We start from the raw sequence: 57055 nt of genomic DNA, 5'->3' as shown, positions 1-57055 counted from the left end.
GTGCTCCAGTTTAGGGCTTGACAAGCCATTTTGTCAAGTAAGCTGACCAGCTTTAGTAAGTCCCAAAGCTAGAAAAAATAAGGGCTCAAGCGAAGCGTTTGAATTACGTGGGAAAAAGTGGGATTGTGATGAAAAAAATATCTATTCTGTTTTTTATAACTTTCTGTTTACACGCTTTGCTTACTGAATAACCAATGAATATTTACAACTTTTTAAGCATTTTTACTCCCTTTGTAAAATTTACCTAACCGTGTAGTAATAGTTACTGTTTACTTTAAATTACCAAATATGAAAAGTTACATACAAACAATAAAAGACAATAAAATCAACAACTTAAAATAAATAACAGTTTTGGTTTAATCATTGCATCATCTAAATCACTATTTAAATTTTTAACTTATTAAGGATTGATTATGGCTACTGCAACAAATACGAAACCAAACACAACTTCAGATGTTAAGCCTGACGTTAAACTAACAAATACTGAATCACCTCTTACAGAGAAAGCAACATCAGCAGCGCACGATGCGGTAGATGCACTTTCTAGCAAAGCAGCAACAGCTGAAAGCAGTGTTCGTAAAGGCGCTTCGAGTTCAGCAGAAGCACTAAGCGAAAAACAACTTATTGCACGCGAAAAGTTAAGTGAATGTACAGCTAAAACCCGTGCATTTGCTTCTGAAAATCCATTAGCAACCGCGGGTATTGCTTTTGCTGCGGGTATGCTGATTACATCACTATTTCGTCGTAAGTAATCAGTGATGAATAACCCACAAACAAGCGCAGCCAAGGATGGTGAAGCGCAAAACCAAACAACTGAGCAGCAGAGCCAAAAGGACGATTGGCAAGATCATATTGCAAAGCTTTTAGAGTACTCTAAGCAGCTCAAGGATGATTACCAAACTCAAGGAAAGATCACCCATCAGCTTGCTAAAGCTGAATGGCGGTTATCGCTTAGATCGCTTGCATTGATCACTATATTTTTAGGCTGTTTTGCCAGTGGTTTGGTTTTGTTGTGGGCAGGATTTCTAGGTGCTGTTGGATACGGTGTATATGATCTTTTTGGGTCAGTATGGCTAAGTATTGCAACAGCTACTTTGCTGCAAGTTGCTTGTTTAGCATGGCTTTGGAAAAATACGGTTTACCTAAGCAATAAAATTGGCTTTAGTAAAACACTTAAAAGCTTAAAACAACTGTTTAACTTATAAGGAAATTAATATGTTGGTTAACTACTTAATTAAAGCACCTAATGAAAACGTTGATGCTCTGAGTAAGCAAATGGATACGCGCAGTGAGTTAAAACGCCAACATCATGCAGCGTTTCAATATAGACTAAAGCGTTTTGCCGCAACTAAAGTGGGACTAACAAGTGCCTTTTTAGCCGGCGCAGCTGTACAAGCAGGGAAAGGCGAAACCAGCTTGGTAAGAAAATACGGCTGGCTTGTTAGGCTGTTTGCTTAAACGCTAAACATTTCTACCGTGATCAGATAAGTAATCAATACTTGGACCACTTGGCACAACTTGTGTTGGGTTGATCATTGTGTGACTAAAGTAGTAATGACGCTTAATATGATAAAAATCAACTGTCTGTGCTACTCCCTTAACCTGGTATAGCTCTCTGAGGTATCCGCTCAGTGCAGGATAGCTTTCAATTGTGCGTAAATTACATTTAAAGTGACCAACGTACACACTATCAAACCGAATGAGAGTGGTGAATAATCGCCAATCTGCCTCTGTGAGTTCATTTGTGGCTAAATAACGCTGCTTTCTCAGTATCCCCTCTACTGTATCGAGTGCTTTAAATACATCATTAAATGCCTCTTCATACGCATCCTGAGTTGTTGCGAACCCTGTACGATAAACACCATTATTTATACTTGGATAAATCAACGCGTTTAATTCATCAATTTTTGGTTGCAGCGCCTCAGGGTAGTAGTCATCGTTATTACCTGTTAACTCATTAAACGCACTATTGAACATACGTATAATATCGGCAGACTCATTACTGACAATTTTATTGAGCTTTTTATCCCACAATACGGGAACGGTTACTCGCCCGGAGTACTTTGGATTATTTTTTGTATAAACTTGATGTAAGTAGTTACTATTAAATAAAGCATCACCAGTACTGTGGTTTTGCGTATCAAAAGCCCAACCACTATTAAGCATATCAGGACTAACAACCGACACCGTAATTAAACCTTGTAACCCTTTTAATGCTCTAAATATAAGCGTTCGATGCGCCCAAGGACACGCAAGTGACACATATAAATGATACCTGTTCGCTTGAGCTTTAAAACCGGCCTCGCCCGTTATTCCAGCGCTACCATCAACAGTTATCCAGTGACGTAACTGCGCCGCCTCGCGCTCAAACTTACCATTACTTGAATCAGTGTCGTACCATTTATCTTGCCATTGACCGTTAACTAATAATCCCATAAAACTCTCCTAAAAATACCGTTAAATTTTGCCAAACTCGCCGTTTTGATAATCACGCACTGCTTGCTGTACTTCAGCTTGAGTCGTCATTACAAACGGCCCCATATGAGCAATCGGCTGATTAAGTGGATCGCCAGCTAAAACCAAAACACCAGCGCCGTGCTCAGAGCTAATATTAATGTCACTCCCTGGTTCCAAAATAAGTAACTTACCCGCTGGTATTGTTTGATTGTCGCTCATTATTAGTGAGCCGCTATGAATATAAAGCATTACTTTTTGTTGGCTAATAGGTTCTAAATTCATGCTTTTACCAGCAGGTAATGTAATATCAGCAAGCGCCGCATTGGCAGCTAAACTCTGCAGAGCGCTTGTAAGCGTTTCACTTTCAAACTGCCACGATCCCGCCAGTGCTTTTAACGTCACACCTTGTGTGTTAGTAAAACTCGGAGCTGGATTCTTTGTAGTATCTTGATAACGTGAATCACGCATTTTTTCTGCACTTGGCATGTTTATCCAAATTTGAAAGCCATGCAAACCGTCAACAGCATCAGCGAGTGGCATTTCACTGTGCATGACGCCGCGCCCTGTACTCATCCATTGCACATCACCTGCTTTAATTGCTTCTCTGTTACCCATTTGGTCACGATGTTCAAAGCCACCTTTTAGAATATAAGTAAACGTTTCAATACCTCGGTGCGGATGCTCAGGAAAGCCTCCCATATAATCTTTTTTGTCGTCTGACTTAAGTTCATCAATCATTAAAAAGGGATCTAAATATTTACCATCAAACCCAGGTATACGGCTAATACTCACACCATCGCCATCTTGAGTTGCATAAGCTGTAAGTATTTTTGATATTTTCATTTATTAATTCACTCTAAAGAATAAGTTTATGGGGTTATTAAATCATCCATTAAACAAAACAACTATGTCTTTAAATCGACCTTAACATTCCAAAAAATAGAACTATAATGATTCATTGGTTACATTTTCAACCTTATAATTACTATGGTTATTTGGAGTGAATTTGGCTACAATTGTTATTGCAAAATACAAAACTAAGGAATGGTTATTTTTACTTATTCTCTCAAACATCAGCTTTATCGTTTACTTATATTGCTAAGTATTCCGGGCACCGCTGTAATTATTTTTACACTGCTGCTTGAACGCGATCACTCTATTGAGCAAAGTGAAAAAAAAGTAGAAAATATTGCTAAGCAATTAATTTTACAGCAAAAGTACTTAGTCGATGATATTGACCGTTTAGCGCGTTATTTGGCTAAAGAGGAAAGTAAGAAAGAAAATTTAGCAACGACCTGCCCTAATTATTTTAATCAATTTAGATCTATTTACGCACATGTTGCCAATATCGGGATTATAGATCCAAATGGCATTGTTATATGTACAACAAGCGGGTTAGCCAAAACAATTAATATTGCCGATCGGGCGTATTTCCAAAACGCCTTAAAAAGTAACCAATTGTCGGTAGGTTATTTTCAGCACGACCGAAGTCTGCAAAAAAACACCCTTAATTTTGCGTTACCTATTATTAATAAAAAAAATGTAATTCAGGGCGTTGTAGTTATCGTTGTTGCGCTTGACTGGTGGAACAATGCTTTTAATGACATTGAACTTCCGCCAGGCTCTATTGCTGCAATTGCTGATTCTAACGGAAAAATTTTAGCGCGTTATCCACCTACAGCGGCCACGCTTGGCGATAATATTGCACAGACTTTATTAGCAACTGATTCTTCGATTAATAATGAGGCATCAACAAAAATAAAATCTATTGAAGGTGAAGCCCGAATGCTTCACCACTCTGTTATTTACAGCGATCCGAGTAATAACAGCTTAAATATACATATCGCACTTCCTGTTACGCATGCTTTAAAGCAAATAAATAATAATTTTTTTATAGCGATTGGTGTGTTTATTTTATCGCTGCTGATACTGTGTTTAATTGCACGTAAACTACTTAAAACCAGCATTATTGACCCAATTAATAATCTAACAAATGCAACAAACGTATTGGCTAAGGGCGAGATGCCCTCACAAAAAATACAACCCAATAATCCAGAGCTAAATACTCTCTATCAGCGTTTTAAATCAATGGCGCAAACTCGGTTAACAGCTGAAGCTAATTTAAAAAACAAGCATGATGAGCTTACTAGCTTGCTTAATACTCTGCCCGATAGTTACGTTAGAATTAACATCCATGGCGATATTCTCAACATAACAGGACAGTTTAAGCCTCAAGTAAATCCTAACAGCACTGTAGTACCTCATTTATCATCAATACTTTCACACAGCAATGTTCAGCTTTTGTTATCGCAGTTATCTAAACTTGATGTTTCGAGTAATTTAGAATTCACACTCGAAAAATCAGATCCTAAACGCAGCTTTGAAGCACGTATTAGCGCAATGCAAAGTAAAAATGAATACGTTGTTGTACTACGAGATATAACACAACGAAAAGTAAATGAAGAAGCACTCCACCTTGCCTCACTAGTGTATAACAACAGTAGTGAAGGCATGGCAATCACCGATCCAACGGGTATCATATTTGATGTAAATCCTGCATTTTGCAAAACGACTTTATATAGTAAAGAAGAAGTAATTGGCCGGTCCTCTTCAATTCTTTCATCAGGAAAACATGATAAGAATTTTTACAATAAAATGTGGTCTGAATTACAGCAAACAGGCCGCTGGCAAGGCGAGGTTATTAACCGTAAAAAAAACGGGCAGCTTTATTCTGAGTGGCTCACAATCGATACTATTTATGATACAAACAACGCACCTATTCGTCGTATCGCGATATTCACAGACCTCACAGAAAAAAAACAAGCTGATGAAACCATTTGGCGACAAGCTCATTTTGATCACCTAACTGACTTACCAAATCGTTTAGAATTAAAGGAGCGATTAAATCAACGATTTTCAAATGTTGTTACTCCAGATAATCAATTGGTTGTCATGCTTTTAGATATTGATCACTTTAAAGATATTAATGACACATTAGGCCATCACTATGGCGATAACTTATTAAAACTCGTATCTCAGCGTATAGTCCAGTCGGCAAAAAATGCTGAGTTTGTGGCACGAATTGGGGGAGATGAGTTTGTTATTGTATTTAGTCACATTAAAAGTACGCGCCATATTAATCAAATTGCGAGTAATATTTTACTTAGTCTATCGTCAGCTTTGCATCTTGAAAACGAAGAGTTATTTATTAGTGCAAGCATAGGCATTGCTTGCGCTCCTAATGATGGTGAAAATACTGAACAGCTTTTAAAGGCAGCCGATCAGGCTATGTATAAAGCAAAAAGTAATGGTCGTAACTGTTTTGAGTTTTTCTCTGCTGACATGCGCGAATATGCACACGCGCGCATGGTGCTATTAAAAGACTTACGAAGTGCCATAGAACTTGAACAGTTTGAGTTATTTTATCAGCCCATAGTTGCTTTAAATGATTTACATATTCATAAAGCTGAAGCGCTTATTCGTTGGCAACATCCCGAAAAAGGCCTAATTAGCCCTATCGCATTTATCCCACTTGCTGAAGAAACCAGGCAAATAAATGCAATTGGTCAATTTGTATTTGCCCAAGCTTTGCAAACACTTAACGATATAAAAACACTAACCGATGATACTTTTCAAATAAGTGTAAACGTATCGCCAGTGCAATTATCCACGCCAGAGAGTGGCATAGATGAATGGTACGATATGCTAAAAGCAGCAAAGCTGCCTGCTTCGTCAATTGTCGCAGAAATAACTGAAGGCTTAATGGTTAACCCTGAAGCACTTACGCAAAGACGCCTAAAAGAAATAGTAAAATCAGGTATGCAGCTTGCTCTTGATGATTTTGGTACCGGGTATTCGTCGCTCGCTTACTTACAAGAAATGGACACCGACTATTTAAAAATAGATAAACGTTTTGTTGATAATATTCAAGTAGGCAGCCAAGAACTTGCATTGTGTGAAGCCATCATTGTTATGGCGCATCAGTTGGGCTTAAAAGTAATCGCCGAAGGAATTGAAACTAAATTACAAATGCAGCTACTACTTGAAGCAGGATGCGATTACGGTCAAGGTTATTTATTTTCAAGACCTTTAAATAAAAGCAGTTTTATGGCACTTCTAGCTGATAAAAAAGTAGCTTTATTAAAATAAATAGACAAAAAATCACTGTTACGCAATAAATAATGCGTCTGCGCGGTCAAGTTAAGCAATCAGATATAAAGTAGTAACAGGATTTAAAAATGGCAAAAGCAACATTAGAGCAATGGCGAATGTTTAAAGCGGTAGTGGATCATGGCGGGTTTGCAGGCGCAAGCGCAGCTGTACATAAAAGTCAGTCAACCGTACACCATGCTGTGCAAAAACTTGAAGCCGCCTTGCAAATTAAGTTGCTTGAAGTAAAAGGCCGTAAAGCATTTTTAACCGATAGCGGTAAGCTGATTTTACGCAGAGCCGAGTTTTTAATTGAGGAAGCGACTAAAATAGAATCGGTAGCAAGTACACTAAGCGAAGGCGTGGAAAGCACATTAAAAATAGCTGTTGATGAGGTTTTTCCACACGCTATTTTATATCAAGCACTTGCTAAAACGAGTGAGCTTTACCCTCTTTTAAAAATTGATTTAGTAGAAAGCGTGCTAACAGGTGCAAACGAATTATTACATAACTCAGTGGTTGATTTAGCTATTTCATCAATTCCTATCTATGGAATTAGTTGCAGTACGTTATGCGATATAGAGTTTATAGCGGTTGCGCATAAAGACCATGTATTACAACAACATACTGAACAACTCAACTTTCGTGATTTAAAGCTACATAGACAAATAGTAGTTCGCGATTCAGCAACCCACACCAGTCACAATGAAGGCTGGTTAGGTGCAGATATGCGCTGGACAGTAAGCCACTTACGTAACTCTATTGATATGGTTAGCCAAAATTTAGGTTACGCTTGGCTGCCAAAAACACAAATTGCACATTTAATTGAAGATAAAACCCTCATTGCACTTAATTTAGACCAAGGTACAACCCGCACTCTTAATTTATATTTAATGTGCAACGACAACGACAGGCTTGGTCCTGCAGCACAAGAGTTTAAAGAGCAAATTACTGCACTTACTAATTTAGCTAATTAATAGCTATTCATTTTTTACATCGAGGTGATCTGCTACATAGGCGCCTCGCTGCCCACGCTCTTTAGCCGGCCCTACAGTGCTATCTTTACCTGTTTGCTGCTCAGTAGCTGCATTAATAACAGCACCTAATGTGATTATATAAGCGCTGATATACAACCACATCAGCATAATCACTACACCACCTAGTGAGCCATACGTTTCGTTGTAACTAGAAAAACGCGACACATAAAATGAAAAACCTATAGATGCTAAAATCCACAGCACGGTAGCAATAGACGACCCCATTGTGATCCAACGCCATTTAGCAGGTTTACGATGTGGGGCATAACGATATAAAAGTACCAATGCAAAATTAAAGGTAAAAGCCAATAATGGCCAAGAAATGAGTTTAATTAATAAATCTATACTTTCTTTTAGTCCCACTAAATTAAGTACAATAGGTAAAATACCAATAATTAATAGCGCAAAAATTGCGACTACAATCGCTCCTACCGAAAATAAAAAGCGCACTAGTTGAGCCTGAAAAAATGAGCGTTTTTCATATTCACGATAACTAATATTACATGCAGTAATAAGTGCTTGGCTGCCCTTTGAACTACTCCAAATAGTAAGTATGAGCGTACCAATTGCACTTAAGCTCAAGCTTGCACTTGATGTTTTAGCAAGGCTAGAAACCTGAGATAAAATCAGTTCACTGGTGCTTGGTGGAAGCAAAGTAACTATTTTACTTAAGTGCTCACTTATATCTGTTGGGGATGAAAAGTACGCATACACTGATACCATCGCCGCAATGGCTGGAAAAATAGCAAGTAACGCATAAAATGCCACACCGGCTGCCACTATAGATAAGTTATCTTCACTCATTTGCTTAAAAATACGTTTAACAATATCCCACCAACCTATAAAAGGGATATGTGCAGGCTGCTCTGCTTGCTGTCCTCGTTTAGCTTCTTTCATTCTAAACCTCAATATTTGTATTACGTTACTACAGCAAAATATTTGCCAAGTTATAAGCGTTTGGTACCAAACTTGCTAATATTTATCTATAAGTGACTCTAACACGGAAGATAAGCCATGCTCGGTACCCTAAAAAGCAGTGTAGCGCTAAATAATACAACACCAATAACTGACGTGATCAAAGTTGATACACTTTCGTGGAATTTCTTTTATGAGCAAGGCGTGCAATTACTTCACGTAACAGCGCAAATATTACCCACTATTTTACTCGGCATAATGCTTTTAGTACTCAGTTACTTAATTTCAGGACCACTTTCTAGATTACTAATCAAACCCATTGACTATATGACTGACAGCAAGCTTGTTCACCTAGTTATAAGGCGCAGCATAAGCACCCTAATAATTTTATTTGGGGTATATTTATTTTTACGTTTAGCAGGGCTTACTCAGTTTGCCGTTGCTATTATGAGTGGGACTGGGTTGATAGGTTTAATACTCGGCTTTGCTTTTAGAGACATAGCAGAGAACTTTATTGCCAGTTTATTACTGAGCGTACAAAGACCTTTTAAAATTGACGATGTAATTGAAGTGGATGGCCGATTAGGTATTGTTAAAAAAGTAACAGCAAGAGCAACCACACTTGTTGATTACGATGGCAATCATATTCAAATACCTAATGCGACTGTATATAAAAATACCATTAAAAACCTGACTGCCAATCCAAAAATGCGCGGCAAAGTAGAAATTGGTATTGGCTACGATAACGATATACGCAGCGCACAAACCCTCGCCCTAGATATTGCCAATCAACAAAATGCAGTACTTAGCGACCCACCCGCGCAGGTTTTAATAAAAAACTTAGGCTCATCTACTATTAACTTCGTTTTGTATTTTTGGGTTAATAGCGAGCAGCACAGCCCATTAAAAGTAGGCTCACAACTTATGCGCGAATTAGTAAATGAGTTCACTAAACAAAAAATCAGCATGCCTGATGACGCACGAGAGAGAATTATACTCACCGACACTAATGAAAATGCTTCTAGCTTAGAGGAAAAACAACCATCGCAAATACAAAGCGAAAAAAGTGAAACTGTTGAGCAAACTAAAACGCTTGATGATGTAAGTAGTGATACCGACGAAATACGTGAACAAGCAGAGCAATCTCGCGATCCAGAACAAGGGAAAAATATTATTTAATAACGCTTAAATTGTATTAACTAAAATTTAAACGCAAAAAAGCCCGCAGTGTTAACTGCGGGCTTTTTATTGAATGAGTGAGTCAGCCGTATAAGCCGGGTTTTGTCCTTTCCGAAGAAAGTGATAATCATTCGTCTAGGCCATAAATCGCTCTATGGCTCAAGCAACCTACCCGGTTCCAACGTGGGCCACGCCATAAGGAACCCTATTTGGTCTTGCTCCGAGTGGAGTTTACCTTGCAACCGACTATTACTAGCGGCCCGGTGCGCTCTTACCGCACCCTTTCACCCTTACCAATCCGAAGATTGGCGGTCTCCTCTCTGCTGCACTTGTCGTAGGCTCACGCCCCCCAGCCGTTAGCTGGCACTCTGCCCTATGGAGCCCGGACTTTCCTCCCCCTGATCATTTTCGTCACAGGCAGCGATCATCTTGGCTGACTCGGCGCGCAGTATACATGAGGCTAATACCAAGCGCAGTAAAATTTACTCTTTTTCTTCAATAATTGTTTTGTATAAAGCGTTTTTCTTCATTCCAAAGTATTCAGCAACAACGCCACAGGCTTTTTTCATTGGCATTTCGCTTTCAAGAAGTGCCAGCATTTTGCGCGCTTCAGGCGGAACATCATCTATTTGCTTTGGTTTGCCCGGAAGCATAAGCACTATTTCGCCGCGCTGCTTGGTAGGATCATCAGTTAAAAACTGTTTAAGCTCACTTACACTACCATTAAAAAATGTTTCAAAGGTTTTGGTTAGCTCTTTAGCAAACACAACTTGCTGCTCATCACCAAGGGCTAGTGCTAAATCATCAAGGCTTGCCATAATACGGTGCGTACTTTCGTACATTATGCTGGTAATACCTGAGTTAACAGCTTCGGTAAAAAAGTCTTGGCGAGCTTTACTTTTAGCTGGCGTAAAACCAATAAACTGAAAGCGGTCGGTTGGTAAACCTGAACAACATACGGCTGTAATTGCAGCACATGCACCTGGAACAGGTGTAACATGAGCGCCTTGTTCACGACATAGATTTACAACAGCGTAGCCTGGATCACTAATTAGCGGTGTACCAGCGTCGGATACTAAAGCAATATTTAAACCTTGATTAAGTTGATCAATAATTTGTTGTGCTTTTTGCTTTTCGTTGTGGTCGTGTAATGCAAACGTTTTTGCCTTAATACCAAAGTGGCTAAGTAGCTTGCCGGTATGGCGAGTGTCTTCAGCAGCAATTAAGTCAACTTGCGATAATGTCGCAATGGCACGGTGACTTAAGTCGTCATAATTGCCAATTGGGGTGGCAACAATGTAAAGAGTGCCAATTTTCTGTGAATTCTCCTCATTTAACATTGAGGTCTCCTGCGTCAGTCAGTAATATAAGCAAATCGCGTTAACGTATTGGGAAATCATTGTGCGACTTAAACTAGTTAGTCTATTAATTATATTGTCAGGGTTATCGGCGTGTAGCACAACCGAAAAACCAACTAAAAACAGCGATAACGTAAGTAACCGCACTAATGCACTGCAAAATCAGGCAACCAGTGCGCAATCTATCTATCAATTGGCGCAAAACCGCCAAGGTGCCGATAAAATACAGTTATTGTATAGCGCCCGTGATGCAGCAATTAGTGAGCAAAACTGGCCTTTATTAGAGATAATTGGGAATGAGCTTGAATTAACCGCAAGTGTTGATCAAATTCAGAACCGTCTTTATATTGCATTTGCACAAAAACAACAGAATAAAAATGATCAAGCTTTGGTTATTTTACAGTCGCTAGACGGACAACTGACTCAACCTGAGCATTTTGCTTGGCATCAGTTTTTAACGGCCAGTATTTACGCATCGCAAAATTTTCCGAAAAAAGCTGCACCCTACTTTTTTAGGGCCTCTGAAACAGCAACAAAAAATAATATAGAAATCCCTCAACTTAATCAAAATTTGTGGGATAACTTAAAGCAACTTTCTTCTTACGCGCTTGAACGCTTTAACCGTGGTTCGGTTATTCAGCAAGGGTGGGCTAACCTAGCGTTATATCATCAAGTATATGCAAGTAGTGGCGTAGAGTTAGATCAAGCGATCAACAATTGGCGCAGACGCTATATTGGGCATCCGGCTTTTACTGTATTACCTGAACAAGATGAAATGCTTACTGAACTTGCTCCTATCAATATAGAGCGCTTAGTTGTGTTATTTCCACAATCGGGCCCTAACGAACGTTTAGGTGATGCCCTTAAAGCTGGCGTATTAGCTGCACTTGATACGCAAAATATCAACGACACTATTTTTATTGATGAAAACTTAAGTACAGAAGAAATTGCAGCACAACTTGAAGAAATAAAGCCTGACTTTGTAATTGGCCCTCTACTTAAAGCAAATATAGATAAACTAGCTAATGCGCAAACGTTTATCGATACGCCAGTACTACATTTAAACACCTTTGATGGTGAACGCATTTCGCTTCAGCATTATTACTTTGCACTAAATCCTGAACACGAAGTAGAACAAGCCCTAGAGCACTTTTTAGCAATGGGTTACCAAAAGCCGATGCTACTTGCGCCTAATAACGCTAACGGGCAACGTCTTGTTGATTACTTTAACTTGCAGTGGCAACGCTATAGCGAAACTAAGCCACAAATAGGTTTTTATAACGATAAAAAAGATATGCCAAACACGATTACCAGCTTGCTGGAAGTAGATAAATCAAAAGATCGCATAAAAACGGTTAAGGCATTATTTAAACAAGAAGTAGAAAATGAAACGCGCTCACGCAGTGATATTGATGTTATTTATATTTTAGGTGATGCAATAGAAACACGCTTAATTAAACCTTACCTTGATGTAAACGTAAGTACTTTTGCAGATCGCATTCCACTTTACGCCAGCTCTAAAAGCCACAGTAAACAAATTGACAGTACTGACAAAGGCGACTTAGACGGCCTATACTTCACTGAATTGCCGTGGATGCTCGATTCGCAAATTAAACAACATAACTTACGCCAGCAGTATGATTCGTTATGGCCAGAGCAAGTAGATATTAGCCAACGCTTATTTGCAATGGCGTACGATGCTGTATCAATATTACATGACATCAGGCAGTTAAGCGTAATGCCAGGCAATCAATATAGTGGTTTAAGCGGTAAGTTATCTGTTAATACCAGCGGCCATATAGAACGCACGCTCGACTGGGCTCAATATACAAACCGTCGCATTAAGCCTGTGCAATTAGAAACACAACGCCCGGTACCATTGTTTATGCAATCAGCGGGTGACATACAAACTATCAATTAAATTTAATTAAGGGGGCGGCATGTCGTGGTTTAAAGAGCTGTGGCACAATAGTCGCGAAAAAGGCCAGTATTATGAGCTTGAAGCGCAAAAATACTTAGTTACTCAAGGGCTAACACCCATAGAACGTAATTATTACTGCCCCTTTGGTGAGCTTGATGTCATTATGAAAGAAGGCGATACCCTTGTATTCGTTGAGGTTAAGTTTCGCAAAAATAATGCTCGTGGCGGTGCCAACTATGCGCTTAGTCCACAAAAACAAGCTCGATTAAAACGTAGTATTTATCATTACTTAGCAGCTAAAAATTTAACTAACCAAGCTCTAAGAATTGATTATGTAGCCATTACAGGAGAAGCATCTCCTAATATTAATTGGCTTAAAAATGTATTTTAAACGCAAATACAAAGATAAATTATTGGTAGGCTATGCAAGACACAATTAAAGAAATTTTTACAGAAAGCATTCAAGTTCAAATCGCTGCTGGTGAAGTGCTACCTAGTGCGCTTGAGTCAGCTGCATTTACTATTGCACAAAGTCTGATCAACGGAAATAAACTCATTTGCTGCGGTACTGCAAATTGCCACATGCTCGCTCAGCATATGGCGGGTGTGTTGGTTAATCATTATGAAACCGAACGTCCCTGCTTACCTGCAATTGCTCTATCGCAAGAAAACGTTAATCTTGGGCAAAGTACTCAAGTAGACGATCACGATACATTTGCTCGCCAAGTCCGCGCTTTTGCCCAACAAGGTGATTTATTGCTTGTATTGGCTATAAACGGCAACGAAAAACATGTTATTTCTGCCGTTGAAGCTGCACTAACTAAAGATATGAAGGTCATAGTTATGGTTGGTGATGATGGTGGCGAGTTGGTAGGCCTACTTGGACCTAACGATGTTGAAATTAGATCGCCATCTAAACGCCCTAGCCGCATTATCGAATCCCATTTAGTTAACTTACATTGTTTAAGCGAACTTGTTGATTTAACGCTTTTCCCTCAGGATGAAAATTATGTTTAAACACTCTCTTATTGTTTTAGGTACTGTTGTATTACTGCAAGGCTGCGCAGCCGCTGTTGTTGCAGGTACAGCCAGTGCAGTAACTGCAGCGAACGACCGCCGTACCATTGGCTCTCAAATTGACGATAACAATATTGAAATAAAAGCCAGTATTGCACTTAGCGAAGTAGAACGTCTTGAAAAGTTTGCCAATATAAGCGCTGTAAGCGTTAACGGTATTGTTTTACTTGTTGGCCAAGTATCTAACGAAGAAATGAGAAACGAAGCGCAGCGCACCATTGAGGGCGTTTCAGGTATTCGTAAAATACATAACCAAATTCGTATTGGCTCAAATACTGGCATTACTACACAAACTCACGACTCTTGGCTAACTTCTAAAGTAAAAGCCCAGCTACTAACAGCAAAAGACATTAGCAGTAATAACATTAAAGTAGTGACAGAAAATGCTGAAGTTTTTTTAATGGGCTTAGTATCTGACTCTGAGTCAACTCAAGCTGTAAATATTGCCCGCAATGTTTCTGGCGTAGAGCGTGTAATTAAAGTATTTGAATACTTGTAAACACAAAATACAGACATAAAAAAACCGCTTATTCAGCGGTTTTTTTTGGCATTTACTTATTATTTAATAACACGTAAATGAGAGCCTTTTTTCTTCTCAGGCTTTTCTGGTGGTGTTTCATCAATATACTCAGCTGATGAATCAACACTTTCAAGCTCTGGCACAAAATCGTCTTCGTCCTCTAAAAACTCATCTGCGGTAAAGACTGTTCCTTCGCCATTTTCACGCGCGTATATTGCAAGCACAGCACCTAGAGGTACATACACTTGCATTGGCTGACCACCAAAGCGCGCACTGAAGCTAAGTTGGGTTAAGTCTAACGAAAACTGTGTGACCGCTGATGGACTTATGTTTAAAACAATTTGTCCGTCTTGAACAAATTGTGTTGGCACTTGTACATTTGCAAATCCAGCGTCTACCACTAAATGCGGTGTACACTCGTTATCGACTATCCAATCAAAAAAAGCACGTAATAAATAAGGACGATTAGGCGTCATTATAAACGGATCTCACGCTCAGCTTCAGTTAAAGAGGCTTGGAATGACTCACGTTCAAATAAACGGATCATGTACTCTTTAAGCTCTTTAGAACCTGCACCATTAAGCTCAATACCAAACTCTGGTAAACGCCATAATAGTGGAGCTAAATAACAGTCTACTAAGCTAAACTCTTCACTCATAAAGTAAGGTGCTTCGCTAAAAATAGGTGCTACAGCAAGCAATGCTTCTGTTAGCTCTTTACGAGCTTGAGCAGCGTCTGACGTGTTGTTACTGATTTTGTCAGCTAGGCTGTACCAATCAGTATCAATACGATGCATCATTAAGCGGCTACGACCACGCATTACCGGGTAAACAGGCATTAGTGGAGGATGAGGAAAACGTTCATCAAGGTATTCCATGATGATGTTTGCCTGGTATAAACCAAGCTCACGGTCAATCAGTGTTGGCACTGTACCGTAAGGGTTAATTTCGTGAAGTGCTTCTGGCAAGTTATCTTTTTCAGCCAAATGAATATCTACACTTACACCTTTTTCCGCAAGTACAATACGTACTTGGTGGCTATACATACAGTTAGCACCAGAAAAAAGGGTCATTACAGGGCGCTTATTGGCAGCTACGGCCATGCCTATACCTCCATTAAATAACTAAAACAGCAAAAGGGGCTTAAGCCCCTATTGCAAAATTACCTTTAAAAATGTTCAACCTAATGAACATCTCTCCAGTATTCTTTCTTAAGCATAAATGCCAAGATAAACAGGATAATTAAAAATCCTATTACCTTAATACCTAGCGCTTCCGATTCAAGACGTGAAGGTTCACCCACGTACTCAAGGAAGTTTGTTAAATCACGAGCCGCTTGGTCGTATTCATCTATGCTTAATTCGCCCGTACCATCTGTTTCAGTAGCAATAACTTTAGTCACAGTGTGACCATGCTCTTGTACTTCTTTAGTGATAGGTGTTGGTAAACCTTGTAGTTCTTGAAGAACGTGAGGCATACCTACCGATGGGAAAACAATGTTGTTAACCCCAAACGGACGAGATTCATCTTTATAAAACGATTTTAAGTACGTGTAAATATAATCTGGTGATTTTACACGAGCAATTAGAGTTAAATCCGGCGGAGCCGCACCAAACCATTTTGCTGCATCGTCTTTTGTAATCGCGTTAGTAATATGACTACCTACTTTAGAGCCGTCAAAAATCAACTGCTCTAAACCAACCTCTGTTGGAATACCGATATCACGAAAAGTACGTTCATAACGTTGATACTGCATTTGGTGACAACCAAGACAGTAGTTCATGAACAACTTTGCACCGCGTTGTAAAGATGGTTGATCAGTAAGGTCGTTGTTCGCTTCCATTAAAGGAACCGATGGACCCGCTGCCATAACCATGTTCGGCAACAAGTTTACTGATAAAGCAAATAAACCAATAATAAGCTTCTTCATCATTTCGTTAACCTCTCTGGCAATGGCTTAGTTTTTTCGTTCTTACTGTATACAAACAACAGTACGAAGAACATAAAGTAAGTCACAGTACAGATTTGAGAAATAATCGTTTTCATATCAGTTTGTGGAGTTGCACCCACCCAACCTAGAAGAACGAAAGTTACAACAAAACCTGCAATGTTCCATTTATGGAAACCACAACGGTAACGAACCGATTTAACTCTACCACGGTCTACCCAAGGTAGTAACGCAAGTACCACAATCGATGCACCCATCGCCGCAACACCGATTAACTTATCAGGGATTGCACGTAAGATTGCATAGAATGGCGTAAAGTACCAAACCGGGAAAATATGCTCAGGTGTTTTAAGTGGGTTAGCTGCCTCGAAGTTTGGACCTTCTAAAAAGAAGCCATTCATCGCTGGCATAAAGAACACAACCCAACAGAACAATATTAAGAAACCAACCACACCCACAATATCTTTAACTGTGTAGTAAGGGTGGAACGGTATCGCATCAACAATATCTTTCTTGTCAGTGTAATACTCATGAAATTTAAATTTAGGCTTATCTTCTTCAGCTACTGAGCCTTTCTTACGTTTAATCTCAATACCTTCAGGGTTATTTGAACCCACTTCGTGTAGAGCAACAATGTGTAAGAAAACTAAGATTACAATAACCAGTGGTAGTGCAATTACATGTAATGCAAAGAAGCGGTTAAGCGTTGCACCTGATATTACATAGTCACCACGGATCCAAAGTGTTAAGTCATCACCAATAACCGGAATAGCCCCGAATAAGGAGATGATTACCTGTGCACCCCAGAACGACATTTGCCCCCATGGTAATAAATACCCCATGAATGCTTCAGCCATTAGCGCTAAGAAAATAAACATACCAAATAACCACAGTAACTCACGTGGTTTTTGATAAGAACCGTAGATCATGCCACGGAACATATGCATATATACAACGATGAAAAACGCTGATGCACCGGTTGAGTGCAAGTAACGTAATAACCAGCCATATTCTACATCACGCATGATGTATTCTACTGAAGCGAATGCACCTTCAGAAGACGGAACAAAGTTCATCGTTAACCAAATACCTGTTAGGATTTGGTTTACTAGTACCAACATGGCTAATGAGCCAAAAAAGTACCAGAAGTTGAAGTTTTTAGGTGCTGGATACTGTGCAATATGCATGTTCCAAACACGTGTCATTGGGATACGGTCGTCTATCCAACCAATAATCTTACCAAACATTAGGCTGCCCCTTTTTCTTCGCCCACTAAAATAGTGGTCTCATCAAGAAAAGTATAAGGTGGTATCTCTAAGTTTAATGGAGCAGGTACCGATTGAAATACACGGCCAGCCATATCAAATTTAGAACCATGACATGGGCAATAGAAGCCATCATCGGTTCCTTCAACTTTCTCACTAAAGTTACCTTGGAAAAAGCCAGGTGAACACCCTAAATGCGTACAAATACCTACAGCCAGAAAGATTTCTGGACGTAATGAACGGTAATCATTTGTTGATGATTCTAATTGTTGTGGCTCTTGCGAATGCGGATCACGAAGTTGACCTTCATGTTCTTTCATTTGCTCAAGCATTTTTGGGGTCCGTGATACAACCCATACAGGTTTACCACGCCACTCGACACGTATTAATTGTCCCGGTTCAAGTTTGCTGATATCTACTTCTACAGGCGCACCCGCAGATTTAGCTCGCTCACTTGGATTCCAAGACGCAATAAAAGGAACAGCAGCCCCAGCCGCACCAACACCACCTACAACAGAGGTAGCTATGGTTAAAAAGCGACGTCGGCCATTGTCTACAGGCGCATTGCTCATCCACTTATCTCCACTATGATTCTCAACACTTGCTATATTGAGAACATCAGTTACAGCAGGTTAATTATTCGAATTTTTAAAATAGAAGCGATCATAATTAAAACCCTTGATTAAAACAAGGTTATTCAAAGCCCTATGCTCGAATAAAACTAACTTGATCAAAACTTGATTAAGTAAGCTCGAGAATAAAGCCGAACGACTATAATAACGCTTCTGTAAAAACAATATACTGACCAAGATCAACACCACTAAGAGGAAACAGTAAAAACTGTACATAGTGCGGTTAAACTCACTCATTTTACTTCAATGCCAATTGTAGCAAAAAATTCCACCAATTAACTGATGGATTTAAACTAATTACGATAATTATTTAACTTTTTTGCAGCTATCTGAGTGTTTTTTAACTTTCGTTTGATTAATACGCAGTTATTAATCAATTTGATCATCATTAATTGCTGCAATCACCCAGTATCACCGTCGATATAAATAACTTTATATTAAGTTGCAAATGTAAACATTTTGATTTAAAAACAAAAAACCCAGCATAAGCTGGGTTTTTGAATTCTTGATAACGTATAGATTAACGTTTTGAGAACTGTGGACGCTTACGCGCTTTCTTAAGACCCACTTTCTTACGTTCAACTTTACGTGCATCACGTGTAACAAAACCTGCTTTACGAAGTTGTGAACGTAATGATTCGTCAAACTCCATAAGTGCACGAGTGATACCATGACGGATAGCACCAGCTTGACCAGTTGTACCACCACCAGAAACGGTGATGTAAAGGTCAAATTTTTCAGTCATATCAACTAGCTCAAGAGCTTGATGAACAACCATGCGTGCTGTTTCGCGACCAAAATACTCTTCTAGAGAGCGTTTGTTGATTACGATGTTACCAGTGCCTGGGCGTAAGAATACGCGAGCACTTGAACTTTTACGACGACCTGTACCGTAGTATTGATTTGCCATGATGGTGCTCCTTAAATGTCTAGAACCTGAGGCTGTTGTGCAGCATGGTTGTGCTCAGTACCTGTGTAAACTTTAAGTTTACGGTACATAGCGCGGCCTAAAGGACCACGTGGCAACATGCCCTTAACAGCCTTCTCGATGATCATTTCAGGCTTTGCAGCTTGAAGTTTATCAAAAGTAGTAGACTTAAGACCACCTGGAAAACCAGAGTGTGAATAGTACACTTTGTTTTTGAATTTGTTACCAGTTACAGTAACTTTTTCAGCGTTGATAACGATGATATAATCACCAGTATCTACGTGCGGTGTATATTCAACTTTATGCTTACCGCGTAGGCGATGAGCGATTTCAGTAGCGATGCGACCTAAAGTTTTACCTTCAGCGTCAACTACGTACCAGTCACGTTTTACTGTTTCTGGTTTAGCAACAAACGTTTTCATTTATAAAAATCCAATGTTTTTCAATTAAAACCACAAGTAGTTAATATTAACTACTGCTCTAAGTTTGCTATAACCCCTTCGAGTTTTAGACTTTTGCGCCGCTCACAAGTGGCTAGACTATATGAGGGCATAGAACGCAACGTGGCAGACGCGGGAGTATACCAGCACTTAAAACACATTGCTACTCGCCGGTTGTTTTTTCCACAAGAAATTTTAGAAATAAGAAGTACTATATATGCACCTCTTATTTTTAATGGCTAACCTATTACACTTTTACCTACTAATTTAAACCAAATGCTCTCTAGCTAAATACTCTAGAGACTGCATTTCTTGCAAACGGCTTATACAGCGCTTAAATTCAAAGTTTAAATTACCTTGGGTATAAAGTTCGGTAATAGGTTTTTCAGCCGATATAATTAAAGTTACATGGCGCTCGTAAAATTCATCCACTAAAGCAATAAAGCGTCTAGCGGCATCATCATTAGTTTGCCCAAGCTGTTTTACGTTAGAAATAATCACCGTATTATATAAGCGGCTAATCTCCATGTAATCAACCTGACTACGCGCTGTTTCGCACAATTCACTAAACTCAAACATCACCACGCATTTAGCTACTTTTCGCGTTTTGATTAAACGACCTTCTATCTCTATCGGCTCATCTAATTGTCCAGGCTCTGACGATAGCTTATCGAAGTATTCAAATAGGTTTTTATCCGCTTCTTTATCTAACGGACTATGAAAAATTTCGGCTTGCTCTAAGGTACGCAACCGATAATCAATACCTGAGTCTACATTAACTATTTCTGTATTGAGCTTAACCAGTTCTATAGCAGGGACAAAGCGGGCACGCTGCAAGCCATTTCTGTAAAGCTCATCAGGCACTATATTAGATGTAGCAACAAGTACTATACCCCGTGCAAATAGCGCTTCCATTAAGCCACCTAGCAACATAGCATCGGTAATGTCTTGAACAAAAAACTCATCAAAACAAATTATGTCTGTTTCAGCTTTGAAAGTGTCGGCTATTTTTTCTAATGGATTAGCCGTATTGTTTAGTTTTTTAAGCTCATTATGCACTCGGTGCATGAATCGATGAAAGTGCACGCGCATTTTACGTGTGCCCGGTAGTGATTCGTAAAAAGTGTCAACTAAATAAGTTTTACCACGCCCTACTCCACCCCAAAAGTACAAACCTTTTATAGGCGCAGGTTCATCTTTACTAAATAACTTAGCAAAAAAACCTTTTTGTTTTGGCTTTGCCTGAGTCAGGTCATCGTATAGACGTTGTAAATGGCGCACAGCATTTTCTTGTGCTGCGTCGTGTACAAAGTCATCTCGCTTTAAGTCTTGTTGGTATGTTTGCCAAGGAGTCATATCTATTTACAGTTAAAACACAGTTTAATTTGCAAAGCATATTAACACGCATCATAACTCGGGGTATATTACACTTAGTATGATTTATAATTGAATCGGCATTCGTTAGTTATTTTCCCAAAGGGGTAGTTTTTATGGGCACAGTTATGTGGGTAGGTTTAATTGTTATTGCTGCTGTTGTAGCATTTTTTATTGGCGCATTTGTTACTAAAAAACAATTCAAACAAGATGAATTAAAAGAGCAGGCAGAGCAAGCTGAAAATGCGTTAGAGCAGTATCGTCAAGATGTAGCTGATCATTTAGCGAATACTGGCAAGCTCGTAAATAAAATGAAAGAAAACTATGATCAACTGCTTAGTCACGTTGAAGAAACAAACCAACTTCTTTTAGAAGATAGAAATAAAGCACCAGCAGAACCTTATTTTTCTAAAGAAACAACAGAACAACTACAAGCGTCTTTAAAAGAACGTCGTTCAGATCGTTCTTCAGCCGCAGCGCAACCAGCTGATTATGTATCGGGTGAATCTGGTTTATTTGCTGGTCAAAATAAAGTTTCAGAACATTCTAAAGTATCTTGATGAACTTTTTTTAGACCCCATAGTCTTTAGATATAACAGCTTTGTTGTTTTATCTTAATAAACCAAAAAGGGCTGCTTTTAAAGTAGCCCTTTTTGTTTTTGCTTTATCTTAAGTGGAGTTACCCCTGACTATGAAAATGAAATTATCACTTATCAGCGCAGCTATTTTATCTACAAGCTTATTAATGAGCCCTGTAGCGTCTTATGCAAAAATGCCAATTGCAGTAAATGGTCAACAATTACCCACTCTTGCCCCCATGCTAGAGAAAATATCTCCTGGTGTTGTAAGTATCCAAGTTTCAGGCTCTAAAGAAGTACGCCGCCGTGCAGATCCACTCGAATACTTTTTTGGACAACAGCAGCCTCGCAGTCAAAAACGCCAATTTAGTGGATTAGGTTCTGGGGTCATTATCGATGCTGATGAGGGCTATGTAGTGACTAATAACCACGTAATCCAAGACGCCGAAAAAATGGTAGTTACTCTCGAAGATGGCCGTGAATTTGAAGCAACTAAAATTGGTACTGACACAGAATCAGACATCGCTCTTTTACAAATAGACGCTGATGACTTAACTGAAATCAAACTCGCCAACTCAGATAATTTACGAGTGGGCGACTTTGCGGTTGCGATTGGTAACCCATTTGGCCTTAGCCACACAGTTACATCAGGTATTGTTAGTGCCCTTGGTCGAAGTGGTTTAAACATTGAGGGCTACGAAGATTTCATTCAAACCGACGCAGCTATTAACCAAGGTAATTCTGGCGGTGCCTTAGTTAACCTCAATGGTGAGTTGATTGGTATTAATACCGCTATTTTAGGTGCTTCTGGCGGCAACGTGGGCATTGGTTTTGCGATTCCATCTAATATGATGAAAAATCTAGTCGATCAAATTATTGAACATGGTGAAGTACGTCGAGGCTCGTTAGGCATTTCTGGTCGCCCACTTGATGCAGGACTTGCAAAAGCACAGCAACTTGATGTCAAACAAGGTGCTTATGTAATGCAAGTAATGGACGACACTGCCGCAAGTAAGGCAGGAATTGAAGCTGGTGACGTTATTGTTAGCATAAACGGTGGCGACATTAGTGGCTTTCATGAACTACGCAGCAAAATTGCTACGCTAGGTGAAGGCCGTGAGATAAAACTTGGCATTTACCGCGATGGTAAAATTAAAACAGTGAAAGTAACTCTTGATGGTGCATCAGGTGTTACAGCGACCGGTGAAGAACTCCATCCTGCATTCCAAGGTGCGACACTTGAAAATGTACAAAAAAACAGTAATAAAGGTGTTGAGGTTACTTCTGTAGATCCTCGTTCACCTTCTGCCCGTGTTGGCCTTGAAGAAGGCGATATTATTATGCAAGTGAATCGTCAACGAGTAGAAACAATTCGCGACATGAATAAAATCATCGACAGTACAAAAGGTAATATAGTACTTGGCGTGCAACGTGGTCGTGAGTCTATATTTATTTTAATTCAGTAATAAATAGCACTATTAATGTAATAAAAATAACAGTGGCACTTGCCGCTGTTATTTTTTTTATGTCATCATAAAGAGATTGCTCACTTACATAATAAGAAAATCGTGCTGAAACTAATAAAATTTATTCTTCCCCCTTTATTTGCAGGCCTAAGTATTGCTTTTTTAGTGGTTTTTTTCAGCCCTAATATGCGAGCGGCTTTACTTCCAAATGTTCCCCTACCAAGCGCAATGAGTTCGAGTCACCTGAGTTTTTCTGATGCAGTTAAACGAGCAGCTCCTTCTGTGGTTACTATTTTTTCAGAAAGTATCTCCAAAGAACCTCGTTATAAAAGAAAAAACACGGTACAAGAGCTAGGCTCTGGCGTCATCATGTCGCAAGACGGTTACATTCTTACCAACTACCATGTTGTTAATAATGCAGATCAAATTATGGTTATTCTAACCGATGGCAGACGCTTTTTTGATGTACAGCTAATTGGTTTTGATACTATTACTGATTTAGCCTTACTTAAAATAAATGCAGATCACCTTCCGGTAATTCCTGTAAATGATAGCTATGTATCCAGTGTAGGCGATGTTGTACTTGCCATAGGTAACCCGCTTAATTTAGGCCAAACAATCACGCAAGGCATTATTAGCGCAACGGGTAAGCAAAAAATTACAGACAGTCCGTACAATAACTTATTGCAAATGGATGCGGCTATTAATGTGGGCAACTCTGGCGGCGCATTAGTTAACTCCAATGGTGATTTAGTCGGCATTACTTCTGCGCAGTTTAAAACGCGTGAGAACTTGAATATTCAAGGAATATTCTTTGCGGTTCCTTACTCACTTGCTAAAAAAGTAATGGGTAAGCTCATTCGTCATGGTCGCGTTGTGCGCGGCTATTTAGGCTTTGAAGGCACAGCAGTAGATAGTACCGGCAAGGAAGTAAACGACAGTCTGACCCCAGTTACTGGCATGCGTATTACTAATTTAGACCCTTTGGGACCAGCATGGCAAGCGGGTATTGAAGAGCAAGATATTGTTATTAAAATTGCAGGGCTTTCGGTAGCAAATCCACAAAAAGTGCTGGAAGAAATAGGTAATACAGAACCAGGTAAAGAAATAGAATTTGAGCTTTACCGGAATGGTAAAATAGAAAAGATTATGGTGACTGTCGCAGAGCTTGAAACAAAGCTTTAATAAAAAATAATACCAACTTTCATAAATCGTCAATAAAAAGGTCGGATAGCAATTTGCGTATCCGACCTTTTTAAAATAGCTTAGCTAGTTAAATATCTACTTAACTACTTCGACGTTTAATATTTGCACCCAACGCACTTAGCTTATCTTCAATGCGCTGATAACCTCTATCAACGTGATAAATACGGTCAACAACCGTTTCACCCTGTGCCACTATACCCGTTAAGATTAAGCTAGCTGAAGCGCGTAGGTCGGTTGCCATCACTTGCGCGCCCGTTAGGCTCTCAGTCTCACCACAAATTGCGGTATGCCCTTCTAAACGAATATTAGCGCCCATACGCTGCAACTCAGGTACATGCATAAAACGGTTTTCAAAAATCGTTTCCGTAATCGTTGCACTACCATTTGCTACTACATTTAATGCTGTAAACTGAGCTTGCATATCCGTAGGAAAACCTGGGTGTGGAGCTGTTTTAATATTCACGGCTCTCAGTTCTCGGCCGCGCATATCAAGATAAATACTGTCGTTATGTACTTCTAAGTGTGCATTTGTTGCACGTAGCTTTTCAATCACAGGCTCAAGAGAATGAAAGTCAGTGTTTTTGCAAAGTACTTCACCGCCTGCCATTGCTGCAGCGACTAAAAACGTACCTGTTTCTATTCTATCTGGTAAAATGCTGTGCTCGCATCCTGCTAAACGCTCAACGCCTTCAACTTCAATGCGGCTAGTGCCTGCCCCCGTAATTTTAGCGCCCATAGCAATTAAGCAGTTAGCTAAATCAATTATTTCGGGCTCGCGTGCAGCGTTATCAAGTATGGTTTTACCATCAGCGAGGGCAGCTGCCATCAATAGATTTTCGGTAGCGCCTACGCTTACCATTTCCATAAAGATTTCAGCGCCTTTTAAGCGACCGTTTACCTTGGCATTAATATAACCATTTTCAACGTTAATTACCGCGCCCATGCGCTCCAAACCCTGAATATGAATATCAACAGGGCGAGCACCAATAGCACACCCACCAGGTAAAGACACTTGAGCTTCACCAAAACGAGCAACTAAAGGGCCTAATGCAAGTACAGAGGCACGCATTTGCTTAACTAAGTCGTATGGCGCTAATGTCTTATTAACCGTTGCGCCGTCAATCACTAGCGTATCGCCGTGCCAATTAACATCAGCGCCTAGAGTTTTTAATAAGGCTTCAGTGGTCACTATATCGCGAAGGCGCGGTACATTAGTAAATGTACTTTTTCCATCAGCTAATAATGAAGCAAACAAAATAGGAAGTGCGGCATTTTTAGCGCCAGAAATAGTCACTTCACCAGCAAGTGAAGTACCACCTTGAATTACAAATTGATCCATTAAGAGGCCCTATTTATTGCGGTAAAATAAATTTTTGTTCACGCTTCCACTCTACAGGAGTAAATGCACGAATAGATACTGCGTGAATTGTGCCATCTGAAATTGTATTCATTAATGGGCCATAAACTAGCTGCTGCTTTTTAACTCGGCTTAAACCGTCAAAGCATTCACCTACTGCAACAACTTCATAATGACTACCATTGGCTTTTACATGTACTTCAGCTAATTGAAGTTCTTCGCGTAATAATGTTTCGACTTGGCTAGTTTCCATAACTCTCACTCAAATAGGGTTGTAACCTGACCCAGTTGCATTAAATTTTGCAATTGCTCAGGTAGGTTTTGCAATTCAAGGCGAATGCCTTGCTGCTTTAATTCTGCAAAAGAGTGAATTAACCAAGCTAAGCCCGCTGTGTCAACCCTAGATACACCACTTAGGTCGAAATAGATGATTTCATGCTTGGTTAATAGCTTGTTGTTCAGAAGCTGTTCATCGCCAATTGAATTTCGAGTAAGCTCACCGTTTACTCGAAAATGTTGTCCATCAACTTGGCTTATTGCCAATTTAGTCATTCGAGTTACTGCCTCTAAACTGAACTGGTAGCTGACTCTTTTGCTCTAAAAGGTTACTTACATTATCAATACCTTGCTGACGCAAAATACCTTGTAGCTCACTTTGTTTTGCATCTAGTAAACTAATACCTTCAGCAATCATATCGTACGCGCGCCATTCACCGTCACGGTCTTCGCGTACTTTAAAATCGATTCTGATATCAGGTTTACCATCTTCAATAATTTTAGTTTTAACGACAACGACATCTTTGCCTTTAAATGCTTGTTCTGCACCAAACTCAACTTTTTGGTTTGTATATTGAGTGAATACACCTGCATAAGTAGCAACTAAGTACTCTCTAAAAACACCAATAAAGCGTTGAATTTCTTTAATTGCTTTGGCTTTTTCAGCTTCGTCGGTAATTGCACGTACTTTAGATACTTCACTACCTAGTACGCGAAGTGCTGCATATTTGTAGTCGATATAAGGCATTAATTCATCTTCAACGATTACGCGAAGATGCTCTTGATTTTTAACAATTAATGGCTGATCTTTTTTAATACGTGCAAATGTATTATCGGCAACTTGGCGTACCATTTTATTTGGATCAACCAATTTAACATCTGCTGCACTTACGCTTTGAGTTAGCGTCATTGTGCCAATTGCTACAATAGCTAAAAACTTTTTCAACATAATAATTACTCACTACCTTGGTTGAATAAAAACTGCCCGATTAATTCTTCAAGTACAATGGCAGACTTAGTATCAGTAATTGAATCGCCATCACCTAGTGCTTTACTTTCCACACCAAACAAATCGTCAATTGCTTCATCTTGCTTGTTTTCAGTCACTGTTTCGCCTAAACAACGTTGTTTAGCCGAATCTGGAGAAATGACAGGGTGAATACCTAAGTACTGCTCACCTAAAATACCCGACGTTAAAATAGAGATTGAGCTTGTGTCTGAAAAACGACATAAATACTGTGCATCAATGGTCATGTTTACCACTGGTAAAAACTCTTGTGGGTGTACATAAATTGATTCAACACGACCAATTACAACACCACCTACTTTTACCGGCGCACGCGCTTTTAATGAGCCAATGTTTTCAAACTTGGCATTAAGCGTATATGTTTCGCCAGAGCCACTAATACCTGAATTGGCAACTTTAAGTGCGAGCATCGCAAAAGCTAAAATGCCAAGTGCTACAAAAAAACCAACTAAAATTTCTAATTTCCGTGAATTCATTATCTATACCCTATTAGCTGGTAAACATTACCGCTGTCAAAATAAAGTCAAAACCTAAAACTGCTAATGACGAATGAACAACCGTTTCGGTGGTTGCTTTGCTGATCCCTTCTGAGGTCGGCACACAGTCATATCCTTTATAAAGCGCAATCCAGGTCACCACTATGGCGAATACAAAACTCTTAATAATACCGTTTAGTATGTCTTGCTGAAACGACACTTGTGATTGCATGATTGACCAAAAACTACCTGTATCAACCCCCAGCCAATCTACACCCACTAAATGAGCGCCTATGATTGCTACGGCTGAAAATATCAATGCAAGCAATGGCATGCTTATAAAACCCGCCCAAAAGCGCGGTGCAATAATACGTTTTAGCGGATCGATTGCCATCATCTCAAGTGATGAAAGTTGCTCTGTTGCTTTCATTAAGCCAATTTCAGCAGTCAATGCGCTACCTGCGCGTCCTGCAAATAGTAATGCAGTAACAACCGGGCCCAGTTCTCGCAATAAACTCAGTGCCACTAACGGCCCTAAACTATCCTCAGCGCCATAACCAACTAATACGGTGTAACCTTGTAGAGCCAACACCATGCCGATAAACAAACCCGACACCATAATAATCAGCAACGATTGCGAACCGACCATATAAAGTTGGCGAACAAGTAACGGTGTGCCTTTTTTAAAATTAGGAACATGCGCAAGCGCACTAAACAGCATATAAGCCGAACGGCCAAGAGCCGCAAAACGTCCTAGCGTTTTATGCCCTAGCTTTTGAAATAAATCCAACATTATGCTTTTTCTCCAAGCAGTTCATCTGCATAAGCTTGAGCCGGAAAATGAAATGGTACCGGACCATCCGACAAGCCTTTTAAAAACTGTTGAACTAAAGGAGATTCATGATTGCGCATTTCATCAGGAGTACCACAACCAATTACACCTTGATCGGCGATAATTATAACGTGATCGGCAATACTCATTACCTCTGTCACATCGTGTGTCACAATTAAAGACGATAAACCCAATACTTCGTTAAGCGACTTAATTAGCTTAACCAATACGCCCATCGAAATAGGGTCTTGTCCTGCAAATGGTTCATCGTACATGATTAGCTCTGGATCAAGTGCTATAGCGCGCGCAAGTGCAGCACGTCTTGCCATACCGCCCGATAACTCAGAGGGCATTAAATCTTTAGCGCCACGTAGCCCAACCGCTTGCAATTTCATTAATACAACTAATCGAATAAGGTCTTCACTTAGCTTTGTGTGCTCTCTTATAGGAAACGCAATATTGTCAAATACCGACATATCAGTAAACAGCGCACCACTTTGAAAAAGCATGCTCATTTTAGTACGTGCTTCGTATAACTCTTTACGAGACATTTTAGGAATGCTGCCACCTTCAAATAAAATATCACCTGAATCTGGTTTAAGCTGACCACCAATTAAACGCAACATAGTGGTTTTGCCAATTCCGCTTGGCCCCATGATCGCAGTAATTTTACCTTTAGGAACGCTAAAACTCATATTTTTATATATGATTCTATTGCCTCTCGAAAAGCTAACATCCTTGACTTCTACTATTGATTGCGACAAGTCGCTCTCCATAAAAATGTTCACTAGTGCACCTATTTTAAAGCTTTTTTGTCAAAGATGGAAAAAACAATTCGTAAGATTTTGTAATACACCCATGAAAAGGATTATAAGACTCGCTCAAAACAGCTTAACCCCGGCTTAAATTTTTAAATTAGCTGTTTAAAAGCAGCATTGTTACGTAGTTGACCTTACTCTTTTATTTATACTTTCATCTTGGCTTTTGTTACTATTCGCGCCATCCGTATTTTGTATAACTGGCTTAACACAATGGTTACCTCGTTTGTTATTTTAATTCTTGGTTTTGCAGCTCTTGTTTGGAGTGCAGACAGGTTTGTTTATGGCGCTGCGGCTCTTGCTAAAAACTTTGGTGTACCTACACTTATTGTTGGTTTAACCGTGGTAGCTATGGGCTCTTCAGCACCCGAAATGATGGTTTCAGCCTCTGCCGCTTTGGCTAATAAAACCGACACAGCAGTTGGTAATGCTGTTGGTTCTAATATTACAAACATTTTACTTGTGTTAGGTATCACAGCTTTATTTCGCCCTCTTTCAGTTTCATCAAGTACATTAAAACGCGAAATGCCATTGGTAATGCTCGTATCTTTAGTTACTTGGTATGTGTTCTCAGATAACTACTTTTCATTTAATGAAGGTGTTGCACTTTTGGTTGGCTTTATCGTATTCATCGGTGGGTTAATTATTGTATCTATGCGTGCAAAAAACCAAGATGACCCATTTGTCTCAGAAGCCTGCGACGATGTACCAAACGATGTACCTACGAAAAAAGCGGTATTTTGGTTAGTTGTCGGCATGATACTCCTACCTGTTAGCTCTCATTTTTTAATAGGATCGGCTGTCGATATTGCTAAATACTTTGGCTTAAGCGACCTAGTAATTGGTTTAACGATTATTGCCATTGGTACTAGCTTGCCAGAACTTGCCGCTTCGGTTGCAGGTGTACTTAAAAATGAAGATGATTTAGCACTAGGTAATATTGTTGGCTCAAACATATTTAATATTCTAGCGGTATTACCACTTGCCGGTATTATTAACCCTTCTGCCATTGACCCATCATTAGTAAGCCGAGACGTATTAATTATGATTGGCGCAACACTTGCCCTAATTATTATGTCATTGAACTTTAGAGGCACCCAACGTATCAATAGAGTAGAAGGCGGCTTATTGCTAATAGCGTTTTTGGGTTACCAAGAGTATATTTTTAGTCAAGTAGGGTAAATGATGGCAACGCTAAATTTTATTGAACAAGGCCTTCGCGTTTTAGATGTTGAACGCCAAGCACTTAGTGATATTGCACAATATGTAGATGAAAATTTTCATAACGCGTGCCAATTAATGTACGACTGCGAAGGCCGTATTATTGTCATTGGTATGGGTAAGTCAGGTCATATTGGCAATAAAATAGCGGCAACCCTTGCAAGCACTGGCAGTCCAGCATTTTTTGTTCACCCTGGTGAAGCAAGTCATGGTGATTTAGGTATGATCACTAAAAATGACGTGGTTATGCTTATTTCTAATTCAGGGGAGACCAGCGAAGTTTTAAATATCATTCCGGTTTTAAAACGACTTGGTGCCAAAATGATATCGATGACTGGCAATACGCAATCAACCATGGCGACCCTTGCTAATGTACATGTGTGTATTAAAGTAGAAAAAGAAGCCTGTTCATTGGGTCTAGCTCCTACATCAAGTACCACTGCAACGCTTGCGATGGGCGATGCCATGGCAGTTGCATTATTAGAAGCTCGCGGGTTTACAGCTGATGACTTCGCGCTATCTCACCCAGGTGGTAGTTTAGGCAAGCGCTTATTACTTACTTTAAAAGATGTTATGCACAGCGGCGCAAATACACCTATTATTAGCGTTTCACAAACAGTTAAAGACGCCCTTATTGAAATGTCTGCTAAAGGGCTAGGTATGACAGCCATTGTTGATGAAGATCAGCAGCTCGTGGGATTATTTACCGATGGCGATTTGCGTCGTATTTTAGAGCAAAGAATTGATATTCATACAACACAAATAGATGTTGTTATGACTAAGTCATGTACTACGGCTACACAAGATATTTTGGCTGCTGAAGCGCTTAATATTATGGAACACAAACGTATAAATGGCTTAATCGTCGTCAATGATAAAAACCAACCTATTGGCGCATTAAACATGCAAGACCTATTAAAAGCAGGAGTGTTATAAATGCAATTTGAAGAACTCTATCAACCGCTGAGCGATGATGCAAAAGCACGCGCTAAAAAAGTAAAGCTACTTATATGCGATATTGATGGTGTATTTTCTGATGGCCGTATTTATCTTGGTAATCAAGGTGAAGAGCTAAAAGCATTTAATACAAAAGATGGTTTTGGCATTAAAGCGCTTATAAACAGTGGCTTTGAAGTGGCTGTAATTACTGGTCGTCATTCACAAATAGTGCAACAACGTATGAGCAGCTTAACCGTACAGCATATTTATCAAGGCCAAGAAAATAAGCTCATTGCCTATCAAGAGCTAAAAGACAAACTCAACCTTAGCGATGAACAAATTGCTTATATCGGTGATGATGGTCCTGACATGCCCGTTATGGAATTAGTCGGCTTTGCTGTTGCAGTAAATGATGCCCATCCACTTATTAAACGTTTATCACACTATGTAACGCAAATGCCTGGCGGCTTTGGTGCAGTAAGAGAGCTCACCGACTTACTTATGCTTGAAAATGGTAAAGCATTGACTACACAAGGCACTAGTTCATGAATGCAGCGCGCATAATATTAAGCGTTTTATTCATTAGCTGTATGGTTTGGCTTTGGTACCCTTATTTTACACAAACAAATATTGTGCCTCAGACTGAGCCTGAAGTTATTGCCAAGCCTGATTACATAGCCATAGAACTCAAACAAACAGCCTATGACGAACAAGGTAAAATTAGCCACAAAGTCACTGCGGCTAAAATGGAGCTATATCAACAATTAGGTTTTACGTTTTTTGAAAAACCTATTTTTACTTTATATAACGAAAAGCAAACGTGGCAAATAAATGCAGACGAAGCAACATTATACGAAGACAAACAATTAATTTTAGAAGGCAATGTGGTTGCCAAAAACTTAACCGATAACGCCATGATAGACAAAATCAATGCTGATAATATTCAGGTAGATATAAAGCTATTAACAATGCGTTCGGAGCAACCCGTTATCATCACTGGACCCAATTTAAAAATCACTGGTAAAGGCCTAGAAGCCGACTTAAAAACCGAAGTGATAAAACTAATTAACCATACGCGAACCATATATTATGACCAATAAAATATTAAAATCACTTATTATTCCTACACTTATACTAGCGTTTAATAGTAGTGCTGCAGAGCAAAACACGCAACCGGCTGCAAATCAAATTTCAATAAGCGCCGATAAGCAAGAAGGTCAATTAAAAGCTAATGTCGGGATTTTTGAGAAAAACGTTGAAATTATTCACGGTAACCGCCGTATCACAGCCGACCGCTTAGAAGTACATAAACGCGATGAACTTGGCGATAATAAACAATTATTAATTGCTACAGGTAGCCCTGCGCACTTTGAAGAAAAGCAATCAGATGGCACGACTATGAGCGCCAGTGCTGACGAAGTACGTTATGATGTATCTAAGCGTTTTTTAACGCTTGTTGGTAATGCACAAGTATCGCAAGCGGGACAAAAAATAAATGCTAAAAGCATTACCTACGATATAGAGCAGCAGCTAATCAGTGCCGAAAAAGATGAAAACTCAACTGACCGCGTTCACACAATTTTAGTACCAATCGAGACTAAAAAAAGTAAAAAAAGCGACAAAGGTCAACCATGAGCACATTAAAAGCAGAGCTATTAGCAAAGAGCTATAAAGGCCGTGAAGTTGTAAAAAACGTCGGCCTTGAAGTCAAAGCTGGCAGTATTGTTGGCTTACTTGGCCCTAACGGCGCAGGTAAAACTACCACGTTTTATATGATAGTAGGACTTGTACCTAGCGACAAAGGTAAAATATCGATAGACGATAACGATATTACTCTTTTACCTATGCATAGTCGTGCTAGATTAGGCATTGGCTACTTACCGCAAGAGTCTTCAATATTCAGAAAGCTGACTGTTTATCAAAACTTAATGGCCATTTTAGAAACGCGCAAAGAGTTAAATAAACAAGCTAGAGAAGACACTCTCGATAAATTATTAGATGAATTTAGCATACAACACATTCGTGATAGCCAAGGTATGGCATTGTCGGGTGGCGAACGTCGTCGTGTTGAAATAGCACGTGCGCTGGCAGCAGATCCTAAATTTATATTACTGGATGAACCATTTGCAGGTGTTGACCCGATTTCGGTATTAGACATAAAGAAAATAATAGAACATCTTAAAAATCGTGGGATTGGTGTATTAATTACCGATCATAACGTAAGAGAAACCCTTGATGTTTGTGAAAAAGCCTACATTGTTTCTCATGGGGAGCTGATTGCATCAGGTACTCCAGAACACGTATTAAATGATAAAACAGTACGCGATGTTTACTTAGGCGAGCAATTTAGGCTGTAACATTTACGCCATGTCTTTAAGCATCTGCTAGTATTAATTATAACAACATAAAAGGATTGTTAGAGATACATGAGGCAATCACTACAGCTGCGCATGGGCCAGCAACTTACAATGACTCCACAGCTGCAACAAGCTATTCGTTTGTTGCAACTCAGTACATTGGATCTCCAGCAAGAAATACAAGAAGCTCTCGACAGCAACCCGCTATTAGAGGTTGAAGAAGCAGACTATTCAGAAGACGCTGCAGGTAAAAACGAGCAAAAAGCAGATACAGATGACATAACTGTTAGCGCATCTGCCGATGATGCTCCAAGCGAATACGAACAAGATAGTGGTGAAGCACTTGCAAAAGACACGCTAAGTGACGACATGGCTATGGATGTTAGTTGGGATGAGTACATGAGTGCCGCCCCAGCAGCATCATCGGGTCCGATGCCTGAAGACGAATCAATATACCAAGGCGCCTCTACTGAAACGCTCCATGAGTATTTAATGTGGCAGTTACAACTAACGCCATTTAGCCCTACAGACGAAGCTATTGCTATTGCTATTGTAGAAGCCGTCGATGATTCAGGTATTTTAACACTAAGCTGCGAAGAGATTTTAGAAAGCTTTAATCAAGAAAACGAAGATGATAACGAAGTCGAACTTGATGAAATTGAAGCTGTATTAAAACGCATCCAACTGTTTGATCCTGTTGGTATTGCTGCACGTAGTTTACAAGAGTGTTTGTGTATTCAGCTTAACCAGTTTGATAAAGAAACACCTTACATTAATGAAACAAAAATGATTTTAACCGAGCATATTGATTTATTAGCTGCTCGTGACTATCGTACATTAATGAAGAAAACTAAGCTCAAAGAAGAAGAGCTTAAGGAAGTAATGACATTAATACATACTCTTAGCCCTAAACCTGCAGATACTATTGTAAGAGAAGAATCTGAGTATGTTATTCCTGATGTGTCAGTTAAAAAAATTAAAGGCCGCTGGGTTGTTGAGTTAAACCCAGACAGCATGCCTAAAATTCGTGTTAATAGCCAATACGCGGCAATGTCTCGCACTGTAAAATCCAGTGGTGACAGCCAGTTTATTCGCTCGCATTTACAAGAAGCTAAATGGTTTATTAAAAGCTTAGAAAGTAGAAACGACACGCTATTAAAAGTGACAAATTGTATTGTTAAGCAACAACAAGGCTTTTTTGAACACGGTCCTGAAGCCATGAAACCAATGGTTTTAAATGATGTTGCTGAAATGGTAGAAATGCACGAATCAACAATTTCGCGCGTAACAACCCAAAAGTATATGCACACACCCCGTGGTATATTTGAGCTTAAATATTTTTTCTCAAGCCATGTAAGCACCGAAAACGGTGGTGAATGTTCATCTACAGCAATCCGTGCGCTTATCCGAAAATTAATCGCAGCAGAAAACTCAGCAAAACCATTGAGTGATAGCAAAATAGCGGATATATTGGCTGAGCAAGGAATTAAAGTAGCGAGACGTACAATCGCAAAATACCGCGAATCTCTGGCTATTCCACCGTCAAATCAACGTAAAAGTTTGATTTAAGACGCAAAAAAAAGAGGGTAATGCTTATGCAACTAAACTTAACTGGTCGTCACGTAGAATTAACCGATTCACTAAGAGACTATATTAATACCAAATTTGCGAAGCTAGAAAGACACTCTGATCATATTAATAATGTTCATGTCATTCTCGATGTAGAAAAATTAAATCAAAAAGCAGAAGCCACCATACACGTAAGCGGTGCTGAGCTATTTGCCTCTACAGAACATCAAGATATGTATGCCGCCATTGACTCGTTGATCGACAAGCTCGATCGACAAGTAATTAAACACAAAGAGAAGCTTGCTCGACACTAATATGATGAAATTAAGCTCACTTATATGCCAGGACTGCAGCAAAGCTGCGGTCCTTTTTAATAGCAAAAAAAGAATTTTAGAGTTCATTAGCGAACTTGCTCACGACAAACTTCCGTATTTACCGCAACAAGATATTCTTAATGCTTTAATGAGCAGAGAAAAATTGGGTAGTACAGGTATAGGGCGTGGCATTGCCATTCCTCATGGAAGAATGAGCGGTGCAGAAGAGCCTTTGGCTTTAGTACTCGTTAGCGAAACTCCAATAAATTTTGATGCAATCGATAATCGCCCTGTTGATATTTTCGTCGCACTCATCGTACCAGATGGCGATAACCAGCAGCACTTAAAGACTCTAGCAACCATTGCTGATAAACTAAACAACAAAGATTTTTGTAAACAGTTACGCAGTGCAAAATCAGATGCTGAGCTTTACCAAGTTATTGTCAATCAATCATAGTTTTATAAAGGGTGTTAAATGGAGTTAATTATCATAAGCGGCCGTTCTGGTTCTGGAAAGTCGGTTGCTTTACGCGTTGTAGAAGATTTAGGTTATTATTGCGTAGATAATATTCCAGTTAACTTGCTTCCTTCATTAGTTCGCAGTGTGTCTGATAGCTATGATAAAATTGCTGTTAGCATTGATGTGCGTAACATCCCTAAACAACAAGATGAATTTAACGATATTCTTGAATACTTGCCTGGCTTTGCAAAACCTACGTTATTTTATTTAGATAGCGACGACCAAACATTGATCAAACGTTTTTCTGAAACTCGTAGATTACACCCACTATCAATTGACTCGTTGCCTCTTGATTTAGCCATCAAAAAAGAAAAAGAATTACTTGATGTATTAATCACCCGCGCCGACTTTATGATAGATACAACTGATTTGAGTGTTCATCAACTTGCTGAATCTATTCGTGAAAAGATTTTAGGTAAAAAAGATAAGCAACTGATTGTCACATTTGAATCGTTTGGTTTTAAATACGGTATACCAAAAGAAGCAGATTACGTATTTGATGCACGCTTTTTACCAAATCCACATTGGGAACCTGAATTAAAACCTTTAAATGGGTTAGATCAACCCGTTAAAGATTATTTGGCCAATCACAGCATAGTGCAAAAATTCACATGGCAAATTCAGACATTTGTACAAACATGGTTACCGCACTTAGAGCGAAATAACCGCAGTTATTTAACCATTGCTATTGGGTGTACAGGCGGACAACATCGCTCTGTATATTTAGCGCAAACTATCGGTGAAAGTTTTGCAATGACACATCCCAATGTTAAAATTCGCCATCGCGAACAAGAAAAATAATATAGCTGAATAATCACCTGTTCAGCTTAGGTAGAGTAAGTTATGCATTGTGAAGACACTTTTTTAATAAAAAACAAATTAGGATTGCACGCCAGAGCAGCCACCGTGCTTGCCCAATTAGCAGTGCAGTTTGATGCGACAATTACATTATTTCAAGATGACAAAGAAGCTGCAGGCGATAGCGTACTTGCATTAATGTTACTTGAAAGTAGCCAAGGCAAAGAAGTAAAAGTTGTATGTAAAGGCCCCGATTCTGAGCAAGCTTTACATGCTGTTGGAGAATTAATAGCACAACGTTTTAATGAACAAGAATAAACAGTTATAAAAATAATGCTCGCATTACTAATGCCCCAACTAAAACAGATATATAAAATAAATACGGTTAGTGACGCCAGTTAACTCACCTCTCCCCATAAAGTAATATAAAAATTTATAAAGGACGCCAATGCCTGAAGCTTTTGAACAAGATTACCCACTACAGCAACTAAAACAGGTGACTAAGTCACTCAATAGTGGTCAATTTGTTCAAGTTAGGCGCATGCTCGCAAAAACAGCTCCTTGTGATACCGCATTATTATTAGAATCATCACCACATAAAATTCGCCGACTCCTTTGGCAGTTGGTTGATCCTGATGTGCAAGGCGATGTTCTTGAAGAACTCTCAGAAGATGTTCGTTTAGGCATTATTGCCCAAATGGAACCTAAGCACATTGCAGCCGCAACAGAAGATATGGGCCACGATGACTTAGGTGAAGTATTACGTAGTCTGCCGGACACCGTTTATAAAGACGTTGTTAGCGCGATGGACATTCAAGACCGTGAACGTGCAACACAAGCACTTTCGTATCAAGAGCGTTCTGCTGGCGCGCTAATGAACACCGATACGGTGACCATTCGCCCTGATGTTACGCTTGATGTTGTACTTAGGTATATTAGGCTACGTGGCGAGTTACCAGAAGGTACCGATGACTTGTACGTTGTTGATAAGCATAACTGCTTTATAGGCGCTTTATCGCTGAGTACATTATTAACTAACCCGCCAGAAAAGATTGTTCGCGATTTAATGGATGAAGATTGTGAATCCATTCCAATCTCAATGGATGAAAGTGAAGTCGCGCAATTATTTGAACGTCATAATTGGATATCGGCCCCCGTAGTCGATGATAACGATCAGCTCCTTGGCCGTGTCACTATCGATGACATCGTTGACGTAATCCGCGAAGATGCTGAGCATAGTTTATTGGGCTTAGCCGGCCTTGATGATGAAGAAGATACCTTTGCGCCAGTACTAAAAAGCTCTAAAAAACGCTCAGTTTGGTTAGGTGTCAACTTACTAACTGCACTTGCAGCTGCTTTTGTAGCTAGCTTTTTTGAAGGCACTTTAGATGTTTTACCTATTTTAGCTGTACTTAACGGTATTGTCCCTTCTATGGGCGGTGTTGCAGGTAGCCAATCATTAACGCTTGTTATTCGTGGTATTGCGGTAGGTCATATAAATCAAACAAACCAACGTTTCTTGATGATGAAAGAGCTTGCTATTGGCGCGTTAAACGGTGTTTTGTGGTCGTTGTTAATAGCAGGTGTTATTGCCCTATGGCAGTGGGACTTTATGCTTGGTGGCGTACTCGCCTTCGCTATGTTTATGAACTTAGTGGTGGCAGGTGTTGCTGGTGCGAGTATCCCTATTATTCTTAAAAGAATGAATATAGACCCAGCACTTGCAGGGAGTGTGGTGCTAACCACGGTGACAGATATTGTGGGTATATTCGCCTTTTTAGGTACTGCTACTTGGTTGCTGGTTTAAATTAGAAACTTTTGCAAATAACTAAAGTAAAAAACACTTAGGGTAAAGCTGCAACTATGACAACGGGTACCAAAAATAAAAAAGACACACCTAAAAAAACGCCAAAACAAAAAGGCCTATCAATATTAAAAAGTGTGTTGATATATGGTTTCATATTTTTCGTAATTTATAACGCTGTCAATTGGTGGCGACAACCTGTTATGCCAGCAAATCCTCAATTACAATTAATAGATTATAAAGGGCAAAACATTGATTTGTCAGCAATGAGCCAAGATAAACCAACACTTGTCTATTTTTGGGGAACTTGGTGCCCTATTTGTAGTATTACCTCCCCTGCCATAAACGAACTCGCAAACGAGAATAACTACCCTGTCGTGAGTATCGCAATAAAATCAGGCTCGGATCAAAAACTACATGAGTATCTAAATGATCATGGCTACAGTTTTACCACTGTCAACGATCAACACGGTGAGATATTTGCCGATTGGCAAGGGCAAGTCACGCCATCTTATATAATCTTAAAAGATAATAAAATGACGCAAGGGCTAACAGGCATTCAGCCGTTATGGTCACTAAAATTACGTTTGTGGTTATCATCAACGTTTTAAGAAAAAACTAACTGCAAGTATATAGGCACTAAATACGTGCTATCTCAAGAGGGGTTTCTAAAAGCTCGCTCTTTATCACCTACAATAATATAAGTAATAAAGAGCAAGGTTTACTTAATTTACGTATTAAAAAGGTTTTAAAACCCTTAGCGTAATTAAACTAATCTACTAGGGCGTGTTGATCTTTGTGGATTGAAATTTGTTCAATCTAGGGGCGATTAAATCGCGGCGCGAGGTTTGTAACCTAGTGGGCTAAGTAAAAACCGAGCAACAAAGAGTTAATCGTCCCTAGAAAGAACCCAAAGGGCAGCGCATGTTTGGTATTTATGCTGCGTTATCGCCTATTCATGGGGAATAACCACACTACATAGGCTCCGCCTTGCCTAAAAACCAAACATACTGCTGCAAATTAACCCACCAAAGATCAACACGCCCTAGTTATTATTAGATTGAATCACTAACGTGTACTTTGACGATTACCGCCTACTTTTGGTTTAGTGTTTGCCTTTTTAAATTGGCTAAAACCGGTATGTCGCGTTAGTGCAGGACGTCCGCCTTTACTGCCACCTTTACCTGCTTTTTCATCACGCCCTTCTTCAGGCACTAAACAGTTAGGCCCTTTACCAATTAAATTAGCTTTACCCATTTTACGCAGTGCTTCACGTATCATCGGCCAACCTGCTGCATCATGGTAGCGTAAAATAGCTTTATGTAATCTACGTTGGCGAGCACCTTTAGGTACTGGAACAACTTCTGTATTGTTTTTTATATTACGTAAAGAGTTCATTTCTGTGTGGTAAATAGTCGTCGCATTAGCCATCGGTGATGGGTAAAAATTTTGTACCTGATCAAGCTTAAAGTCGTTTGATTTAAGCCATAAAGCCATGTTTACCATGTCTTCATCTTTTGTCCCTGGGTGAGCAGATATAAAGTAAGGAATTAAATACTGCTTTTTACCGGCTTCTTTAGAGTACTTATCAAATAATTCTTTAAATTGATCGTACGCCCCCATACCTGGTTTCATCATTTTTGATAATGGACCATCTTCTGTATGCTCTGGCGCTATTTTTAAGTAGCCACCTACATGATGCGTTACTAATTCTTTAACGTAACGCGGGTCGCGTACAGCTAAGTCGTAACGAACACCAGAAGCAATCAATACCTTTTTGATACCCTTAACTTCACGTGCTTTTTTGTATAAGTCTATTGTTGGCGTATGATCTGTATCCATATGCTTACAAATTTCAGGATACACACATGATAAACGTCTACAGGTACTTTCTGCCTTTTTGCTAGTACAACGCAGTTTATACATATTTGCCGTTGGGCCACCTAAATCAGAGATAACACCAGTAAAACCGGGTACCTTATCTCTAATCTGTTCAATTTCTTCAATAATTGATTCTTGCGAACGACTTTGAATAATACGCCCTTCATGCTCCGTAATTGAGCAAAACGAACAACCTCCAAAACAGCCGCGCATAATATTAACTGACGTTTTTATCATGTCGTAAGCAGGAATTTTAGAGTCGCCGTAACTTGGGTGAGGAATACGCTGATACGGTAAACCAAACACAGCATCCATCTCATGTGTTTCTAATGGGTATGCTGGCGGGTTTACCCAAATAGAACGATCGCCGTGTCGCTGAAACAGTGCTCTTGCACAACCAGGATTTGTTTCTTGATGTAGAATACGCGAAGCGTGGGCGTATAGAGGTTTGTTAACACTTACTTGCTCATAAGCAGGTAACTTAACGTAAGTTTTTTCCCATGGCTTAGGTCGCGCAGGCTGAACCATAATCGGTTTTGCAGCTTCTGCCTTTAAGTCTATACCCGCTTGTTTAAATTCAGATTTACTACAGCCAACATCATCAGCGCCGTATGGATTTGGAATAGGGTCGATTTTACCAATTTTATCTATAGCGGTGGAGTCACTTCCACGCCAGCCTGGTAAAGGTTCTTTTCTGATAACAGCCGTGCCGCGAATATCTTGAATAGTATCCATTGTTTCGCCTGCGGCAATACGGTGTGCAACTTCAACTAACGGACGCTCTGCGTTACCGTAAATTAAAATATCAGCTTTTGCATCAAACAAAATACTACGACGTACTTTTTCTTGCCAATAGTCGTAATGAGCTATACGACGAAGACTCGCTTCAATACCGCCAATAACAATTGGGATACCTTTGTATGCTTCACGGCATTTTTGCGAGTAAATCATTACGGCGCGATCTGGACGTTTACCACCTACGTTATCTGGCGTGTAAGCATCATCGTGGCGCATACGCTTTTCAGCTGTATAGCGGTTAATCATCGAATCCATGTTGCCAGCTGTTACACCAAAAAATAAATTCGGTCTGCCTAGTTCCATAAATGCATCTTTAGAGTCCCATGCTGGCTGGGCAATAATCCCCACTCTAAAGCCTTGCGCTTCAAGTACACGGCCAATTACCGCCATACCAAAACTAGGATGATCGACGTACGCGTCACCACTAATTATTATTATGTCGCAGCTATCCCAGCCAAGTGCATCCATTTCTTCACGTGTAGTTGGTAAAAATGGCGCGGTGCCATAACATTCAGCCCAGTATTTAGGGTATGAAAATAAGGCGCGCTTAGCTTTGAGTGTGCTCATAATTGTGGCCGTAGAATAACAAAAGGCGCGAATTATACCCTACTAAATTGTTTATATATACAAAGTAGTCAAAGCATATCGCGCCTTAAATTCTAAATCGTTCATTAGGGCGTGTTGATCTTTGTGGATTGAAATTTGTTCAATCTAGGGGCGATTTAATCGCGGCGCGAGGTTTGTAACCTAGCGGGCTAAGTAAAAACCGAGCAACAAAGAGTTAATCGTCCCTAGAAAGAACCCAAAGGGCAGCGCATGTTTGGCATTTATGCTGCGTTATCGCCTATTTATGGGGAACAACCACACTACATAGGCTCTGCCTTGCCTAAATACCAAACAATCTGCTGCAAAATTAATCACAAAAGTTCAACACGCCCTAACTTAAATAATAATAAGTTAATCTTTTTAGCGTTTATTTATAAATTCTATTAATTCATTTTCAGGCATGGGTTTAGCATACATAAAACCTTGTACTTCATCGCATCCTAAATTTTTTAAGAACTGGGCTTGCTCTTGTGTTTCGACCCCTTCAGCAATCGTTTTTAAGCCCAACTTAGCACCAAGAGATATAACTAAGGCAGCAATAGCGCCAGTGTCGTCATTTGGTAAATCTTTAATAAATGCACGATCTATTTTCAACCGATCCAAAGGTAAACTTTGAATGTAACTCAGCGACGAAAAACCAGTACCAAAGTCATCAATAGCAACTTCCATTCCGAGTTCTTTTAGCTCGCTTAGCGTACTAATAACCGTTTCCAGCTCATCCATTACTACGCTCTCGGTGATTTCTAGTTCTATGTTTTTTGGCTTAACACCATATTTTAACAATGTATTTTTAACAGTTTGCGCATAACCTTTTACTTTAAACTGTGGAACAGACACATTAACAGCAATACAAATTTCTGTGCCCATATTTTCTAGGCGCTTTTGCTGTTGGCAAGCTTGTTCTAATACCCACTGCCCTATATCAACAATTAAGCCCGCATCCTCTGCAAGTGGCACAAATACAGCCGGTGATATATACACGCCATCACCTGCCGGCCAGCGTAATAATGCCTCACATCCAATTAGCGATAAGTCATCTAGTGCAAGTTGAGGTTGGTACCATACCTCTAATTTATTTCGAGCAAAGTCATGACGTAACTGCCTAATAATCCCTATCCGCCAAGCCATCTTATCTTGCATATCAATATTGTAATAAACGCCTTCTTTATGCTTTGCTTTTTTAGCTTGGTCAAGTGCAATATAAGCAACTTTCAGTGTATCAATACCGCTACTTTGAAAGTCTTGTTGTTGGCATAAGCCCACTCTAAAATCGATAGGGAGTAAATGTTCTTCTGCGTAAAATGAAATACCTAATTGCTCATTCAATTTTTTTAAGTCAAATTCGTCTTGGCGAATAATAAAACCAAAAACATCAGCGCCAATACGTGATAGTAATTTAGCTGTTGGATAATTTTCTTTTAACCTTTGCACAATGCCAATTAATACTTTATTGCCGACCTCTTGCCCTAAGCCATTATTAATATCTGCAAAATTAACTACATCAAGTAATACAAATACATGATCGTTCACGTGTGGCTTTTGATAACTCACCACCCGCTCAATAAAGTTCGTACGATTTGAAATACCAGTAAGCACATCTTTATAAGCAGCATCTCTTAACTTTACAAATAACCTTATGTTATCAAGTGCTACACTTACATTAGTTAAGAAAATTTCAGAAAATTGCAACTGTGCTTGTAAGGGAATGTGGTCACACTCTATATATAAAGCCGCTTTTCGATGCTTACTTTTTAATATAAATGTTGAACTTGAGTCTATGTGTTGGTGCTTTGACAAACCAAAACACGACTCAACTTGTTCAAATACTTTGCTATCAACATTAATTAATTTTTTGCCAAAATAGCTTTCGTAATGCCCGCAACCACCTAAGACCTGAATAAAATCATCGCCATCTAACTTACTGCAAACAAGCCCTCTAGGTGAACATTTTAAAATAATACTCATGTGCTTGATGATTTCTTTGCATAATTGCTTAACATCAGTAAGTCCTAAAATAGACTTTGATGCTGAAACAATCGTGTTCATTGCATCACTTTGATATTCAAGCTGACATACCTGCTCGTATGAGCGAATAGCGGTTATAAGCGAAGTTACTAACTTAGAACGAGTCAGCTCTGTTTTCGTTTTATAGTCATTTATGTCGTATTCTCGTATTACTTTTTCTTCTGGTGTAATACCTGCTTGCCCTGTTCTTAAAATAATTCTTACATGCTGATTATTTAATTCGTCACGCACCCTTTTTACAACCTGCAAACCGGCATCGTCAGTTTCCATAACAACGTCTAAAAAAATAACCGAAATATTTTTATTTTTAGCTAGCACTTCTATTGCTTCTGCACCCGAATAAGCATCGTGAAATCGCAAGCCAGCCCCTAAAAACTCAACGCCAGACAAAGCTAATTTTGTTACAGAATGAATCTCAGGTTCGTCATCAACAATTAAAATATCCCAAAACTTAGTCTGCTCAACAACAGCATCGTCTTCAAAATCTTGTTCAAAAAATAAAAAATCGTTTTGATCTGACGACATTCGCTCTCCTAAGTAGCAATCAATAAATTATTTTTGGTTTATAATCTAATTCATACTATAGTCGATTAATAAAAAGTTGTTGTATTTCAACTTGAAAAACTAATAAAAGGTGTGCTTATTAAACCATTAAAAATATTAATCAAATGCGTACTGTTATTACTATTAGTATTGGCACTGGTAGGGCTAATACTGCCTCAAAGTTATAGTGTAAATAAAACAATCGAAATTAATGCCAATCTTAAAGTAATAAAGCCGCTTATCACCGACTTTAGCCAATGGCAAAAATGGTCTCCATGGGAAAAAGTAGACCCCAGCATACGTTTTACTTTGGGCGAACCCAGTTCTGGCCTAGGGGCTCATCAGTCTTGGAAAGGAAAATGGGGGTATGGTGAAATGATCATAACTTCGGTAAGCCAAAATAAAGTCAGCTTCAACATACTTTTAAATGCTGAACATATTATTAGAGGCACTTTTAACCTTAGCGAGCAAAACGGTATAGTTACGTTAATATGTAATATTAAAGGTCAAACAACTGCTCCTTTAATATCTGGTTACACTGCAATTTTGAGCGAGTACGTACTCAGTAATACAGTTTCACTGGGTTTAAATAACCTTCAAACTGTTGCACAGCTTAGTGATCCACAAAGGATAATGCACAGTCATGACAGTCAAAACAGCACAGGCGAGAATTAATCTTGCCAACATCATCGAGTCCTTGCTTGGTTACCCTATAACAAAAGTAGGTAGTAACGGTGTACTACCTACTAACGAGCAAAGTTACGATATTAAGGGCAAAATTAAGCCGCTTTATCATATCAACAGTGAAAACTCTGTTTTAGCTCGCGCTCAAAAGCGCCAAGATTTATTACTCATTAAACAACAACAAAATATAGAATCAATTTTAGCAGTGGCTATGGGATTTTGCCCTGATGTAGCAAGTAGTAAACAGCCCGATGTTGATTGGGTAGAGCATTTTATAGCTCTGTGTGAAGATACTTCTAATGAATCAATGCAAATTTTATGGGCAAAAATTTTAACAGGAGAAACACTCAATCCTGGTACGTTTTCAATTAAAAGCCTACAAACTTTAAAGCATATGACACAGCGAGAAGCAGACTCTTTGCAAAAATGTGTGTCGCTCTCAGGCTATAACGAAAAAGACGACAGCCACTTTATATTACTCGGCTTTTACAAAAAACCATCGTTGTTTGATTTGCTACGAAAAGGCAATAAAGTATCTTTAAATTTAGGAAAAACGGGTATTAGCTTTCCTGATATTTTAACGCTCATGGATCTTAATTTACTGTATAGAAAAGAAATTGAATCTGCAGTGCTTAAAGCGGGGCAAGAACTTACCCTTTCATTTTTATCGCAAAAAGTAACGTTAAAAGCAAAGAGTAGTGATTTGGTATTAAGCTATTACAAATTTACTCAAACAGGTGATGAGCTATCTAAACTCATTAATTTCCCTGTCAATAAGGTCTATAAGCAGTTGATTAATAATGCGCTAGAGGGAGAGTTTGATTTAGCGTGGCACGCAATAAAATAATATGCCACGCTTCATTTAATTAGAAAATACTAATTAAAAATGAACCTGAATACCCGCAAATGGGCCAGATGCATCAATATCAGTAGTAATATCATCTACATCATCAAGTTCTAATACCATAGAGCGGTAACCGGCTTTAACAGCAACATCTACTGCTAGGTTATCAATAAGTTCCCACGCTACGCCTACTTGGTAATCTTGTACTTTACTATCGTCAATAGCCAAAAAGCTACCTTCAAAAAATACACTTAAACCAGTAAATGGTAAGCCAGCTTCGGCACGGCCGTATGCAAGAGGAACAAAACCAGAGAAGTCTTTGGTTTCGGTAAAGTTAGTACCACCATTTTGGGTAGTGCCGCTTACAACAATATCACCGTCAAACTGTTTAGCATTTAAACCTAGGTCTATTGAAATTAAGTCATTATCAAAAATTTCATAATAAAAAATATAATCAATATGCGTTAAATCACTTACCGTATTTACAGTAGAACCAACAACATAATCAGAACCATTAAAGCTAAATGTATCTGTAAGCAGCGCAGAACCATTTAACTCAAGCTCTGTATACCTTAATTTGATATTTGGTACTAACGGCACTGGGTGCTCAAGCGCCGCGTAATAACTTACAAAAGTCTCATCTTCAAAATTAAAATCTTGAGATGCATTATTTTTGTAAGAAAATTGGCCATCGTTATCTGATTTCCATCCATCAACACCTACGTATAAACCTAGTAGAGTGTCAGCTTGCGCTGCTGGTGCTAAACATGCCATTGAAAGGGCTGCTGCTAAACAATACTTTTTCATTTTTTATCCTTGAGCTAGTAGTTCGCTAAGTTCGATTAAAGCCGCATTGGCTCTAGAAATATAATTTGCCATAACTAAAGAGTGGTTAGCAACATAGCCAAAACCATTCCCGTTTAAAATAAGTGGGCTCCATACTGTTTCTTGAGTTGCCTCAAGTTCACGTATGATTTGTTGAACGCTTACACGTGCATTTTTCTTTTCAAGTACATCATTAAAGTCATACTCTATCGCTTGTAAAAAATGCAGTAACGCCCAAGTAGCACCGCGCGACTCGTAAAACACGTCGTCGATTTCTAACCACGGTGTTCTTACTTGCTGCTGCAGTGGAGCAAGAGTTGCTTGTTTATTAGATGAATTACCCGCTAAATCGGTGTTCACTTTTTCTTGCCCTACACTGGCACTTAAACGCTGACTTAAGCTACCTAAACGTTTTTCAGCTTCTTTAAGCCAACTACGTAAGTTATCTGCTCGTGCGTAAAATTGGCTATCGCGCTCATGCTCGTTAGCAATTTGTCCACGATATACCATTAAATAATCAATACCTTTTTGATACTCACCTTCAGCACTTGGCCATGCCCATGCTTCAGAGCTTATATTAAACTGTGGCTGCGCCTTTTTAAGTGCTTCATGCTCAGTAGACTGTGATTGCGAACGGCTAAAATCTTTTCGCATAGAAAGCGACAAATCACGCACCATTTCTAGCGCGCCATATTCCCACGCCGGCATATCATCCATAATAATACTTGGTGGTATTACATCATTTGATAAGTAGCCACCGGGTTTATCTAGTAAGGTATTTGCTACTGTAATTAATGTAGAAGTAGTTACGTAACCCGTAACTATTTTTTCATTACGAAGCTGCGCTTGCTCTTTGGCGTTTGCAACAACATCAAAACGTGAAGGCTCAGTGCTCCAATAAACAGCAATTGCGTAAAATATGATAAGCAGTAAAACAACTATTCCTGCTATTTTTCCTTTGTGTTGCGACATGTGTACTCCTAGTGATGAGCGTGTTGAGTAGATGGTTTTGACTGCGTAGCTTGCGCTTCAAGCGACACGACTTGAGCATTAGTGAACAAGCGATTACCGTCACTAAAATATAGCGTGAGTTTGCGTTCTTGCCCTACTTTTAATAGCTCTTGTGGTTCAAATACCATTAAATGATAACCCCCAGGTTGAAAACTGACACTTTCGTGCGCTTTAATTTCAACTGATTCAACTTGTTGCATTTTCATCATGCCGTCTACATGTGAATGCTCGTGTATTTCAACACGCCCTAAGCCATCAATAGTTGCCTTAGTTAAAGTTGCTGCGGCTCCACTGTGATTTATTAGCGTTAAATAACCTACAGTTGAAGTACTGCCAGGTAAAAACTCTCTAACTTGCGCGTTAGTTACTTCGAGCACAGCTACATCAGAACCATGATCGTGCCCTGAGTGCGCCGCCAACGATGACGAAAAAAAACTAAATATTAATGCAGAAGCCATCGAAAAACATAGTTTCGTCATCATTCTTATCCTTATGAAAACTTTAAATTACAGGCTAAATTTAACATAGTTAACCTATAATAGTCAGTCAAATTAAGGATTAAGAGGCTACTTTTTTGTTATCGGCAACAAGCCAGCACAACACTGCAACAAATAGTAACGGCCATGCAATCATTATAGATCCGAATAAAAGCGCTAAAACAGTCCCTGCTAATGCCACTACACCCGCACCAACTAATCCCATAGTAATTAAAGCCACTACAGCAACTACAGCAACAATTGCGGCCAAAGCACCTACAAGCTCGAGCCCAGCCCAGCTAATATCAGCAATCCATAACGGCAACTGCCAAGAATCAATCTGCACAAACGTAATTAAATCAGTAAACAGTAATAAATAGATAATTACACATACTGCCAAAGCTTTCATAGTAATTCTCCTTATACCAACCGGCTTATATATGAGGTCTATTTAACGATAAGAAAATTGCGCTATAACTAGGCAAAAATTTTTATATCTAGTTGCTCTAAATGAAAATTTTTAACAACGTTATAGAGTGATTTAATTCGTTAAATTGTTCAAATATTTATGCCTATTGGTATTAATACTCTTTATTTTCAAGGCAGCAATGCGCTATAAAATAACCAAGTGCAATTGCAAACGGAAAACTCAAAAACAACAAAATAGTAACTACGCGTGTTGCCCATACAGGAAAGTCCAATCTATGAGCTAAACCACTACAAACACCCGATATTTTTTTATTTAGAGTATCTTTATACCAACCTCGTTGACGATTAAAGCTGTTCATAGCAATCTCCTAAGCAGTTTGTTTTAAATTAGTATTTAAGTTCGCTTTTAAGCGAGCCAGTTCAGCATCAATTTTTTCATTTTTAACTAACGACTCAATTTGGGCACTCGTAGAGCTTACTGTATCAGTCAGCTCATAAGCCTCTACTTGAGCTTCAATACCTTCAACACGCTGCTCTATTTGTTCAAAACGAGACAACGCATGAGCTACTTTATCGCTTTGTAGTTGCGTACTGATTCGCCCTCTAGCAATAGCAACATTATGGCGTTGCATTAACTGAGCTTGCTTAGTTTTAGCCATAACCATTTTTTGCTGCAAGCGCTCACAATCAGACTTAATTTTTGCAATAGACTCTTGCAGTGTTTCTAGTTGAGTTTGCTTCTTTTCAATGCTTTCGTTAACGCGCTGCTTTTCAAGTAAGGCAGACTTAGCAAGGTCATCACTGCCCTTCTCAACCGCACGTTCTGCTTTAATTTGCCAAGCTGCTAATTCTGTTTTTTTAGTATCAATTTGGCGATTAATTATTTTCTCTTCACACAATAAAGCGGCTGCTGTACTACGGCACTCATTCAACGCATCTTGCATCTCGGTAAGCATCAAGTTTAAAAGTTTTTCTGGGTCTTCTGCTTTATCAAGCATAGCGACAATGTTTGATTGAATTACATCATTTACGCGGTTAAATATTCCCATGGTATTCTCCTGTTGATTTTTAATTAATTTCAACTAGGAGAGTCCAAGAGTTGTGCCAAGTTCATCAAAAAAAAATAAAACACTTAAAATCATAGTGATAAACGACAAGCACTCTAGTTTTTAGTGACTTCCAGCTGAACAACATAGAGTGTAATTGGCCAATAAATTATGATTTTGACTAATATTTAGGATCAAAAAAGCCACTCGAAAGTGGCTTAAATTTAGAATTTTTAAAGCTAAGCTTTATTCTGGTACAAAGCTTAATGCTTTATCCATTACCAATAAATCAGCTTGCTTGCCATGACCACTTTCAGAAAGGTGGCGTCTAAAACCTCGTGCACCAGGCTGCCCCTGAAAAATACCGAGCATGTGACGTGCAATATGCCAAAAATTAGCACCCAAACGCATTTCTTCTTCAATGTAGCTGTACATTGAGCGCACTACGTCGTGGCGTGATTGTGTGTTTGCAGCATCACCATAAATTTTCTCATCAACGTCATTGAGCATAAATGGGTTACTGTAAGCTTCACGCCCAATCATTACACCATCAATATGTTGTAGATGTTCTAGGCTCTGCTCAATTGTTTTAACACCGCCATTTAGGCTTAAGTCTAGCTGCGGATAATCTTTTTTAAGTTGATAAACACGTGGGTAATCAAGCGGTGGGACTTCACGATTTTCTTTCGGGCTTAAACCATTAAGCCATGCTTTACGAGCATGAATAATAAAATCATCACATCCTACTTTATGAGACGCTTCAATAAGCGCACATAAAAACTCATACGAATCTTGCTCATCAATACCAATACGCGTTTTAACAGTTACAGGAATACTTACTTCGTTTTTCATTGCTGCAACACACTCAGCAACTAATTGAGGCTCAGCCATTAAGCATGCGCCAAATCGACCATTTTGAACTCTGTCTGACGGGCAACCTACATTTAAATTTATTTCGTCATAACCACGCTCACCTGCGAGCTTTGCACATTGCGCAAGCGCTTTAGGATCAGAGCCACCAAGTTGCAGTGCAACTGGGCCTTCGTGTTTATTAAAATGTAAGTAGTCGCCTCGACCAAATAAAATAGCCCCTGTGGTTATCATTTCAGTATAAAGCACAGTATGTTTAGTCATTTTGCGATGAAAAGTACGACAATGGCGATCAGTCCAATCAAGCATTGGTGCCACAGAAAAGCGTCTATCCAAAGTACATTTATTCAAAGCAAACCTCAGGGTATTAAAGTTATTAAGCACAGCTTAAAAGGCGCTGCATTTTACACAAAAGCCTAGCGAGCATCAATGTAAAGAAAACACCTAAAAACCAAAATAATAATCTACACCAATTAAAATAAACCATATGACTCTGCTAAAGCCCATTTACCTGTGAGGTTAAACTTTCAACAGCTATGTTTATTTTTAGGTAAGGCAAAGTCTACGTGATGTGGCTATCCCTATAAATAGGCGATAACGCAGTATAAATACCAAACAGATGTTGCCCTTTGGATTCGCCCTTGGGGCGATTTACCTTTGTAGCCTACATAGGTTTAGATTAGGGATATTAACAGAACACAAAAACTTTGCCCCGTTTTTTAGCGAGCCCACAAGGTTACAAACCTCACGCCGCGATTAATTCCCCTAGATAAAACAAATCTTAAAACTGAAGATTTAACAGGCTCAATATATTAACGCGACTATTATTGATTAATTTGTCTGTGCGGCAATAATGAAACTAATACAACTGCAGCAAGACAAGCACATAACCATATTTCATAAAGCGATTATCTACCTTAGGCATATATATTTTTTGACGAGCAATAATTCGATTCCATTAACGCCGCTAAGCCAAAAATATAATTTAAACTTTAAATTTATTTAAATTCACTCTTAAATTTGCGATGTATCGGGCAATACTTTCATTCGCTTCTGATGTATTTTTTGCACCTGTAGACGTTTCTATTGCAATGTTAGTAATATTAATCAGGTTTTGATTTATTTCACTTACAACAGCAGATTGCTCTTCTGCTGCGGTAGCAATCTGTAAGTTTAAGTCTGTAATTTCATTAACAGCAATGGCTGAGTTGGCAAATATTTCTGACGTTTGAGTACTTTTTTGCAGGCACTCGTCAGCACTATTAATGCCTTTATTCATACTAATAACCGCATTTTTAGCTTCGCTTTGTAAGCGAGTAACAAGTCCTTGTATATCAATGGTTGAAACCTGTGTTCGTTGAGCAAGCGCTCTCACTTCATCCGCAACTACTGCAAAGCCTCTACCAGTATCACCAGCGCGTGCAGCTTCTATTGCCGCATTTAAAGCAAGTAAGTTAGTCTGTTCGGCAATACTTTGTATTGTGTCTAAAACACTACCAATGCTGTTCGTTTCAGTAACAAGGCACTCTATTACAGTGCTTGCTTCATCTATTTCTTGAGCTAAACGCTGAATAACAACTTTTGCCTGTGAAGCTTCTAATTTCCCCTTTGATACACGCTCTTTAACTGCTTCAGTTACGTCCGATGCATTTTGGGTATTACTAGCAACCTCTTGGGTAGTACAATTCATTTCCTCTACAGCGGTTGAAACCATTTCTGTCTCAGCTCTTTGCATTTCAACATTAACGACTGTTTCTTGCATTACAGTTACAGCAAACTTTGATGATTCATCTAATTGAGAGAGGTGTATATTAGCCTCGTTTATTGTTTCTCTTAGCATTAGTAAAAATTTATTAAATGCTCTCGCTGTATCTCCAGTTTCATCACCAGCGCTCTCGTCAAGTTTTAAAGTTAAATCACCATCGCCATCAGCTATTTCAATCAATCTATTTTTTAGCTTATTCACTGGTAAAGCAATTGCTCGACTGATCAAATATGATAAAGCAACGCCAACAATGACGGAGAATATAAATATATAAAGAATAAAATGAATACCTTGTTTCTCATCATTTTCAGCTTGGAGCGCTGAATTTAAGGTAAATTGTTGGATCTGGGACAGTAAAGCTATAAGCTTTTTATCGAACTTATCTTCCGCAACCTCTATTGATTTTACTTTATTACTCACACTAGAAATGGTCTGCGTTTTAGTCATCTCAATAACATCACTAATACTCACAGCAATACTTTGATACTCTTTATTTAAAAGCTTTAAATCGCTCGCGAGAGACTTAAAACTCAATTTCGCTTTTTCACTATGCAATTTATCAATTGAGTCAGTGACAAATTTTTCTGACTTATCAAATTCACTCTTAATTTTCTGTGTTAATGAAGTGAGTTTTTGCTCAATTTCTGCATTGTCACCCTCTGGATTTAAACTTACCTGTAATAAAGCTCGCTGAAATAATATTGTCTGTTCTAATTTATGTTCAGACATTTTAGAAAGCATATTGCTAAGCGGTATATCTCGCTCAGCTATATCAACTAGCTCTATACCAATTTTATTCATTTGTATTAAAGATATAACTCCGATCACAAACATTAGTAGTATTTGTGATACCCCTAGAAGGTATATTTTACTTGTAATAGACATTTTATTTAACATTTCAGACCTCTTAATAATTTAGGTTTAACCTAACTCTACAGTTACAAGTCAACACATTAAAAAGGTCTGGTAATAGCTAAACCCACAACAATTGCTTCTTCATTATCAATAAAATCAACAGCTATAGTGGGTGCAATTCCAAAATCTCCTATATGAAAATCATAAGCAGAACTTATGCGGTATAAATTTTCATTATGAGGGTGAGCTCCGCCAATTCTCTCCTCACCATAGCCCACACCTAAACGTATACTTTTGGTTGGATGATAATAAAGCGAAGCCAAAGCTACAGCAGTACCATCGCCATGATGAGCATCGTTTGTACGCTCAAATATCACCCCAGCGCCCCAAGCTTGAGTAAACTTATATTCATATTCAACACCAAACGTAAACTCAGTCTCACTATCAAAATGTGTAGTACCAATAAAAAAACCAGGAATATGCTTTACCTCATCACTGGCTTGAGCAATTGGAGCTAAAAAAGTTAATAAACATACCGTGAGCTTTACAGTTTTATTTTTCATAATTTTCTCTTTTAAATAAGGAAACAAAAAAACTCCCACACTACATCACCGTCAGTATTCCTTATAACAAAGCTAAAATGTAATAACTAAATAAACTGTTAAAAAAAATTTATTTCATATGTGGGGCAATATCACTAGTAAATATAGGAAGGGTTGCTTACTTAGTAAAATTTTTTATGAAATCATTCAAGACTATAAATGACGCAGTTTTATTTATATGAAACATGCTTATTTTTGCTGGGTGGGGTAACTCTTATCACTAATCACGATAGCAACATAGATTGAGGGCTATATTAATACCTATTCTCTGTACAGCACTCTATAGAAAGAAGTAAGGGAACACTTAAAAAACGTTGAGAGGAAGCTACGAAGATATTAAGTCGTCATTAGATCATAATGATCGCCAAAAACCCAGAACAGCAATATAGCGTAACGCCTTGCACCTCTAAGTAGGGACTACTTTTAATTAAATACCTGCAAGCCAAAATAATGGGCTATGCCATTTAAAATATTGGTAACCGCAACCGAGCTTAAAATAAGCCCCATAATTCTACTTATTATACTTGCACCACTATCACCAATTAATTTATGTACATGCGTTGCAAGCAGTAACAAAACCAGTACAACCGCTAATACAGCAAGCATCATTGAAGACGTTAGTAATTGCTCAACCCAGGTATATTCTTCATTACGAGTCATTAATACGGCGCCTAACATAGCGCCAGGGCTCGCGATAGACGGAATCGCAAGCGGAAAAATAGCGGTTTCAGTGCTGTCGCGTACACTTTTAATTTCGGCTTCAGGTTTACTTTCACCAAATATCATTGAAAGCGCAAAAATAAGTAATATGATACCGCCGGCTATTTGAAAAGCCGAAAGTGGAATTTCAATTGCGTTAAGTAATTGCTCACCTGCGAGTACAAAAAATAAGAGCACTAATGCAGATACGCCTACCGCTTTAAATATAACTTTACGTTTAAATTTCTCATCATCACCACGTGTGACTGCAATAAATACAGGTACAGTGCCAATGGGGTCAATAACCGCAAAAAAGAAAATAAATATAGCCAATAGTTCGTGCATTACTGGGTTTCCTAGGTAAAAAGCGCTTAATAAAAACGCTGCAACTACAACACAGTATGTTAGTATATCACGGTAGCATAAGGATAAGAGTAATGATGAATATAGAATCACTCGTAAGTAAAGCAAAACAAGTTTGTGACAACCGTGGTGCGCGTTTTACGCCTATCCGCGAGAAAGTATTTCGTCTATTAGCCAGTGCACAAGGTGGTGTTGGTGCATACGATTTGCTTGAGCAATTAAAAGTAACTGAAACAGGTGCTAAACCTGCAACTATTTATCGTGCATTAGACTTTTTAGCTGAACTAGGTTTTATTCATAAAATTGAAAGCACAAATGCATTTATGCTGTGCCATCATTTTGATCATATTCACCCGGTACAATTATTAATTTGCGATACATGTGGCTTTGTTAAAGAATTACACTCGAGTGTAATTTCGCATGAGCTTAATAATCTAGCTGCCGAAGGTGGCTTTGTCGTATCAGGGCAAACAATAGAAGCACATGGTAAATGTGAATCTTGCAGAGCATCATAATCCTTCAAAGTTATCCTTAGTGACTATACTCAAACTATATAGTCATTTCATAGAACAAATTTAAGAGTAGCCACTATGAATGTAGAATTCATCAATCCTTTTTTATCTTCTTTAATTAATGTTTTAAGCACTATGGCTCAAACTCAATTGAAGCCGGGTAAACCTCGCATTAAAACTGATGAGATAGCCTGTGGTGATGTATCAGGTTTGATTGGTATGGTTGGCCCGCAAACGCGAGGATCATTTTCAATTACATTTGATGAAGGATTAGCATTAACCATCATGGAGCGTATGCTTGGCGAACGCCCTGATACCATAGATGAAGAAGTTACCGATATGGTTGGCGAAATAACCAACATGGTAACTGGTGGTGCTAAAAATTTACTTGGCGAGAAAGGCTTCGACTTTGATATGGCAACGCCTATTGTGGTATCGGGTAAAGGTCATACAATTACTCATAAAAGCCAAGGTAAAAAGATCATCATGCCATTTAGCTGTGACGCAGGTAATGCAAACATTGAAGTTAGCTTCGATAAACTATGAGTTGGCAGCAAAAGCAAATTACATTAAAACCTCGCCTGCGAGGTTTTCATATAATTGATGGCGAAATATTATCTCAACTTCCTGAACTGGCGAGTTACAAAATAGGCTTGTTACATTTATTTATTCAGCATACCTCAGCGAGCCTTACAATAAACGAAAATGCAGATCCCACTGTTCGTATGGACATGGAAAGCCATTTCAATAAATTCGTTCCTGAGCGTCAACCTTACTACCGCCACGATTATGAAGGTGATGACGACATGCCCGCGCATATTAAAACCAGTACGTTAGGCTGCGAGCTAAGTATTCCTATTTCAAATGGTTATTTAGCGTTAGGTACATGGCAAGGCATTTATTTAGGTGAACATCGTAACTCAGGCGGAGCTAGACGTATTATAGCAACTATTCAGGGGGAGCTATTTTAACAAAAGCTTCAGGTTTCAAAGTATTAGCTCTTCTGTACCTCACTCATACCTCATAACTTCAAAGTACGACACCTTTCTTGTGGCGCGAAGCGATAGCTTCTAACAACCAAAACTTCAATGCTGAATATTGCACATAGAATAAAGTAGATAAGAGAGATTTTAAATTATAATTTTATTTATGATTTTTAATATAGAAAATTTTGAAAGGATATAAAAAGATTGGAGCGGTACACGAGGCTCGAACTCGTGACCTCGACCTTGGCAAGGTCGCGCTCTACCAACTGAGCTAGTACCGCATTTTTATTTCTTTAGTTATTTTACGTTGGTGCGCGACAGGTCGCGTTCAACATTCTAGCAACTGAGCTAGTACCGCATTTTACTTCTTTTATTCACTACAATTTCTTTTGGTCAGAAATTGGAGCGGTACACGAGGCTCGAACTCGTGACCTCGACCTTGGCAAGGTCGCGCTCTACCAACTGAGCTAGTACCGCA

The 57055-nt window shown here is 39.0% G+C and carries 62 protein-coding genes, 2 tRNA genes and 1 other RNA gene; 31 read left to right on the top strand and 34 right to left on the bottom strand.

Going from position 1 to position 57055, the window contains the following annotated elements:
- The first annotated feature begins 413 nt into the window (after positions 1-413).
- From I6F54_RS03815 to I6F54_RS03805, 3 genes are read left to right on the top strand one after another with little or no spacing between them, the layout of a single operon-like run.
- Positions 414-752 carry a hypothetical protein gene (locus I6F54_RS03815; protein ID WP_010554292.1) on the top strand — a complete coding sequence of 113 codons (339 nt, stop codon included), beginning with the start codon at positions 414-416 and terminating at the stop codon, positions 750-752.
- A 6-nt stretch (positions 753-758) separates the two neighbouring features.
- Complete coding sequence (locus I6F54_RS03810; protein ID WP_024590208.1) at positions 759-1205, top strand: hypothetical protein; 447 nt, start codon at positions 759-761, stop codon at positions 1203-1205.
- Positions 1206-1215: 10 nt separating this feature from the next.
- Positions 1216-1458, top strand: coding sequence for a hypothetical protein (locus I6F54_RS03805; protein ID WP_007582895.1), 243 nt, complete (start codon positions 1216-1218; stop codon positions 1456-1458).
- A 3-nt stretch (positions 1459-1461) separates the two neighbouring features.
- On the opposite strand, the gene I6F54_RS03800 is transcribed toward I6F54_RS03805, so the two are convergent.
- Positions 1462-2436, bottom strand: a complete 975-nt coding sequence (locus I6F54_RS03800; RefSeq protein WP_197139788.1) for a glutathione S-transferase family protein — start codon at positions 2434-2436, stop codon at positions 1462-1464.
- A 21-nt stretch (positions 2437-2457) separates the two neighbouring features.
- Positions 2458-3300, bottom strand: a complete 843-nt coding sequence (locus I6F54_RS03795) for a pirin family protein (protein WP_165727684.1) — start codon at positions 3298-3300, stop codon at positions 2458-2460.
- A gap of 201 nt (positions 3301-3501) precedes the next feature.
- Here I6F54_RS03795 and I6F54_RS03790 point away from each other — a divergent pair, with 201 nt between their 5' ends.
- Both I6F54_RS03790 and I6F54_RS03785 read left to right on the top strand, forming a co-directional pair.
- A complete protein-coding gene (locus I6F54_RS03790; protein WP_165740980.1) occupies positions 3502-6606 on the top strand; it encodes a bifunctional diguanylate cyclase/phosphodiesterase in 3105 nt (1034 codons plus the stop codon).
- Positions 6607-6695: 89 nt separating this feature from the next.
- Positions 6696-7583 carry a LysR family transcriptional regulator gene (locus tag I6F54_RS03785; RefSeq protein ID WP_165740979.1) on the top strand — a complete coding sequence of 296 codons (888 nt, stop codon included), beginning with the start codon at positions 6696-6698 and terminating at the stop codon, positions 7581-7583.
- 3 nt (positions 7584-7586) lie between these two features.
- On the opposite strand, the gene I6F54_RS03780 is transcribed toward I6F54_RS03785, so the two are convergent.
- Positions 7587-8540, bottom strand: a complete 954-nt coding sequence (locus I6F54_RS03780; protein ID WP_007582878.1) for a YihY/virulence factor BrkB family protein — start codon at positions 8538-8540, stop codon at positions 7587-7589.
- A gap of 117 nt (positions 8541-8657) precedes the next feature.
- Between I6F54_RS03780 and I6F54_RS03775 the strand changes: the two genes are divergently transcribed.
- A complete protein-coding gene (locus I6F54_RS03775; RefSeq protein ID WP_165740978.1) occupies positions 8658-9737 on the top strand; it encodes a mechanosensitive ion channel family protein in 1080 nt (359 codons plus the stop codon).
- 75 nt (positions 9738-9812) lie between these two features.
- Here the strand turns inward: I6F54_RS03775 and rnpB are convergent.
- Both rnpB and rsmI read right to left on the bottom strand, forming a co-directional pair.
- An RNA gene (rnpB, locus tag I6F54_RS03770) (RNase P RNA component class A) lies at positions 9813-10177 on the bottom strand.
- Positions 10178-10219: 42 nt separating this feature from the next.
- Positions 10220-11077: a 16S rRNA (cytidine(1402)-2'-O)-methyltransferase gene (rsmI, locus tag I6F54_RS03765; protein ID WP_010554279.1), complete on the bottom strand. Its 858-nt coding sequence runs from the start codon at positions 11075-11077 to the stop codon at positions 10220-10222.
- 61 nt (positions 11078-11138) lie between these two features.
- Here rsmI and I6F54_RS03760 point away from each other — a divergent pair, with 61 nt between their 5' ends.
- Genes I6F54_RS03760 through dolP form a run of 4 tightly spaced genes read left to right on the top strand, consistent with a single transcriptional unit; the run spans position 11139 to position 14592 of the window.
- Positions 11139-13016: a penicillin-binding protein activator gene (locus I6F54_RS03760; RefSeq protein ID WP_165741503.1), complete on the top strand. Its 1878-nt coding sequence runs from the start codon at positions 11139-11141 to the stop codon at positions 13014-13016.
- A 19-nt stretch (positions 13017-13035) separates the two neighbouring features.
- Complete coding sequence (locus I6F54_RS03755) at positions 13036-13407, top strand: YraN family protein (protein ID WP_010554278.1); 372 nt, start codon at positions 13036-13038, stop codon at positions 13405-13407.
- Between the two features lie 32 nt (positions 13408-13439).
- Entirely contained in the window at positions 13440-14033 is a 594-nt protein-coding gene (locus I6F54_RS03750; RefSeq protein WP_002957968.1) for an SIS domain-containing protein, read from the top strand.
- Entirely contained in the window at positions 14026-14592 is a 567-nt protein-coding gene (gene dolP / locus I6F54_RS03745) for a division/outer membrane stress-associated lipid-binding lipoprotein (RefSeq protein WP_165727690.1), read from the top strand. The genes I6F54_RS03750 and dolP overlap by 8 nt, the downstream gene beginning before the upstream one ends.
- A 59-nt stretch (positions 14593-14651) precedes the next feature.
- On the opposite strand, the gene I6F54_RS03740 is transcribed toward dolP, so the two are convergent.
- From I6F54_RS03740 to zapE, 8 genes are all read right to left on the bottom strand, one after another.
- On the bottom strand, positions 14652-15089 hold the full coding sequence (locus I6F54_RS03740; protein ID WP_024593995.1) for a ClpXP protease specificity-enhancing factor: 438 nt from the start codon (positions 15087-15089) through the stop codon (positions 14652-14654).
- Positions 15089-15715 (bottom strand): stringent starvation protein SspA, encoded by a 627-nt coding sequence (sspA, locus tag I6F54_RS03735; protein WP_002957965.1) that lies wholly within the window; start codon positions 15713-15715, stop codon positions 15089-15091. The genes I6F54_RS03740 and sspA overlap by 1 nt, the downstream gene beginning before the upstream one ends.
- 80 nt (positions 15716-15795) lie before the next feature.
- On the bottom strand, positions 15796-16545 hold the full coding sequence (locus I6F54_RS03730; protein ID WP_007580337.1) for a cytochrome c1: 750 nt from the start codon (positions 16543-16545) through the stop codon (positions 15796-15798).
- Positions 16542-17807, bottom strand: coding sequence for a cytochrome b (locus I6F54_RS03725; protein WP_007580335.1), 1266 nt, complete (start codon positions 17805-17807; stop codon positions 16542-16544). Before I6F54_RS03725 ends, I6F54_RS03730 begins: the two co-directional genes overlap by 4 nt.
- A complete protein-coding gene (gene petA, locus I6F54_RS03720; protein WP_007580333.1) occupies positions 17807-18397 on the bottom strand; it encodes a ubiquinol-cytochrome c reductase iron-sulfur subunit in 591 nt (196 codons plus the stop codon). Before petA ends, I6F54_RS03725 begins: the two co-directional genes overlap by 1 nt.
- A 580-nt stretch (positions 18398-18977) precedes the next feature.
- On the bottom strand, positions 18978-19370 hold the full coding sequence (gene rpsI, locus I6F54_RS03715; RefSeq protein ID WP_024590200.1) for a 30S ribosomal protein S9: 393 nt from the start codon (positions 19368-19370) through the stop codon (positions 18978-18980).
- An 8-nt stretch (positions 19371-19378) separates the two neighbouring features.
- Complete coding sequence (gene rplM / locus I6F54_RS03710; RefSeq protein WP_007378318.1) at positions 19379-19807, bottom strand: 50S ribosomal protein L13; 429 nt, start codon at positions 19805-19807, stop codon at positions 19379-19381.
- Positions 19808-20092: 285 nt separating this feature from the next.
- Positions 20093-21181: a cell division protein ZapE gene (gene zapE, locus I6F54_RS03705; protein ID WP_010554277.1), complete on the bottom strand. Its 1089-nt coding sequence runs from the start codon at positions 21179-21181 to the stop codon at positions 20093-20095.
- 134 nt (positions 21182-21315) lie between these two features.
- Here zapE and I6F54_RS03700 point away from each other — a divergent pair, with 134 nt between their 5' ends.
- The 3 genes from I6F54_RS03700 to I6F54_RS03690 all read left to right on the top strand — a co-directional run bounded on the left by I6F54_RS03700 (position 21316) and on the right by I6F54_RS03690 (position 24428).
- Positions 21316-21759 carry a YhcB family protein gene (locus tag I6F54_RS03700; RefSeq protein WP_007580324.1) on the top strand — a complete coding sequence of 148 codons (444 nt, stop codon included), beginning with the start codon at positions 21316-21318 and terminating at the stop codon, positions 21757-21759.
- 131 nt (positions 21760-21890) lie between these two features.
- Positions 21891-23243 carry a Do family serine endopeptidase gene (locus tag I6F54_RS03695; protein ID WP_010554276.1) on the top strand — a complete coding sequence of 451 codons (1353 nt, stop codon included), beginning with the start codon at positions 21891-21893 and terminating at the stop codon, positions 23241-23243.
- Between the two features lie 102 nt (positions 23244-23345).
- Complete coding sequence (locus I6F54_RS03690) at positions 23346-24428, top strand: trypsin-like peptidase domain-containing protein (RefSeq protein ID WP_165727692.1); 1083 nt, start codon at positions 23346-23348, stop codon at positions 24426-24428.
- A 100-nt stretch (positions 24429-24528) separates the two neighbouring features.
- Here I6F54_RS03690 and murA read toward each other — a convergent pair whose 3' ends face one another.
- The 7 genes from murA to I6F54_RS03655 are packed head-to-tail and all read right to left on the bottom strand — an operon-like array spanning position 24529 to position 29193.
- Positions 24529-25788 carry a UDP-N-acetylglucosamine 1-carboxyvinyltransferase gene (gene murA, locus I6F54_RS03685; RefSeq protein ID WP_165727693.1) on the bottom strand — a complete coding sequence of 420 codons (1260 nt, stop codon included), beginning with the start codon at positions 25786-25788 and terminating at the stop codon, positions 24529-24531.
- Between the two features lie 13 nt (positions 25789-25801).
- Positions 25802-26059 (bottom strand): BolA family protein, encoded by a 258-nt coding sequence (locus I6F54_RS03680; RefSeq protein ID WP_002957953.1) that lies wholly within the window; start codon positions 26057-26059, stop codon positions 25802-25804.
- A gap of 5 nt (positions 26060-26064) precedes the next feature.
- Positions 26065-26358, bottom strand: coding sequence for an STAS domain-containing protein (locus I6F54_RS03675; RefSeq protein WP_197139786.1), 294 nt, complete (start codon positions 26356-26358; stop codon positions 26065-26067).
- Positions 26351-27031, bottom strand: coding sequence for an MlaC/ttg2D family ABC transporter substrate-binding protein (locus tag I6F54_RS03670; protein WP_165739997.1), 681 nt, complete (start codon positions 27029-27031; stop codon positions 26351-26353). Before I6F54_RS03670 ends, I6F54_RS03675 begins: the two co-directional genes overlap by 8 nt.
- A gap of 5 nt (positions 27032-27036) precedes the next feature.
- Entirely contained in the window at positions 27037-27585 is a 549-nt protein-coding gene (gene mlaD / locus I6F54_RS03665) for an outer membrane lipid asymmetry maintenance protein MlaD (RefSeq protein WP_002957950.1), read from the bottom strand.
- Positions 27586-27598: 13 nt separating this feature from the next.
- Positions 27599-28378: a lipid asymmetry maintenance ABC transporter permease subunit MlaE gene (gene mlaE / locus I6F54_RS03660; RefSeq protein WP_002957949.1), complete on the bottom strand. Its 780-nt coding sequence runs from the start codon at positions 28376-28378 to the stop codon at positions 27599-27601.
- Entirely contained in the window at positions 28378-29193 is an 816-nt protein-coding gene (locus I6F54_RS03655; protein ID WP_165727701.1) for an ATP-binding cassette domain-containing protein, read from the bottom strand. The genes mlaE and I6F54_RS03655 overlap by 1 nt, the downstream gene beginning before the upstream one ends.
- A 255-nt stretch (positions 29194-29448) precedes the next feature.
- Between I6F54_RS03655 and I6F54_RS03650 the strand changes: the two genes are divergently transcribed.
- From I6F54_RS03650 to I6F54_RS03590, 13 genes are all read left to right on the top strand, one after another.
- Entirely contained in the window at positions 29449-30417 is a 969-nt protein-coding gene (locus tag I6F54_RS03650) for a calcium/sodium antiporter (protein WP_197139784.1), read from the top strand.
- 3 nt (positions 30418-30420) lie between these two features.
- On the top strand, positions 30421-31392 hold the full coding sequence (locus tag I6F54_RS03645; RefSeq protein WP_165727702.1) for a KpsF/GutQ family sugar-phosphate isomerase: 972 nt from the start codon (positions 30421-30423) through the stop codon (positions 31390-31392).
- Positions 31393-31944, top strand: coding sequence for a 3-deoxy-manno-octulosonate-8-phosphatase KdsC (gene kdsC / locus I6F54_RS03640; RefSeq protein ID WP_007580311.1), 552 nt, complete (start codon positions 31393-31395; stop codon positions 31942-31944).
- Entirely contained in the window at positions 31941-32495 is a 555-nt protein-coding gene (lptC, locus tag I6F54_RS03635; RefSeq protein WP_007580308.1) for an LPS export ABC transporter periplasmic protein LptC, read from the top strand. Before kdsC ends, lptC begins: the two co-directional genes overlap by 4 nt.
- A complete protein-coding gene (lptA, locus tag I6F54_RS03630) occupies positions 32485-33030 on the top strand; it encodes a lipopolysaccharide transport periplasmic protein LptA (protein WP_024590191.1) in 546 nt (181 codons plus the stop codon). Before lptC ends, lptA begins: the two co-directional genes overlap by 11 nt.
- Positions 33027-33752: an LPS export ABC transporter ATP-binding protein gene (gene lptB / locus I6F54_RS03625; protein WP_007580304.1), complete on the top strand. Its 726-nt coding sequence runs from the start codon at positions 33027-33029 to the stop codon at positions 33750-33752. The genes lptA and lptB overlap by 4 nt, the downstream gene beginning before the upstream one ends.
- Before the next feature lie 69 nt (positions 33753-33821).
- Positions 33822-35321 carry an RNA polymerase factor sigma-54 gene (locus tag I6F54_RS03620; RefSeq protein WP_007580303.1) on the top strand — a complete coding sequence of 500 codons (1500 nt, stop codon included), beginning with the start codon at positions 33822-33824 and terminating at the stop codon, positions 35319-35321.
- A gap of 26 nt (positions 35322-35347) precedes the next feature.
- Positions 35348-35635 (top strand): ribosome hibernation promoting factor, encoded by a 288-nt coding sequence (gene hpf, locus I6F54_RS03615; RefSeq protein ID WP_007580301.1) that lies wholly within the window; start codon positions 35348-35350, stop codon positions 35633-35635.
- A 4-nt stretch (positions 35636-35639) separates the two neighbouring features.
- Positions 35640-36092, top strand: a complete 453-nt coding sequence (ptsN, locus tag I6F54_RS03610) for a PTS IIA-like nitrogen regulatory protein PtsN (protein WP_024594001.1) — start codon at positions 35640-35642, stop codon at positions 36090-36092.
- 18 nt (positions 36093-36110) lie between these two features.
- Entirely contained in the window at positions 36111-36956 is an 846-nt protein-coding gene (gene rapZ / locus I6F54_RS03605) for an RNase adapter RapZ (protein WP_010554269.1), read from the top strand.
- A gap of 42 nt (positions 36957-36998) precedes the next feature.
- Positions 36999-37271 carry an HPr family phosphocarrier protein gene (locus I6F54_RS03600; RefSeq protein ID WP_002957937.1) on the top strand — a complete coding sequence of 91 codons (273 nt, stop codon included), beginning with the start codon at positions 36999-37001 and terminating at the stop codon, positions 37269-37271.
- Between the two features lie 130 nt (positions 37272-37401).
- Positions 37402-38760, top strand: coding sequence for a magnesium transporter (mgtE, locus tag I6F54_RS03595; RefSeq protein WP_010554268.1), 1359 nt, complete (start codon positions 37402-37404; stop codon positions 38758-38760).
- 56 nt (positions 38761-38816) lie between these two features.
- Positions 38817-39368, top strand: coding sequence for a protein disulfide oxidoreductase (locus I6F54_RS03590; RefSeq protein ID WP_165721143.1), 552 nt, complete (start codon positions 38817-38819; stop codon positions 39366-39368).
- Positions 39369-39825: 457 nt separating this feature from the next.
- Here the strand turns inward: I6F54_RS03590 and I6F54_RS03585 are convergent, their stop codons facing one another.
- Entirely contained in the window at positions 39826-42003 is a 2178-nt protein-coding gene (locus I6F54_RS03585; RefSeq protein WP_007580292.1) for a YgiQ family radical SAM protein, read from the bottom strand.
- Between the two features lie 399 nt (positions 42004-42402).
- The gene (locus tag I6F54_RS03580; protein WP_197139777.1) at positions 42403-44592 is read right to left on the bottom strand and encodes a bifunctional diguanylate cyclase/phosphodiesterase; all 2190 of its coding nucleotides are present in this window, start codon (positions 44590-44592) and stop codon (positions 42403-42405) included.
- Between the two features lie 111 nt (positions 44593-44703).
- On the opposite strand from I6F54_RS03580, the gene I6F54_RS03575 reads away from it, so the two are divergent.
- The gene (locus I6F54_RS03575) at positions 44704-45285 is read left to right on the top strand and encodes an SRPBCC family protein (protein ID WP_007580289.1); all 582 of its coding nucleotides are present in this window, start codon (positions 44704-44706) and stop codon (positions 45283-45285) included.
- A complete protein-coding gene (locus tag I6F54_RS03570) occupies positions 45254-46141 on the top strand; it encodes a TIGR03899 family protein (RefSeq protein WP_024590186.1) in 888 nt (295 codons plus the stop codon). Before I6F54_RS03575 ends, I6F54_RS03570 begins: the two co-directional genes overlap by 32 nt.
- A 33-nt stretch (positions 46142-46174) precedes the next feature.
- Here the strand turns inward: I6F54_RS03570 and I6F54_RS03565 are convergent, their stop codons facing one another.
- From I6F54_RS03565 to I6F54_RS03520, 10 genes are all read right to left on the bottom strand, one after another.
- Positions 46175-46945, bottom strand: a complete 771-nt coding sequence (locus I6F54_RS03565; RefSeq protein ID WP_197139776.1) for a TIGR04219 family outer membrane beta-barrel protein — start codon at positions 46943-46945, stop codon at positions 46175-46177.
- 3 nt (positions 46946-46948) lie between these two features.
- Positions 46949-47935 carry a DUF2333 family protein gene (locus I6F54_RS03560; RefSeq protein WP_010554262.1) on the bottom strand — a complete coding sequence of 329 codons (987 nt, stop codon included), beginning with the start codon at positions 47933-47935 and terminating at the stop codon, positions 46949-46951.
- Between the two features lie 8 nt (positions 47936-47943).
- Positions 47944-48453, bottom strand: coding sequence for a copper chaperone PCu(A)C (locus I6F54_RS03555; RefSeq protein WP_442960968.1), 510 nt, complete (start codon positions 48451-48453; stop codon positions 47944-47946).
- A 79-nt stretch (positions 48454-48532) separates the two neighbouring features.
- Positions 48533-48859, bottom strand: a complete 327-nt coding sequence (locus tag I6F54_RS03550) for a hypothetical protein (protein WP_010554260.1) — start codon at positions 48857-48859, stop codon at positions 48533-48535.
- A 172-nt stretch (positions 48860-49031) separates the two neighbouring features.
- On the bottom strand, positions 49032-49238 hold the full coding sequence (locus I6F54_RS03545) for a PspC domain-containing protein (protein WP_008172691.1): 207 nt from the start codon (positions 49236-49238) through the stop codon (positions 49032-49034).
- A 9-nt stretch (positions 49239-49247) separates the two neighbouring features.
- Positions 49248-49928, bottom strand: coding sequence for a PspA/IM30 family protein (locus tag I6F54_RS03540; protein ID WP_197139769.1), 681 nt, complete (start codon positions 49926-49928; stop codon positions 49248-49250).
- Between the two features lie 243 nt (positions 49929-50171).
- Positions 50172-51104 (bottom strand): tRNA dihydrouridine(20/20a) synthase DusA, encoded by a 933-nt coding sequence (gene dusA, locus I6F54_RS03535; protein ID WP_231616988.1) that lies wholly within the window; start codon positions 51102-51104, stop codon positions 50172-50174.
- A 676-nt stretch (positions 51105-51780) separates the two neighbouring features.
- Complete coding sequence (locus I6F54_RS03530) at positions 51781-53457, bottom strand: methyl-accepting chemotaxis protein (RefSeq protein WP_231616985.1); 1677 nt, start codon at positions 53455-53457, stop codon at positions 51781-51783.
- A gap of 56 nt (positions 53458-53513) precedes the next feature.
- A complete protein-coding gene (locus tag I6F54_RS03525; RefSeq protein WP_101216902.1) occupies positions 53514-53978 on the bottom strand; it encodes a hypothetical protein in 465 nt (154 codons plus the stop codon).
- Positions 53979-54440: 462 nt separating this feature from the next.
- Positions 54441-55061 (bottom strand): MarC family protein, encoded by a 621-nt coding sequence (locus I6F54_RS03520; RefSeq protein WP_101216903.1) that lies wholly within the window; start codon positions 55059-55061, stop codon positions 54441-54443.
- A gap of 95 nt (positions 55062-55156) precedes the next feature.
- Here I6F54_RS03520 and I6F54_RS03515 point away from each other — a divergent pair, with 95 nt between their 5' ends.
- The 3 genes from I6F54_RS03515 (at position 55157) to I6F54_RS03505 (ending at position 56562) form a co-directional block, all read left to right on the top strand.
- Positions 55157-55594 carry a transcriptional repressor gene (locus tag I6F54_RS03515; protein WP_007580267.1) on the top strand — a complete coding sequence of 146 codons (438 nt, stop codon included), beginning with the start codon at positions 55157-55159 and terminating at the stop codon, positions 55592-55594.
- 75 nt (positions 55595-55669) lie between these two features.
- Positions 55670-56137, top strand: a complete 468-nt coding sequence (locus I6F54_RS03510) for a chemotaxis protein CheX (RefSeq protein ID WP_007580265.1) — start codon at positions 55670-55672, stop codon at positions 56135-56137.
- The gene (locus tag I6F54_RS03505; protein WP_165721147.1) at positions 56134-56562 is read left to right on the top strand and encodes a secondary thiamine-phosphate synthase enzyme YjbQ; all 429 of its coding nucleotides are present in this window, start codon (positions 56134-56136) and stop codon (positions 56560-56562) included. The genes I6F54_RS03510 and I6F54_RS03505 overlap by 4 nt, the downstream gene beginning before the upstream one ends.
- 220 nt (positions 56563-56782) lie before the next feature.
- On the opposite strand, the gene I6F54_RS03500 is transcribed toward I6F54_RS03505, so the two are convergent.
- A tRNA-Gly gene (locus tag I6F54_RS03500) sits at positions 56783-56858 on the bottom strand.
- Positions 56859-56978: 120 nt separating this feature from the next.
- A tRNA-Gly gene (locus I6F54_RS03495) sits at positions 56979-57054 on the bottom strand.
- Between the last annotated feature and the right edge of the window lies 1 nt (position 57055).

This window comes from Pseudoalteromonas sp. SWXJZ10B (assembly GCF_015864475.1).
Lineage (GTDB): Bacteria > Pseudomonadota > Gammaproteobacteria > Enterobacterales > Alteromonadaceae > Pseudoalteromonas > Pseudoalteromonas arctica.
This window is presented reverse-complemented; position numbering and strand designations above follow the sequence as displayed.

Coding starts and splice junctions, on each gene's coding strand:
- I6F54_RS03805 (WP_007582895.1), top strand. CDS start 1,216: ATGTTGGTTAACTACTTAATTAAAGCACCTAATGAAAACGTTGATGCT.
- I6F54_RS03580 (WP_197139777.1), bottom strand. CDS start 44,592: ATGTCGTCAGATCAAAACGATTTTTTATTTTTTGAACAAGATTTTGAA.
- I6F54_RS03505 (WP_165721147.1), top strand. CDS start 56,134: ATGAGTTGGCAGCAAAAGCAAATTACATTAAAACCTCGCCTGCGAGGT.
- hpf (WP_007580301.1), top strand. CDS start 35,348: ATGCAACTAAACTTAACTGGTCGTCACGTAGAATTAACCGATTCACTA.
- I6F54_RS03680 (WP_002957953.1), bottom strand. CDS start 26,059: ATGGAAACTAGCCAAGTCGAAACATTATTACGCGAAGAACTTCAATTA.
- lptB (WP_007580304.1), top strand. CDS start 33,027: ATGAGCACATTAAAAGCAGAGCTATTAGCAAAGAGCTATAAAGGCCGT.
- I6F54_RS03815 (WP_010554292.1), top strand. CDS start 414: ATGGCTACTGCAACAAATACGAAACCAAACACAACTTCAGATGTTAAG.
- I6F54_RS03620 (WP_007580303.1), top strand. CDS start 33,822: ATGAGGCAATCACTACAGCTGCGCATGGGCCAGCAACTTACAATGACT.
- I6F54_RS03550 (WP_010554260.1), bottom strand. CDS start 48,859: ATGAAAGCTTTGGCAGTATGTGTAATTATCTATTTATTACTGTTTACT.
- I6F54_RS03655 (WP_165727701.1), bottom strand. CDS start 29,193: ATGGAGAGCGACTTGTCGCAATCAATAGTAGAAGTCAAGGATGTTAGC.
- I6F54_RS03515 (WP_007580267.1), top strand. CDS start 55,157: ATGAATATAGAATCACTCGTAAGTAAAGCAAAACAAGTTTGTGACAAC.
- I6F54_RS03585 (WP_007580292.1), bottom strand. CDS start 42,003: ATGAGCACACTCAAAGCTAAGCGCGCCTTATTTTCATACCCTAAATAC.
- petA (WP_007580333.1), bottom strand. CDS start 18,397: ATGAGCAATGCGCCTGTAGACAATGGCCGACGTCGCTTTTTAACCATA.
- dusA (WP_231616988.1), bottom strand. CDS start 51,104: ATGCTTGATTGGACTGATCGCCATTGTCGTACTTTTCATCGCAAAATG.
- I6F54_RS03700 (WP_007580324.1), top strand. CDS start 21,316: ATGGGCACAGTTATGTGGGTAGGTTTAATTGTTATTGCTGCTGTTGTA.
- murA (WP_165727693.1), bottom strand. CDS start 25,788: ATGGATCAATTTGTAATTCAAGGTGGTACTTCACTTGCTGGTGAAGTG.
- I6F54_RS03600 (WP_002957937.1), top strand. CDS start 36,999: ATGCATTGTGAAGACACTTTTTTAATAAAAAACAAATTAGGATTGCAC.
- I6F54_RS03795 (WP_165727684.1), bottom strand. CDS start 3,300: ATGAAAATATCAAAAATACTTACAGCTTATGCAACTCAAGATGGCGAT.
- I6F54_RS03565 (WP_197139776.1), bottom strand. CDS start 46,945: ATGAAAAAGTATTGTTTAGCAGCAGCCCTTTCAATGGCATGTTTAGCA.
- mlaE (WP_002957949.1), bottom strand. CDS start 28,378: ATGTTGGATTTATTTCAAAAGCTAGGGCATAAAACGCTAGGACGTTTT.
- lptC (WP_007580308.1), top strand. CDS start 31,941: ATGAATGCAGCGCGCATAATATTAAGCGTTTTATTCATTAGCTGTATG.
- I6F54_RS03750 (WP_002957968.1), top strand. CDS start 13,440: ATGCAAGACACAATTAAAGAAATTTTTACAGAAAGCATTCAAGTTCAA.
- mlaD (WP_002957950.1), bottom strand. CDS start 27,585: ATGAATTCACGGAAATTAGAAATTTTAGTTGGTTTTTTTGTAGCACTT.
- I6F54_RS03530 (WP_231616985.1), bottom strand. CDS start 53,457: ATGTTAAATAAAATGTCTATTACAAGTAAAATATACCTTCTAGGGGTA.
- mgtE (WP_010554268.1), top strand. CDS start 37,402: ATGCCTGAAGCTTTTGAACAAGATTACCCACTACAGCAACTAAAACAG.
- I6F54_RS03730 (WP_007580337.1), bottom strand. CDS start 16,545: ATGATGAAGAAGCTTATTATTGGTTTATTTGCTTTATCAGTAAACTTG.
- I6F54_RS03725 (WP_007580335.1), bottom strand. CDS start 17,807: ATGTTTGGTAAGATTATTGGTTGGATAGACGACCGTATCCCAATGACA.
- I6F54_RS03645 (WP_165727702.1), top strand. CDS start 30,421: ATGGCAACGCTAAATTTTATTGAACAAGGCCTTCGCGTTTTAGATGTT.
- I6F54_RS03650 (WP_197139784.1), top strand. CDS start 29,449: ATGGTTACCTCGTTTGTTATTTTAATTCTTGGTTTTGCAGCTCTTGTT.
- I6F54_RS03525 (WP_101216902.1), bottom strand. CDS start 53,978: ATGAAAAATAAAACTGTAAAGCTCACGGTATGTTTATTAACTTTTTTA.
- I6F54_RS03800 (WP_197139788.1), bottom strand. CDS start 2,436: ATGGGATTATTAGTTAACGGTCAATGGCAAGATAAATGGTACGACACT.
- I6F54_RS03560 (WP_010554262.1), bottom strand. CDS start 47,935: ATGTCGCAACACAAAGGAAAAATAGCAGGAATAGTTGTTTTACTGCTT.
- I6F54_RS03675 (WP_197139786.1), bottom strand. CDS start 26,358: ATGACTAAATTGGCAATAAGCCAAGTTGATGGACAACATTTTCGAGTA.
- I6F54_RS03775 (WP_165740978.1), top strand. CDS start 8,658: ATGCTCGGTACCCTAAAAAGCAGTGTAGCGCTAAATAATACAACACCA.
- I6F54_RS03790 (WP_165740980.1), top strand. CDS start 3,502: ATGGTTATTTTTACTTATTCTCTCAAACATCAGCTTTATCGTTTACTT.
- I6F54_RS03520 (WP_101216903.1), bottom strand. CDS start 55,061: ATGCACGAACTATTGGCTATATTTATTTTCTTTTTTGCGGTTATTGAC.
- I6F54_RS03740 (WP_024593995.1), bottom strand. CDS start 15,089: ATGACGCCTAATCGTCCTTATTTATTACGTGCTTTTTTTGATTGGATA.
- I6F54_RS03590 (WP_165721143.1), top strand. CDS start 38,817: ATGACAACGGGTACCAAAAATAAAAAAGACACACCTAAAAAAACGCCA.
- I6F54_RS03510 (WP_007580265.1), top strand. CDS start 55,670: ATGAATGTAGAATTCATCAATCCTTTTTTATCTTCTTTAATTAATGTT.
- I6F54_RS03755 (WP_010554278.1), top strand. CDS start 13,036: ATGTCGTGGTTTAAAGAGCTGTGGCACAATAGTCGCGAAAAAGGCCAG.
- I6F54_RS03670 (WP_165739997.1), bottom strand. CDS start 27,031: ATGTTGAAAAAGTTTTTAGCTATTGTAGCAATTGGCACAATGACGCTA.
- I6F54_RS03570 (WP_024590186.1), top strand. CDS start 45,254: ATGACAGTCAAAACAGCACAGGCGAGAATTAATCTTGCCAACATCATC.
- I6F54_RS03555 (WP_442960968.1), bottom strand. CDS start 48,453: ATGACGAAACTATGTTTTTCGATGGCTTCTGCATTAATATTTAGTTTT.
- rplM (WP_007378318.1), bottom strand. CDS start 19,807: ATGAAAACGTTTGTTGCTAAACCAGAAACAGTAAAACGTGACTGGTAC.
- rsmI (WP_010554279.1), bottom strand. CDS start 11,077: ATGTTAAATGAGGAGAATTCACAGAAAATTGGCACTCTTTACATTGTT.
- kdsC (WP_007580311.1), top strand. CDS start 31,393: ATGCAATTTGAAGAACTCTATCAACCGCTGAGCGATGATGCAAAAGCA.
- zapE (WP_010554277.1), bottom strand. CDS start 21,181: ATGACTCCTTGGCAAACATACCAACAAGACTTAAAGCGAGATGACTTT.
- dolP (WP_165727690.1), top strand. CDS start 14,026: ATGTTTAAACACTCTCTTATTGTTTTAGGTACTGTTGTATTACTGCAA.
- I6F54_RS03695 (WP_010554276.1), top strand. CDS start 21,891: ATGAAAATGAAATTATCACTTATCAGCGCAGCTATTTTATCTACAAGC.
- I6F54_RS03780 (WP_007582878.1), bottom strand. CDS start 8,540: ATGAAAGAAGCTAAACGAGGACAGCAAGCAGAGCAGCCTGCACATATC.
- I6F54_RS03545 (WP_008172691.1), bottom strand. CDS start 49,238: ATGAACAGCTTTAATCGTCAACGAGGTTGGTATAAAGATACTCTAAAT.
- ptsN (WP_024594001.1), top strand. CDS start 35,640: ATGAAATTAAGCTCACTTATATGCCAGGACTGCAGCAAAGCTGCGGTC.
- lptA (WP_024590191.1), top strand. CDS start 32,485: ATGACCAATAAAATATTAAAATCACTTATTATTCCTACACTTATACTA.
- I6F54_RS03785 (WP_165740979.1), top strand. CDS start 6,696: ATGGCAAAAGCAACATTAGAGCAATGGCGAATGTTTAAAGCGGTAGTG.
- I6F54_RS03810 (WP_024590208.1), top strand. CDS start 759: ATGAATAACCCACAAACAAGCGCAGCCAAGGATGGTGAAGCGCAAAAC.
- sspA (WP_002957965.1), bottom strand. CDS start 15,715: ATGGCCGTAGCTGCCAATAAGCGCCCTGTAATGACCCTTTTTTCTGGT.
- rapZ (WP_010554269.1), top strand. CDS start 36,111: ATGGAGTTAATTATCATAAGCGGCCGTTCTGGTTCTGGAAAGTCGGTT.
- I6F54_RS03540 (WP_197139769.1), bottom strand. CDS start 49,928: ATGGGAATATTTAACCGCGTAAATGATGTAATTCAATCAAACATTGTC.